We start from the raw sequence: 44,250 nt of genomic DNA on the forward strand, positions 1-44,250 counted from the left end.
TAAAGAAGAAATGGCTCCTATCTTAAAAGATATTAGACATGCTCAATGGAGATGGGATTATGCTGTAGCTTCTCATCCAGCATTCTTCCACGCACCAGAAGAGACTTTAAGAGTTCTTGGTACTGCATTAGGAAAAGCTGGTGATGCAAGAATCAAATTAGCAAAAGTGTTAGCTAAATATGGTGCAGCTGATTATAAAGCTCCTGAGATTAAAGATAAAAAACAAGCTCAAGAGATTATTGGATTACCTTTTGAAAAATTAATTGATGAAAAAATGAAATTTAGAAATGGGTTAATGCAAGAATGGAAAAAAGAAGCAGAGAAAAAAGGTATTTATAATCCTGAATCAACTAAAGGTATAGAAGATAAAACTTCTTATAACTAAAATATAAAATAAAGAGAACTTCTGTTCTCTTTATTTCTATTGGTACTTGTAAGTAACATCAATGACTTTCATTGCAAAATCTCCTTTCATAAATAAATCTTGATGTTACTTACATGTGCTAATACAAAAAAACAAGGCAGTTTATTATGTTAAAAAAACTTAAATCTATATTTTCAATGCCAATTGTTGTTGTACTTTTACTATTTTTTGGACTTTCTTGTGCACTTGCCACATTTATTGAAAATGATTTTGGACCAATGGGAGCAAGATCTTTTATTTATGGTCAAACATGGTTTGAACTTTTAATGCTTTTATTAACAATTGCAGTAATAGTAAATATTTTTGTTTTTAAAATGTATAAAAAAGATAAATTCTTTTTATTTATGATTCATATTTCATTAGTATTTATTTTTGTTGGTTCTGCAATGACAAGATATATGGGCTATGAAGCAAATATTACTATATACGAAGGACGAATGGAAAACAAAATGTACTCTAGTGATGAGTATATAAAAGTCTATAAAAATGATAAATTAGTGTATGATAAAAAAGTTTTAATGACAAAACTAGCTCAAGATAACTTTTCATATAGTACAAATATAAAAGATAAAGATATAGAAATAAAACTAAATAGTTTTATTGATAATGCCGTTGAAAGAATTGTTCCAAGCGAAAATGGAAAACCTATGATTAATATTATTGTAAAAGGTTTTAAAGAAGCTAAAAGCATTGATTTAAGTGATAAGCAGACAAAAAAAACTACAAAGTTTTTAGACTTCTCTTTAAATAGTGATAAAAAGAGCAATAAAGCCTATGTTAATTTTGAAACAAATGGAAATAAGATTTTATATAATTCAAATCTTGAAACAACTCTTTTTACAAAAGATTACTCTTCAACTAAAACAATAAAAGCAAATCAAAAAGAGCAGTTACTAACTGATGTTATTTATAAAGTAGGGCAAACCCAATTTATAATAAATGAAGCTTCATTAAAAGGCGAAGTAAAAACTGTACATGGAAGTGAAGAAATTCCTGAAAACAAAAGATTATCTGCGGTTATTTTAGACTTGTTTATTGATGGTAAAAAACAAGAAATTTCACTATTTGGGAAAAATGGATTTACTGGCTTTAAAAGAAATATTGATATTGAAGGAGAAAACTTAACTTTACAATGGGGTACAAAGCAGATGAAACTTCCTTTTTCTATTTTATTAAATGACTTTAGACTTCATAGATATCCAGGTTCTAATGCTCCTTCTGCTTATGAGAGTGATATTAAAATTTATGACACAGAAAATAAAAATACATTAGAGTACACAATTTATATGAATAATACTTTAGATTACAATGGATATAGACTATTTCAGTCATCTTACACAGAAAATGAAGATGGAACAATACTTTTAGTAAATAAAGACCCAGGTAAAGTTCCTACTTATATAGGGTATTTTTTACTGTTTACAGGACTTATATTAAGTCTTTTTGTAAAAAAAGGAAGACTAAAAAAACTTAGTTCAAAAAAATATGATGTAGAGAGTATAAAGAAAATATATTATGCGAAAAAAGCAGTTATTAGTTTTATTCTTGTTGCTTTTAGTATGTTCTTTATTCAAACAAATAGTTTTGCAAATACTGTTTTAGAGAATAATCCTAAAGTTTTAAATATAGATAAAGCTCATGCAACAAAGTTTGGTTCTCTTTTAGTTCAAGATTATCAAGGAAGAATCAAACCTGTAAACTCTTTAGCAATAGAAATAATAAATAAAATCACAAGAAAAAGTAGTGTTTATGGTTTAGATGCAAATCAATTTTTCTTAAGTATGATGTTATATCCAAAAGTATGGCAAGAAGTAGATTTTATAAAAGTAAAAAGTGAGAGATTAAAATCAATAGTTGATGTAGAAAAAAGTGCAAAGACTATCTCTTTTAATGATATTTATACAAAAGAGGGCTTTTATAAACTAGAAGGTCATTTAGAAATAGCTAATAAAAAGAAAAGCTCTTTAAGAGATGAGTTTGATAAAGATTTAATAAAAGTAGATGAGAGATTAAATATTGCATACACTCTTTTTACAGGTGATTTTTTAAGAGTATTTCCTAAAAAAGGTGATGCAAATAATAAGTGGCTAAATACAAATGAAGCAGTAAACTTACTTATTTCAAAAGATTCAGAAGCTATAAAGAATTTAATGCAAGACTATTATTTAAAACTTGATTTGGCAACTAAAAATAAAACTTCTTGGGCTGAGGTTGATGCTTCTTTAGAAAATATTATAAACTACCAAAAACAAAATGCAAATACAAATGTTATTCCAAGTGATTTAAAAATCAAAGCAGAACTAATTTTTAATAAATACAATATTTTTGAAAACCTAACTCCTATTTATTTAATTCTTGGATTCTTTTTATTAGTTTTAATTTTTGTGAATATATTTAAAAGTGAAGTAAAACTAGAAAAGATTTCTAAAGTAGTTTTATCTTTACTTGTGATAGCTTTTATTTTTCATACTCTTGCCCTTGCTTTAAGATGGTATGTTGCAGGACATGCCCCTTGGTCAAATGGTTATGAATCAATGATTTATATATCATGGGCGATAGTTTTAGCAGGAATTTTTTTCTCAAAGCAATCAGTTCTTGCTTTATCAACAACTACAATCTTAAGTGGAATAACTCTTTTTGTAGCTCACCTTTCATGGATGGAGCCACAAATTACAACTTTAGTTCCAGTATTAAAATCATATTGGTTAACTATTCATGTAAGTGTTATTACAGCTAGCTATGGCTTTCTAGGTCTTTCATGTTTACTTGGATTTTTATGTTTAATTATTTTTGCTTTAGCAAATCCTAAAAAAGAGGATGATAAGTTTTTTAATATCTTAGTTAGTATAAAAGAGTCAAATAGAATAAATGAAATGTCTATTTTAATAGGACTTGTTTTACTTGTTATTGGAAATTTCCTTGGTGGTATTTGGGCAAATGAGTCATGGGGAAGATATTGGGGCTGGGATCCAAAAGAGACTTGGACTTTAGTATCTATTATTATTTATGCAATCATAATTCACTTAAAATATATAAAAGATATTTTATCTGATTTTGTATTTGCAGTATTAACTACAATCTCTTATGCTTCAATTATTATGACATATTTTGGAGTGAACTATTATCTTGCAGGAAAACACTCTTATGCAGCAGGTGATCCTGTGCCTATTCCTACTTTTGTACCAGTTACAGTACTTGTAATTTTAGTACTTGTAGTTCTTGCATATAGAAATAGAAAAGTTATCTAGTTTCTATATGTCTTGAAGGTATTTTATCTCTTTGAAATACTCTTTATAAAATGGTAGTGATACTTCTTCAAAGCTATCTTTATCTAAAAATAGATTTATATACCATTCAAACTCTATCTCTTTTGATTTTAAAGCATTTATAGAAAGTAAAGTATCATTTATACACCCAAGTTTTGATGGTGTTATTAGTTTTGCTTCTGCATTAAAGAATTTTATTAAATCAATAATAAAAAAATCTTTTTCAATAGGAACCATAAGTCCACCAGCACCTTCAATAATCAAAATGTCACACTTTGCTTCAAGTTCTTTCTTTTTTGCCAATAAAAAATCTAAATCTATTTTTGTATCATTTTTAGCTACAAATGGAGCAGCAGGAAGTTTAAATTGATAAGGAACTACATCTTTCATCTCAAAATTAAAAGATGGATTTAATTCTTTTACTAAGTTTAGCATTTTAGAACCATCTAAAGGAGAGCTGATTACTCCCGTTTCAATAGGTTTAAAGTATCCTACTTTTAAACCTTTTTTTGAGTAATACCTAATAAATTTTTCGCAAGCAAAAGTTTTACCAACATCGGTATTTGTAGCTGTAATAAAAATTGTTTTTTTCATAATCTTACTTTATTGTTTGTTTGGAATTCTACCTAAGTAAAATTAAAAACTATATATTGTATATTTTTTGTCACGTTATATATTTATTTGCAAATTATTTTTATAGGAATTTTATGTCAAAGCTCAAAGAAGTTAACTTTTGGCTTGTTTATATTGTTGTTAGTGTATTAATTTTAACAGCTGCAATTTTTATTTTTTATTATGAATGGATTATAAATAAAAACAAATATGCCCAAAACCTAACAAATTTTAATAAAATTAGTGTTCAAAGTACAATTTCATCTTTTAGAAATAAAGAGTCTACTTTAAAAATATTAGGAGAGAACCTTTTAGAATTAGATACTTTAAATAATCCAGAAAATGGAAGAAAAATAATAAATGATATGAAAAGAGTAAATAAAGGAGTAGTCGCTTTTGGTTTAGCAAGGTACGATGGACAACTACTTCTTATTTCTACAATTAAAAGTTTAGAAAATCTACCTAATTTAATGGACAATAAACTAACAGGTAAAAGTTTTGCAAAAGCAAGAGATAGTCAAAAGATGCATTTAGGCAGAACTTATTATATGGAAGAACTAGGTAAATGGGTTATTCCAATTAGAATGGGAATTCAGGATAAAACAGGGAAAACTCCTTTAGTTATGACTGCTGGTATTGATGTTGATTCTGATAATAGTATTTTAAGTATAAAAGAGTTACCTAATAATTTGAAAGTACAACTTTTAAGAGATGATGGTTTTCTTCAATTTCAAATGCCAATAGATAGCTCTTTGGAAGATGTCTATTCAAAAGAGTATGATTTCACTAAGTTTAAGCAAGTTAATAAAGTAAAAGAGTTTTCTTCTGAAGTTATTACTGTTAAAGCAAATGGTAAAAAATGTATGATGTCTGTTATTTACCTAGATGAATATAATTTATATTCCTTAGTTTCTATTCCCTATGATGTGGTTACAAAAGATTTCAATAAAAAACTTATCATTGCAATGACACTATTATTTATTCTTCTTGGAATTTTATATTTTCTATTTAGCTATAGTATTAAAATTCAAACTCGTACTAGAAATGAACTAAAATATATAGCAAACCACGATACCTTAACAGGAGTTTATAATAGATACTCATTAAATCAAGAGATTACAAAAAGAATGCAAGAGGGTAAAAACTTTTATGTATTTTTCTTAGACCTTGATAACTTTAAATATATAAATGATACTTATGGACATCAAGTTGGTGATAAACTGTTAAAAAATGTTGCTAGGCGTTTAAAAGCAAGATTATTTAAAAGAGATTTTATATCTAGAAATTCAGCTGATGAGTTTATTGTTTTAATTGATGAAAGAAGTGAAGAGACAGTAAGAACAATTGCAAAAAAAATCTTAGATATTTTTACAGATAATTTTAAGATTGGAGATATTGAATTATTTACGGGAGTTAGCATTGGTATCTCAAGATATAATAAAAGTAAAACAACAACTTCTGAACTTTTAAATCAAGCGGACATGGCATTATATAAAGCAAAAGAAAATAAAAATTCATATGTAATATTTTCAAAATCAATTTATGGAAATACAAAAGAGATTGTTCAAATAGAGACACAACTTAGAAAAGCAATAAATGATAATGAATTCTCTTTAGTTTATCAACCTAAAATCAATTCAAAAAATCACGAAATAATGGGAGTAGAAGCACTTATAAGATGGAATAATAAAAAGCTTGGTTTTGTATCTCCAGAGAAATTTATAAAAGTAGCTGAAAAAAGTGGAATCATAAATGAAATAGGTGAATTTGTAATAAGAAAAGCCCAAGAAGATATATTTGATGTATGGGAAAAAACTTCAAAAGAGTTTACTCTTTCTGTAAATGTTTCTCCTAGACAATTAGCCTCAATAAAAGAGATGAATAGATTTAAAAAGATTATTTTAAACAGTAGTTTTCCAAATGATAAATTTATGATTGAAATAACTGAGAATATTTTTGTGGGAGACGTTAAAAGAATCATTCTATTTTTAAATACAATAAAATCATATAATGTAAGTATCTCTTTGGATGATTTTGGTACAGGATATTCATCTTTAAGTATTTTAAGTAAACTTCCTATTTCAGAACTAAAAATTGACAAATCTTTTATTCATAATATGTTTTTAAATGATGAAAATATGAAACTTGTAAAATCAATTGTAAATATTGGAAAAGATATAAATTTAAAAGTTGTAGCAGAAGGTGTTGAAGAACAAAAAGAGTTAGAACTTTTAGAAAGTTTTGGATGTGACATTTATCAAGGATATTATTTCAGTAAACCTCTTTCAAAAGAAGAACTTATAAACTTTATAAAGTCTAAAATATAAATATAGCTTAAAATATTTATTTGACTATTTCTTTTACTAAGCTAATTGGTTTTTTAGTTATAATATTACAGATTAATAAAAAAGGTGACTTAGGTGGCAAATGAATTAGAAATAGAATTGGATAGTAATTTAGAGGTTTCAGAACCTAAAAAGTACAAAGTAATTTTATTAAATGATGATTATTCAACTATGGATTTTGTTATTGATGTATTAACAAATATATTTAGAAAAAGTGTTGATGAAGCAACTCAAATTATGTTAAATATTCATAATAAAGGTAGGGAAGTTTGTGGAATTTATAGCCATGAAATAGCTGCTACAAAGGTTGCACAAGTTAAAACACAAGCAAGAGAGAAAGGTTTCCCTCTAAAAGCTATAATGGAAGAAGAATAGAAAATGATAAGTAAAGAATTAAGAAACATATTTGGACAAGCTGTAAGTTATGCTAAAAAAAGTAGGCATGAGTATTTAACAGTAGAACATATCTTTCTTATGCTTCTACATGATGAGGTAATTGAAAATCTTTTTGTAGATTTAGGACTTGATCAAGAAAAAATATTCAATGAAATAAAAAAGTATATTGAAGAAAATACTCCTATTTTCCCTGAAAATGTTCAAGATGAGCCAATTGAAACTCTAACTTTAACTTCTACAATTGAGAATATGGTAGCCCATACACAAACAAGTGGAAGAGGAAATGCCAGCGTAGAAGATATGTTTGTTGCAATTTTAAAAAATGATAAATCTTACGCAACATATATTCTAAAATCTGCTGGTGTTGAAAGAATTGATATTTTAGAAGAGATTTCACATAGAGAAAATGAACCAGAGAACTTAGATCAAAAAGAAGAAAAAGAAGATAATAAAGTTTTAGATAAAAACTCAACTGAACTTGTAAGCTTAGCAAAAAATGGTGAGATTGACCCAGTTATTGGAAGAAGTTTAGAAATAAATAGAGTTATTCAAATATTAGGTAGAAGAAAGAAAAATAATCCTATTTTAGTAGGTGAACCTGGAGTTGGTAAAACAGCAATTGCAGAAGGTTTAGCCTTAGAAATTGCAAATAAAAGAGTTCCTGAGTTTTTAGAAGATGCAAAAGTATACTCTTTGGATATGGGTTCAATGGTAGCAGGAACTAAATATAGAGGTGATTTTGAGAAAAAACTAAAATCACTTCTAAAAGAGATTTCAAAAATTCCTAATGCCATACTATTTATTGATGAAATTCATACAATAGTCGGAGCAGGAAGTGTTGGTGGAAGTGCAATGGATGCTTCAAATATCTTAAAACCAATGCTTGCAAATGGAAAGTTAAAATGTATAGGGGCAACTACTTTTTCTGAATTTAGAAATGATTTCTCAAAAGATAAAGCTTTAAGTAGAAGATTTGCAAAAGTTGATATTGAAGAGCCTAGTATTGAAGATGCAATAACTATTCTACAAGGTTTAAAACCTAAATATGAAGAGTTTCATAGTGTTAGTTATAATGCTTCTGCAATTGAATCAGCAGTTGAATTAAGTAAGAAATATATTTCAGATAGATTTTTACCTGATAGTGCAATTGATGTTATTGATGAAGCAGGTGCAAGTAAAAAAATCGAGTATGCAAAAGTAAATAAAAAAAGTATAAAAATTTTACAAAAAGATATTGAGGATACAGTTGCAAGAATGGCACATGTTCCTTCAAAATCAACTACTAAATCTGATGTTTCTTTACTTAAAAATCTTGAATCTAGAATGCAAAAAAGAGTATTTGGTCAAGATATTGCTATTTCAACAATTGTTCAATCAATTAAAAGAAATAAAGCAGGACTTGGATTAGATAAGAAACCAATTGGAAGTTTTCTTTTCACAGGACCTACAGGAGTTGGTAAAACTGAAGTGGCACGTGAGTTATCAAATCAATTAGGTATTCATTTTGAAAGATTTGATATGAGTGAATATATGGAAGCACATACTGTTTCAAGGCTTATTGGAGCACCTGCTGGATATGTTGGTTTTGAAAATGGTGGATTATTAACTGAAGCTATTAGAAAGCATCCTCACTGTGTTTTATTACTTGATGAAATTGAAAAAGCACATCCTGATTTGATGTCTATTTTACTTCAAGTTATGGATAATGCAGAACTAACAGATAATAGTGGAAATAAAGCAGATTTCCAAAATGTTGTTTTAATTATGACTTCAAATCTTGGTGCTAGTGAAGCAAATGTTATGGGATTTGCTAAAAATGATTCGTTGAATGAGGATAAAGCAGTAAATAAATTTTTTGCACCAGAGTTTAGAAATAGACTTGATGCCACAGTACCTTTTGCACCATTAGAGCAAAATATTGTTGCAAAAGTAGCTGGTAAATTTGTTGAAGATTTAGAAAAACAATTAGAGAATAAAAAGATTAAAATCTCAATTACTGTAAAAGCTAAAAATGAGTTAGCAAGACTTGGTTATGACAAAGCAATGGGTGCTAGACCTCTTAATAGAGTTATTTCAGATAAAATTAAAAATGTACTTACGGATGAGATTTTATTTGGAAAACTTAAAAAAGGTGGTCAAGTTAAGATTGATTTTGTAAAAGATGAGTTTAAATTTACTTATAAAGCTTTAGAGTCAAAAAACACAAAAAGTACACAATAGATAATTAAAATAATAAAAACACAAGGATTGATAATGAGGAAAATTTTAGTAAGTTCTTTTGTAGCAATAGCTATTTTAACAGGATGTTCTGAGTCTAGTGAAAAAACTGAAAAAGAAGTAGCACAAGCAGAAGTAAAAGTTGAAAAAGAGGCAAGTGCTGAATCAAAACTTGTAGATCAAGTTAAAGAATCAACTTCAAAAATTACAGAAGTAGTTAAAAGTGCAAGCTCTGAAGTAGCTTCAAAGGTAGTTGAAGAGTCTAAACAAATTGCCCAAAAGGGAACTGATGCTGCTAAGAGTATTAGCTCAAAAGCTGAAGTTGTAGCAAAAGAGTTAACAGATGAAATTGTTAATAAAACAAAAGAAGCAAAAACAAGTATTGAATCAAGTATTGATAATATTGTTGAAACAAAAAAAGATACAAATGTTGCTTCAAAAGGTAAATCTTTATATCTAAAATGTGCAGGTTGCCATGGACAAAATGGAGAAATGAAAGCTTTAGGAAAATCTCAAGTAATTAAAGGTTGGGATAAAGATAAAGTTTTAAATGCTTTAGTTGGATATAAAGAAGGTACATATGGTGCAGCTATGAAAGGTGTTATGATTGCTCAAGTAAGCTCTTTATCGAAAGAAGATTTAGAAGTATTATCAGAATATATAGCCTCTTTTTAATAATTGATAAACAATCACTTTTGTGATTGTTTATACATATTTAGAAATATCTACTTCGTCAATTTGTTCTTCTTTTAAATACTTCTTTGCATAAGTCATATAAACACCACTTGTTAAAAATAGTTTAAATATATCTTCATCAATATGTTCATCTTTTACCATAAAACTAAGTATTTTTAGTGACTCAGAAAGTTTTTTTGCTTCTTTATATGGTCTATCAGCAGCTGTTAAAGCTTCAAAAATATCAGCAATTGCCATGATTCTTGCAGGAATTGACATATCTTCTTTTTTTAGTTTTCTAGGATATCCAGTTCCTATAAGTGTTTCATGGTGAGCAGCTGCATATTCTGGAACTCTTTTTAAATTTTTAGGGAAAGGTAGTTGTTCTAACATTTTTATTGTCATAATCATATGTTCATTAATTTTAAATCTTTCTTCCTCCGAAAGAGTTCCTTTTTTTATAGTTAAATTGTAAACTTCCCCTAGATTATAAAGATATTTTGGTATTTCCATTTTAAAATTATATTTATCAAACTCTTCTTTCAAAAAATGTTTTCTTTCTATTAGATGTTCATTTTTATCACATAATAACTTTTCTTCTTTTGGGAAGAACCTATTAATATCTTTTATTCTATTTCTTTCATCATAGGATAAACCTATAGTGTCATCAAAGTATTTTGTCCATTTTCTTTGTGCAATTTCATTTATTTTTTCAATATCTTCATCGTGCATAAACTCTCCACCGATATTTGCATTAGCAATTATCTCAAACTCTTTAAATAGTTTTGCATGCTCTTCGTGAAGTTTTTGTTCTTCTTTTTCTTTATTTGCTCCTGCTAAGATATTTTCATACATTTTAATTGTTAAGTCTCTATGAATAACTTCAAATCTAGTTCTTATTTCATGAATTCTATTATAAATAGTTTCAAGTTTTGTTGCTTTATCAACTACATATTCAGGTGTAGTAACTTTACCACAATCATGAAGCCAAGCTGCAATGCTAAGTTCTCTTTTTTGATCTTTAGTAGAGAGATTAAACTCTTTAAATATTCCTTCATCACAAGCTGCTGCAGCATTTGCTAAAGCAATAGTTAAAATTGGAACTCTTTCACAATGACCACCTGTATATTTAGATTTTGCATCAATGGCACTTGCAATAAGTTGAATGAAAGAGTCCATTAGCTCCTCTTGTTTTTCTTCAAACTCTCTTATAGAAATAGACATCTTATATAAAGATTGAGATAGTTCATGGTACTCTTTTATTCTTGTTTTTATTAAGTTAACATTGTCATAATCTCTATTCATGATTTTAATATTCTCTTTTTCAAGTTTTTGTATTGGATCAACTAAAACTTTAGTTGCGTACCAAATAAGAGGAACACTTAGTGTTAAAATCATTATTGTAATCATAAAAGAGTTATAAATCTTGCTGATGTAGGGTCTCATTATAGTATCAATAGGAATTGCTATAGCTAGATGATCTTTTATTTCAAATTCTGAATGGATAAGAGAGTAATATACAAAATACTCTTTTTCTTTTTCAATATTAAAATGTATCTTATCTATTTTTTTATTCTTTGCAAAAGAGATAAGTTTTTTATATGGAACAACCTTTATATTTTTTTCTATATTTGCAGAAGCAATTATTTCTTCATCTTCATGAAATAAAAATATCTCATTTTTTTTAATAATAGCTTGTTCATTTAAAAAGCTAGAAATACTTTCTAATGAAACATCAAGACCTAAAACAATATCTTTGTTATGAATTTTCTTTGCATAAGTAATACCTAATTGATCAATATTTGTATATTGATAGGGTTTTGTTTTAATTACTTTTTCATATGAAGTAAAAGCTTCTTTAAACCATGGCCTATTACTTGGGTCATATAAAGATAGTTTTCTTTTAGTATCTAAAACTTTTAAATTTTTACTTAAAAGTTGTTCATATTGGTATCTTTTGTTATCTTCTTCATAAATTTTTATTATTAACCATCTTGCTTCATTTGTTGCATTATATTTTTTTCTTAAATCTTTAGAGATATTTAGATTTATCACTTCATAAAAATTGCCATTTTTATTTCCTGCATAGATTGCATAGATATGTTTATTATTATTCAAGATTACTGTTAGTTGTCTAAGTAAACTATGTTTTTTATTAGCTAGAGGAAACTCCTGCATTTCATTAGAAGGTGAGATTGTCTTTAAAATATTGCTATTTGCTTTATCAAAAGAGCTTATTTTTTGTTCTATTTTTTCAGATAGCAGTTTAAAGTTATTTTTTGTTGCATCAAAAGCTAAGTCTTTAAAGAAATAGTATTGTAATGAAAGGGTAGTAACTATAACAGAAGAGATTAAAAAAACAAGTATTACTGAGATGGTAGGTTTAATTTTTAGAAATAGTTTCTTATGTTTCATTGGAAACTTCTTGTGTTAAATTTTGTTATTTATTATAGTAAAAACTTTTTTAATTCTTTTAATATTCTTGTTTAATTTTTATATAGAGTTCTTTATGTTATTTTTCATTTTTAAAGTAGGAAGTGTAATGATTAAAAAAATTGATATTCAAAGTGATGAGTTTCAAACAGAATTGGAACTTACAAAACAGTTTACTAATAAAGTATGTGAAGAACATGGTTTTTTTTATAATCCAGAAGATGATGTAAATGAGTCAATACAACTTGGATTAACAAGAAATAAAATGATTTATGGGCAAAGGTATTGTCCCTGTTTTATGGTAGTAGGAGAAACTGCATCTCAAAGAGAAAAAGAAGAAAATAGATTATGTCCCTGTACCCCAGCTCTTACAAAAGAAATTCCCCAAAAAGGGCACTGCCACTGTGGAATCTTTTGTACAAAAGAACATATAGATTCTTTAATTCAAAAAGATGAAGTAAAACAAGAAGTTGAACACTCACAAGGTCTTTCAAAAGAAGATTGTGAAAATCTTTTAAAGAAAGAACAACTTACAGCAAGTGAAGTTGAAATTTTATTAGAAGCAAGACAGTTAAATCTTGTAAACTTTTTATTAGTTGACACAAGAGAGTGGATGGAATGGGTTGGCGCAAGAATAAAAGGAACAGATTTTTTAGTTCCAACAACTTCATTTTATCAAGCTTTAGAGCAGATTGATGATAAAAAAGATATTCCAATGATAGTTTATTGTCATAGTGGAAGTAGAAGTGCTTATTGCCAAAAGATTATGCTTGACATGGGCTTTAAATCAGTTGCAAACTTAGATTATGGAATAGTAACTTTTAGAGGTGAACTTTTATCTGGAGAGTAAATATATAAAGAACAATTATTCATTGTTCTTTATACTCTTTTTAATACTATAATAATCATCACTAAATTTATTTAACAATTGAACTAATGAGATAAAGAATGTAACCATAGCTGGTCCTATAATCATACCCCAAAAACCAAAAGTAGAAAGTCCAGCAACAATTGCAAAGAAAATGAGTAGTTCATTTACTTCACTTGGAGTTTTTACTACTTTTTGATTTATATATTTAATTATAACTGGCTTTATAAAAGTATCTGCAATTATTGAAATAACAATGATAGAATAACCTGCAATTATTAGGGCATTTGTTGTGCTTCCTGCAAATACTTCATAAATCACAACCGGAAGCCACATAATAAGGCCTCCTACAACAGGAACTAAAGAAGCAAAACCATAAAGAACTCCTAGTAAGATTCCATCATATCCAAAGAAAGAAACAAAAATACCAAATAAGAATCCTTCAAATACAGCAGTTGCTAAAATAGAGTATAAAACTACACTCATAACATTTGATGATTCATAAAATAGGGCATTTGAATCCTCTTTTTTAAGAGGAAGGGCTTCTTTAAAATAGTGAGAAAGATTTGTACTGTAAAAGTTAAAGAAAAAGTAAAATATTAATATCATTATCATATCAATAATAAACTTTGCAGAGTTTTTACCTAAAAAAGCTCCAAGGGAAATAAGTCTTTGAATAAATTGTGGAATATCTATTTTGTCAAGAATTTTATTTAGTTGTTCTTTTATAAATAGTAAGTCATTAGGCATGTTTTTAACCCAATGTTCCATGGCATTATACATTTCAATTAAGGCTTTTTGATCTATTTTATTTATCATTGTTGCAAATGAAAAAATACAGTATAAAACTGGAATAAAAAATATCATTGTAAGAAATATTGTCATTAACATTGAAGATATAAATTGATTTGGAATATATCTTTTAAAATATATATTTAATGAGTTTGTTGCAACAGCCAAAAGAAGTGCAACAATCATAGGTTTTAAAAAAGGAGAAAATAGCTCAAACATGAAAAATAGAGTTACTATTGTAAGAGCAATTAAGAAATACTGTGGTTTCAAAAAAGTGTTCCTTCGTCATTTAGTTTTTGTGCATCGGGATGAGTTAATCTAAATAGCTCATAAGTTTTTACACTTGCTACTCTTCCCCTTGCAGTTCTTTCAATATATCCATTTGCTAATAAATAAGGTTCAATAGCATCTTCTATTGTTCCTTCATCTTCACTAAGAGCTGCTGCCATAGTAGAAAGTCCCATAGGTTTACCTTTATTTGAAACTAGAAGTTCAAGTAAGTTTATATCCATCTCATCAAAACCAGAATCATTTACACCTAATTCATCTAAGGCATATTTACATCTTTCTATTTTAATCGTATTTTCATTTTCTACTTCAGCAAAGTCTCTAACTCTTCTTAAAAGTCTTAGTGCAACCCTAGGAGTTCCTCTACTTCTTTTAGAAACTTCTAATGCGGCATCATCATCACATAATTTATCAAGTTTAAATGCAGCTTTTTGAATAATTTTTGCTAGCTCTTCAAAAGTATAGAACTGCATTCTAAAGTGCATTCCAAATCTTTCTCTTAAAGGATTTGAAAGCATACCTGCCCTTGTTGTTGCTCCAATTAAAGTAAACCTTGGAAGATCAATTTTTACAGTTTGCGCAGCAGGTCCAGAACCTATAATAATATCAAGTCTATAATCTTCCATTGCAGGATATAAAATCTCTTCAACAGCTGGACTTAACCTATGGATTTCATCAATAAATAAAATATCTCCTTCTTCAAGGTTTGTTAAAATTGCTGCTAAGTCTCCACTTTTTTCAATCATTGGTCCAGCAGTTACTTTGATATTTGTATTCATCTCATTTGAGATAAGATATGAAATAGTAGTTTTACCAAGCCCTGGAGGTCCATAAAAAAGAATATGGTCTAAGGCTTCATTTCTTTTTTTACTAGCTTCTATAAAAACCTTTAAATTCTTTTTTATCTTTTCTTGACCTATATAATCATCCCAAGACGAAGGTCTAAGATTAACTTCTGTACTTTCATCTTCAAAAGATACTTGTTCTACTTCTACAACTCTTTCCATTCTTAGTATTCTTCCTCTTTTGATGGAAATGCTCTTGATTGAACATCTTCTCTATAATTATTAACCGCTTCTTTTACTAAAGTAGCTCCATTTAAATAGTGTCTTACAAATTTAGGTTTAAACTCTTCAAAAAAACCTAACATATCTGACCATACAAGAACTTGTCCATCTGTTACATTTCCTGCTCCAATACCTATGATTGGAATCTTAACAGCTTCAGTTATTTTTTTTGCAGCACTTGATAATACACCTTCAAGTACAATACAAAATGCACCTGCTTCTTCAATAGCTTTTGCATCACGAATAAGTTGTTGTGTATCTTCTTCTGTTTTACCTCTTACTTTATAGCCACCTTCACTTCTTACATATTGAGGCATAAGTCCAATATGACCCATAACAGCAATAGAGTTTGTTGTAAGATGTTTTATAATGTGGGCTTTATCTTCTCCACCTTCAATCTTTATAGCAGCTGCGTTAGTTTGTTGATATACTTTTACAGCATTTGTTAAGGCTTCATCTTTATTTATATAAGTTCCAAAAGGCATATCTAAAACTACAAAAGTATTAGGTGCGCCAGTACAAACAGCAGTAGTATGATATATCATTTGATCAAGTGTTGCTGAAAGAGTATCAGGTTTCCCTGCAAAACTCATGTTAAGACTATCTCCAACTAATATAATATCAGCAATTTCTTCAAAAAGCTTGGCAAAAAGTGCATCATATGCAGTAATCATTGTTAAGTTTTTATTGTTTTTAGCTTTTTTTATTTTTGTTATATTCATTTTTTCAAAATCGTTTTTAATTATACTCATAACATTCCCTAATAATATATAATAATTAAAGAATATTGTATCAAAAATATCCTTTTTATTTTTGTTTCTTATCCACTCATACCCTTGCAAGATAAATTTTGATAAAATAAAATTTAATGAATTAATATTTTAGGATTTTATTTTGAAAAAATTAGTAGGTTATATTACATCTTCAGTTCCTGATAATAATTTTTCTGTTGACTTGGCTTTAAGTATGAAAGAAGCTGGTGTTGATACATTAGAATTAGGTGTTCCTTTTTCAGACCCTGTTGCAGATGGTCCAGTTATTGAAAAAGCCAATCAAATTGCATTAGCAAATAATTTTAGTTTAAATGATTTATTTGAAGTTTCTTCAAAAATAGCACCAAATATGGATATGTTATGGATGGGATATATGAATCCTTTTTATAATTATGGATTAGAAAACTTCTTAAAAAAAGCAGATGAGTTTGGTGTAAATGGAATGATTGTTCCAGATTTACCATTTGAAGAGTCACAATTAGTTAAACCTTTATTTGATAAATATAATAAAGCAAATATAGCATTTGTAGCTCCTACTCACCATGAAAATAGAATTAAGCAAGTGGTACAAAATGCGCAAAAATTTATTTATATGGTTGCATATGCAGGAATAACAGGAAGTGGTCAAAGTGAAGATTTGACTTATATTATTGAAACTGTTAAAAAGTATTCTAACACACCTTTATATATAGGTTTTGGAGTTGATGAAAAAACTTGTAAAGAAAAATCAAAGGGTGTAGATGGAGTTATTGTTGGAAGTGCATTTGTAAAACATTTAATTGATACTTCATTGTCAAATAGCGAAAAAATTGATAGAATAACAAAAATCGCAAAAGAAATAAAAGAGAAGATAAACGAATAGATAGATTATGCATATTTTAGAACGGGACGTAGAGTTTGTAGAAGAGCAAAGAGAATGCTCATATTTTGATAATGAAATATCTGATATAAGATACAGATATATAAGTAGCTGTAAAAAAGAAGATTATCAAAATATGTTAGAACATGGATGGCGTAGATTTGGCAAGATGCATTTTGTACCAGAATGTAGAGCTTGTACAAAATGTATTTCTATGCGTATTGATGTAAAAAACTATAAATTCTCTCGTTCAGAAAAAAGAGTATTTAAAAAGAATCTTGATACAAAAGTTTATATTCAACCCCCATCGCTTACTTTAGATCATTTAAAACTTTATGATAAATATCATTATCATATGAATAAAAAGAAAAACTGGAATTATTCTCCTATAGAACCAGCAGAATATGATAGATCTTATGTGCAAGGGAAAGATGATTTTACAAAAGAGTTTTTATACGTAAGAGATGATAAATTAATTGGAGTTGCTTTAGTTGATATTTTACCAAAGGCTATCTCTTCTATTTATTGTTTTTATGACCATGATTACCAAGACTTATCTATAGGAAAATTTTCCATTTTAGCTCAAATTAAAATAGCAAAAGAGTTAAATATTCCATATATTTATTTAGGATATTGGATAAAAGATCATTTTTCAATGGGCTACAAAGATGCATATAAGCCTTTTGAAATTTTAACTAATAGAGCAAGCCTTGAAGAAGAGGCTATTTGGGAAGAGTACAAATCGTAACCAAAATATGATATAATTTCCTCAACATAAATAAAGTGAGAAAATATGAAAAAAATTATATTAATATCTCTTTTTTTACTTTCAACAATTTTTGCAGAAACAATTGATGAAGATACAAAATATAGTGCAGATTGTTTGATTTTAGAAGATGAAAACTCTATAGTTTGTAAATATATTCATGAACGTTCAGAGGAAGACAAAGAGATTCAAGTTCAATGGATTGACCCTGATGGTGAAATTTCAAGGGATAGAGTTTTACTTATTCCTGCAGGACATGGATCAATTTATGATTTTAGATATATTGCAGGAAGACTTCCTGGAATATGGCAGTTTAAAGTTATAGATAATAAAAGAGAGACAATAACTACTTTCGAAATTAAGTAATAGTTAGATTAACTAACTATTACTTTTGCTACATTATACGCTATAAATGACAGTACCCAAGCTGTTAAGGTTGTGAAAATAAACAGATAAACAAGATACTTCCATCCTCCTGCTTCTTTTGCAAATACCATTGAGGCTGCTAAACAAGGCAAATAAATCATTACAAATACGATAAATGAAACTGCTGAAACAAAAGGAATATTTGTTTTAACTTTATTAATAAGGGTATCGCTTTCTTCTGTATTTTCTTCCCCTAATCCATATAAAATACCTAAAGTTGATACAACAATCTCTTTTGCTGCAAGTCCTGTTTCAAGTGCAACAGTCATTCTCCAATCAAAACCAAGTGGTTCAAATAAAGGTTGAGAAAATTTACCCACTTTTCCAAGGAAAGAGTTTTCAAGATTATATAAAGCTAATTCATTTTCAAGTGCTTCAACTTCTTTTATATTAGAAGCTTGTTCTATTTTTGTAGTAATTACCTTTTCATATTCTATTTGTTTTGGATAGTTAGAGGCAAACCAAATTAAAATAGATGCAGCAAGAATAAATGTACCTGCTTTTTTTAAGTACATTAAAGCTTGATTTGAAACTGTATGCCAGATAAGTTTAAATGAGGGCATTCTATATTTAGGCATTTCCATAACAAAAGGTTCATCTTCATTTTTAAAAGCAGTTATTGTTAAAACTTTTGCCGCAAGTAAACCTAAAATTGCTCCAGAAATGTAGATTAAAAATAGAATATTTCCAGCATTTTCTTTAGAAAAGAAAGCTCCTGTAAATAGTACATAAATAGGAAGTCTAGCACCACAAGACATAAAACCAATGATAAACAAGGTTAATAATCTATCTTTTTCATTTTTTAAAGTTCTAGCTGCCATATAAGCTGGAACTGAACATCCAAAGCCTGTAACAAGAGGAATGAATGATTTTCCATGTAAACCAAACTTATGAAAAAAACCATCAAGTAAAAATGCAACTCTACTCATATATCCTGTTGTTTCTAAAAGTGCAATTCCAAAAAATAAAATTACAATATTTGGTAAGAATAAAATTACAGAACCAACTCCTGCAATTGCACCATCTGCTATTACTGAAGAAATTTGATTATCCCCTAAAGCATTTTTTGTGCTATCTATTAAACTTGCAAAAAATGAATCAATTATGTCCATAGGAATATTTCCCACTTCAAAAGTTAATTGAAATAACATCCACATTAAAGTAAGGAAAATAGGAAGTCCTACAAACTTGTTGATTAGGATATTATCAATTTTATCACTTAATGATTTATCTTCAATTTTTTCATTTAATTCTACAGTCTCTTTTATTGCACCTTTTGCGAATGCAAATTTTTCATCATCAAAGATATCTTTAACATTTTTAGTACGAAAATGAATATATAGATGTTCAAAAGAGCTATTAACTAAAGGTTGTAGTTCTATCCAGATAGGATCATTGTGAAATTTTATAAATGTCTTTTTATCTTCTTTTAAAAGCTTTATTGCAAGTTCCCTATAGGGAATTTTTGATGTGTATTTTTTCTCTTTTAATAAAGTACATATATTAGATATTTCTTCTTCTATAACATCTGAAAAAATAAGCTTTGAGTCAAACTTTTTTGTTTCATACTTTTTTATCAAAGTTTTTATAAGCTCATCTACTCCTTGTTTATTTTTTGCAGAAGTTTTGATACATGGTTTTCCAAGTATTTTACTTAGCTGTTCTTCATTAATTGAGATATTCTCTTTTTTTGCTTCATCACTCATATTTAAAGCAATTACCATTTTTTTATCAAGTTCTAATAATTCGGTTGTTAAATATAGATTTCTTTCAAGATTTGTTGAGTCTATAACATTTAAAATAATGTCATAGTCACTATCTTGTAAATAGTTTTTAGTTACTTTCTCTTCTAAAGTATAATCACTTAAAGAGTAAGAACCTGGTAAATCAGTAATTTGCAATAAGTAGTTTTCATATTCAAATTCTACAACTGTTTTTTCAACTGTTACACCTGAAAAGTTTCCTACTTTTAATCTTGAGTTTGAAATTGAATTGATAAGCATAGACTTACCAACATTTGGTTGTCCTACAAGGGCAATTTTTATTAGTTTTTGCATGTTTTCTTCTCTACTTCTATATATTTTGCTTCAGAGTTTCTTAGTGCAATTTTTGTATTATTTACTTTTATTTCTATAGTATTTTTTGATAGTGTTTGTTCTATAACTAATACTTCTGAGTTCCTTGTTATTCCAAAAGAGTTAAGTCTTGCTTTTAATTTATCTGTGCAGGAAATAGAAATAATTTTGCCACATTCATTTTTAGCTAGTTCATTTAAATACATTAAAATCCTTCATTAATAATGATTATCATTAGTCAATAGTACTGAAAATATACTTAAAATATTTTATTAATTTGAAAGATATAAATAAAAATTTGGGTAATATAACTAAAATTAATGCTATTTGCAAAAAAATTTAAGTAAAATTGAACTGTTTTTTGCAATAATATATAATAAAATATTTAAGGGTAGATTGATGGCAGATAGCAATGAAGTAATTGATGAACTAAAAAAGATTGTTAAACAAAAAGGTTTAAAATATACGGAACAAAGAGAAATTGTTTTAAATGTTTTACTTCACGCTGAAGAACACTTAACTGCAGAAGAAATTTATAATCTAATTAAAACAACTAATCCTGACTCTAATATAGGTATTGCTACTGTATATAGAGCATTGAGTTTCTTAGAAGAAGTTAATTTAATTGCATCAATTAACTTTGGAGTAGATGGTAAAAAGTATGAAAGTAATAAAAAAGAACACCATGATCATCTAATTTGTACATCTTGTGGAAAGATTATTGAATTTTTAGATGATGAAATTGAAAAAAGACAAGATAGAATTGCAAAAAAGAATAAATTTAAAATTACTAGCCATTCTATGCAACTTTATGGTACTTGTCCTCAGTGTCAAGAGTCAAAATAGGAAGATTTTCCTATTTAAACTCATTTTTTAAAACTTTAGCCCAGTCTTCTATTTTTTCTAAATAGTTATCATCATTTTCTATATCAACAGCTAATCCAACAAAGCAATTTTCAATAACTGCTTCAGATTTTTCAAATTCATATCCTCTAGTAGGTGTAAAACCTATAACTTGAGCATTTGCTTTTACAAGTTGAAAATAAATTTTACCCATGGCATCAAGGAAATTATTTTTGTATTTTTTTTGATTTCCAAGTCCAAATATAGCAACTTTTTTATTTTTGAAATCAATATGTGAAAACTCTTCCCATACTTTTTCCCAATCTTCTTGCATTTTGCCTGCTTCCCAAGTAGATATACCAAGGATTATGTTTTCATAATCTTGCATATATTCACAACCTGTGACTTTTAAATCATACTCTTTTATACCATCTAAACTTTTTGAGATTTGCTTTGCAACCTCTTTCGTATTACCTGTGCTACTAGCATAAAAAATTGCAATATTTCTCATGAATAATCCTTGGTAGTTTTTTATTAGTATATCAAAATTTTGTTTTTTTTGTTATAATTCGCCAATTGATATATAAGTTAAGGTTTTAATTGTTTTGAAAAAAATTCTTCTTTTTAATCTCTTCACATTATTACTTCTTGCATCAAGCATTGAACCTATTCCTACTAATATAGAATTTGATTACAATAAAGCTATTTTAGGGAAAAAACTATTTTTTGATACAAAACTTTCAAAAAACAATAGTATCTCTTGTGCAACATGTCATGACTTGAACAATGGTGGAGATGATGGATTAAAATTTTCAGTTGGAATAAATGGGCAAGTAGGGAATATTAATGCACCTACAGTTTTAAATTCTGTTTTTAACTTTAGGCAGTTTTGGGATGGAAGAGCAAAAGATTTAGCAGAACAAGCAAAAGGACCTATTGAAAACCCAATAGAGATGGGACATGAATTTAGTGAACTAATAAAAGTATTAAAAGAGAATAGTTTTTATAAAAAAAGTTTTAAATCTATATATAAAGAGGGAATTACAAAAGATAATATTGCAAATGCAATTGCAGAGTTTGAAAAAACTTTGATAACTCCTAACGCTTCTTTTGATAAATACTTAAAAGGTGATGAAAATGCAATTACGTCTTTTGAAAAAGAAGGTTTCGACTTATTCAAAGATAAGGGTTGTATTTCTTGTCATAATGGTATAAATATTGGTGGAAATTTATATAGCAAATTTGGAATGATTATAGATATTGATAGTAAAAATTTAGGTAAATATAATGTTACAAAAAATGAACTGGATAAATACTATTTTAAAGTGCCTAGTTTACGAAATATAAGTTCAACTGCTCCATATTTTCATGATGGAAGATTCAGCGATTTAAAGGAAGTGGTTAAAACTATGGCATTAGTTCAATTAGGTAGGCCAGTAACTGATTTAGAAATAGAAAAGATTGTAGCATTTCTAAAAACATTAAATGGGGAATTAAAGATAATAGAATAGATGAAAAAACTTTTTAAAACTTTTGAAATGAAGTTAGTATTTTTTACTTTCTTTATTCTTTGTCTTTTTGTATATTTATACCATATTGAAAATAGTATAAAAAATTATAGAATCTATAAAAAAGGAATGAATGATTTAAAGTTCATTAATCTTTATTTAGATAATTTTTTAGAAAAACAAGACAAATTTGTTAACTTTGATAAAATTGTAAAAAATACAAAAGAGTTTAATCAAATAATTGATGATATATTATCTAGTGAAATTAAAACAGAATTCTCTTCTATTGTTTATTTTGAATTAGCAGAAGCTCAAACTATATTTGCTGAGAAATTGGAGTATATAGAAAGATATAAGTCCTTACAAGCATCTAATTTAAACTCAATTTATTTTATCTATGATTTAAACCAACATTTTAATAAAAGTAAAATCTCAAATGAAAATAAAGTTTTAATCAATCAAACTCTATTTATTTTAATGCAAAGTTTTATTAATTTAAATGATAATAAAGAGTTATTATCTAAAAATTTGAAATTTATTAATAAATTAGCAGAAAAAGAAAAAGATAAAAGACTTGAACTTTTATATATACATACAAAAAAAACTATAGAAAAAATAGAAAAAATAAATATTATTAAGAAAAGGGTAAATGAGTTAAATTTATCTAAAAAGCTTGAGAAAGTAGATGCTTTTTTAGTAGATAGTTATAATAAAAAAATAAAGATTCAATTATTCATTGCATCTTTATTTTTTCTATTTTTGATATTTATGATTATAGTTATCTATTTTGAACATAAAATAACTAGAAAAATTAAAAATGAATTATTGGCTTTTAAGTATGCAGTTGAAAACTCTGATAACTCAATAATTCTTACAGACCCTAATCAAAATATTATATATGTAAATGAAAATTTTGAGCTTAATAGTGGATATACTAAAGAAGAAGTATTGGGTCTAAATCCAAGGTTTTTAAGTTCTGGCTCTAAGAGTGGAACATATAAACAGTTAAAAGAAAAACTTCAAAAAGGTGAAAAGTGGGAAGGTGAATTTATTAATAAAAGAAAAAATGGCTCAATTTTCTATGAAAAAGCATCTATTGTTCCTATTTTCCTTAATAATAAACTAGTTAACTACTTAGCAATAAAACTTGATATTACTAAATATGTAAAACAAAAAGAGAAGTTAGAACTATCTTCTATTGCCTTTGATAACGTTCAAGAAGGTATCCTTATTTGTGATGGTGACAAAAAAATTATCACTGTAAATAGTGCTTTTGAGAATATTTCAGGGTATGATAAATCTGAGTTAATAGGCATGACACCAACCATTTTACAATCTGGTAGGCATGACAAAGTTTTCTACAGCAGAATGTGGGGTTCTATTATTAACAATGGTTATTGGAGAGGAAAAATCTATGATAGAAGAAGAGATGGAGAGATTATTCCTATTTGGTTAAATATCACTGCAATAAAAGATAAAAATGGCAAGTTTAATAGATTTATTGCAGTTCATACAAATCTTAAAGAGATAATTGAAACTCAAGAAAAAGCAGACTTCCTAGCATATCATGATCCTTTAACAAACTTACCAAATAGAGCAAAACTAGAAGAAGACTTAGGATATTCTATTTCCCTTGCAAAGAGGAATAAATCAAATCTATTTGTTTTATTTATAGATTTAGATAGATTTAAAATCATTAATGACACTTTAGGACATCAAATTGGAGATGAATTATTAAAAGTATTGGCTAAAAGATTAAAAATGATTTTAAGAGGAACTGATTCAGTATTTAGAATGGGTGGAGATGAATTTATTGTAACTTTAGATTCAAGTCCTACTAAAAAAGCTGCTGGCTATGTTTGTGGAAGAATTTTAGAACTTATAACAGAACCTATTAAAGTAAAAGGACATATTTTAAATACAAGTGCAAGTATTGGTGTTTCAATGTTTCCTGATGATGGAGTTGATATCTCAACTTTAATTAAAAATGCTGATACTGCTATGTATCATGCAAAAGAAAAAGGGAAAAATAATTTCCAATACTATGATAAACAGTTATCTGTTGATGTTCATGAACAGTTAAAAATAGAACAAGCATTAAAAGGTGTTCTTCAACGAGAAGAACTTTATTTATGTTATCAGCCACAGTATTTATTAAATACAAAAGAGATTATCTCTTTTGAAGCCTTAGTTAGATGGGAACATCCAGAGTTAGGATGTATTCCTCCTGACAAGTTTATAACTATTGCAGAAGACACAGGTATGATTGTAGATATTGGTAAATATATCTTTAAAACGGCATGTAAAGATTTTGTATCATTTAAAAAAATTAACCCTAAACTTAAATATATGGCTATCAATATTTCAAGCGTTCAGTTCAAAGATAAAAACTTTGTTGATGATGTTTTAAAAATTGTTAAAATGTATAATTTAAAACCAAGTGAAGTTGAGCTAGAAGTTACTGAACGATATATGATGGAATTTACTAAAAATAATATGGATACTATGAATAACTTAAGAGACTTAGGCTTTAGATTTTCAATTGATGATTTTGGTACAGGCTATTCTTCTATGAGCTATCTTACGAAACTTCCTATTGATGTAATAAAAGTAGATAAAGCATTTATTGACGATACTCCAGAAGATAATGGGAATGTTCAAATTTCATCTGCAATTGTAGCTTTATCTAAAAGTTTAGGATATAGTGTTATTGCTGAAGGAATTGAGTATGAAAATCAAGAAAACTATTTAAAACAAATTGATTGTAATATGGGACAAGGATTCTTGTTTTCTAAGCCTTTAACTTTTAATAAAACAAAAGAACTTTTAGAAAAAAGTAATAATTAAGAAAAAATACAAACCTTATCTCTTCCTGTTTCTTTTGCTTTATATAAAGCCTTATCTGCATTTATATATAACTCTTTACTTTTCATATCTTCTTCTAAGAATGCAATTCCACATGAAATAGTTACAACAGATGCCGATTTACTTGTATTATGTTTTATATTTAGTTTTTTAATATTTTCTTTAAATTCATTAGCATAATTTAAAGCTTCATCCTTATTTTTAGGGAAAAGTAATACCGCAAACTCTTCTCCTCCTAGTCTAAAGGTATGAGAATCTAACTTATTAAAGTACTCTCTTAAACTATTTGATATCTTAAATAAAGTTTCATCTCCTTGTTGATGTCCATAAGTATCATTATAGTCTTTGAAATAGTCGATATCTAACATAAATAAAGAAAATAGTTTATTCTTTTGTTTTGCTATTTTTATACCATCTTCTATTTTTTTATTAAAATATCGTCTATTAAATAGTTTAGTTAATTCATCAGTTATTGAGATTTCTTCAATTCTTTTTTTATCTGTTATGTCATGCTTAATAGCTGTATATCCAATTTTCTTATTATTTTCATATATTGGTTGAATAATGATATCTACCCAATAGCTTTGACCATCCTTTTTTCTATTTTTTATTTCACCTTTATAAATATTATTCTTTTTAAGTTGTTGCCATATATTCTTATAAAAAGAGTCTTCAATCTCAGGGTCTCTAATAATACTATGGGTTTTTCCAATTAATTCTTCTTTTTTATACCCTGAAATATTACAAAAAGCTTGAGAGACTTCAATAATATTTCCTTCAATATCTGTAGTAGAACTGATTACATGTTCATTTATAATCTTATTATATCTTTCAATTTTTTCATAGTCATTATTTCTTTGTTCCAAAATCTTATTTAGATTACTTGCTAATGTTTTAAACTCTTTATATGCTAAATTATGTACATTTATCTTTTTTAATTCTTTTGTTGCAATACTAAATTCATTGATAAAATTCTTAATATGATTATTTATTAAAGATGAGGTCTTCTTTGTAATAAGATAAATAATTAAAATAATAAATATAATAAATAAAAATCCTACTTCTAATTGAAAAAATACACTATTTTTTAAAAATAGTTTTTTTTGTTCTATGATTTCATCTATCTCATCAATATAAGCGCCCGTTCCTATAATCCAACCCCATTTTTCAAATCTTTTTACAAAGGCAATTTTTTTATATTTTTCTTCTGAATCAAGCTTTCTAAATTTATAAGTAACAAAACCACCTTCTTTTTTAGAAGAGATATCAAGTTGTTCTTTTAATAATTCATAGTTTGGATGGTCAATTGCAGGAGATTGCTTTTCTCCATTAAAAATTAATGCTTTTTTATTAATTGTGTTAAGAAAAATGTAGCCATTTTCTTCATACCTGATTGAAGCAATATAATTTAATATTTCATCTTTTACAGTTTGTTCTATGTCATCTAAATATTCACCTATTCCAATATGCCAATTAAAAGGTTCAAAATTTCTAATATAAGATAGTTTTGGAAACTGCTTTGCATTTTTAATATCAGGCTTTATAAAATAGTTCTTAACAAAACCAGAACCATGTTTTAGTGCAATTATACTTTGTTTTCTAATTATATATTCACCAGTAGAATCATGCATATTCCAAACATTTTTGAAAGTATCTAAATAGGATTTTTTATTAAATAAAATAGCTCTTCCTGTATTGCTATTTATATAGTAGTAGCTTCTTTTATTTGAAAAACTATAGTTTTTCAAAATATTTACAATAAGTTTTTTTATTTCATCATCACTTTTTTTATCTTTATATTCTCTATAAATAAGCATTGCCGTGTTGTAAGCATTATCAACTTTTTGTTTTAGTTCAATTCTTAATTTTTCATTTGCTTCTTTTTCTTTAAACTCTATATAGTTGTAAACTTTTTCAACTTCTTTTTCTAAATGATTTTTCTTTTGCTTTAAATAAGTTTTTTTTATTTCATTACTCTCTTGTAGAAAGTTATTATATTGAAAAAGAATAGTTACAAGAAGAACAAAGATAACAGAAATAACAGATACAAAAAATATGGACTTTGAAATAAAATTAGAAATTTTCATAAGAAATTATATCTTACTTAAATAATAAATGCAATTTTGTTAATACTAGGTTAATAATAAATTTAAAAGTGGTTAAAAAGGCAATGTCATAATTTTATAAATAAAAAGGAGTTATTATGAAAAAAAGTCTACTTATATCAATGGCATTGGCTACAGTTTTAGCAACAGGAGTTTATGCAAAAGGCAATATGAATAGCAGTGGTTGTGATTATCAAAAATCACAAAAAATGATGAAGAAATCTCATCATAGAGGATTTATGTCTTTTGTTTATAACTTAGATTTAGATGATAAACAAAAACAGGAAATTCAAACTATTAGAAAACAGATGATGGAAAAAAGATTTTCTAAAAATGAGAGTGCATTTACATCAACAGATTTTGATAAAGAAAAATATATTCAGATAATGAAACAAAAAAGACAGAATATGATAGAATCAAAAGCTGAAATGATTGATAAGGTTTATAAGGTTTTAAATAAAGACCAAAAACAACAATTAAAACAGATGATGGATAAACGAAAAGAAAGATTCTCTTCTATGATGAAAAAAAGGATGAACTTTGATAAAAATTGCAATGGTAGAGGATGATTTAGAATTAGCTGATGTTCTAACTCAATATTTAAAGCAATATAACATTGAAGTTACAAACTACGAGGAGCCTTTTTTGGCTCTAAGTAGTTTAAAAATGCAAAAGTATGATTTACTAATTTTAGATTTAACCCTTCCAGGAATGGATGGACTAGATGTGTGCAAAGAAGTTGTAAAAAACTTTGATATTCCAATTATTATTTCAAGTGCAAGAAGTGATATTACAGATAAAGTTACAGCTTTGCAACTTGGAGCTGATGACTACCTTCCAAAGCCTTATGATCCAAGAGAATTAGAAGTTCGAATAAAAACTATCCTAAGAAGATTTAATCATAAAATAATAGAAGAAAAAAATGATATTAAAAGAGTTTTTGAGTTAAATTGTGATAAAAAAGAGATTACAAAAAATGGTAAGTTTGTTAAGCTAACAGCCGCTGAATATGAAGTTTTATCTCTTATGTTAAAAAGAGAAGGTTTTATAATAAGTAGAGAAGATATTTTTGATAACTCAAATCTACTTAATTCAGATTATGAAAATTCTGGCTCTTTAGCTGTTATAATAAATAGGATAAGACAAAAAATTGAAGATAATCCAAAAGAACCAAAATATCTTCACACAATAAGAGGAATGGGGTATAAATTTACAAATGAATAGACAATCTTTATTTTTTACAATTACTGTTACGTTTATTATTTCACTTGTTTTAGTTGTAGTTAGTTTTATAATTATAATGATAGGAAATCAAAAGAGGTTAGAGCATCATCTTTTTGAAAGGTATCAGCCTTTAACAAAAATGATTTATAAACAACATTATAAGTTTGGAAAATTAAATGAGGAGTTTAAAAAGAGTTTAGAACCTTTTAATTATGACTTGTTTTTAAAGAAAAACAGAATTGATTCTATAACTTATAATCCAAATACAAAAGTACTTGCTGAAAGAAGATTTAGAGGTATTATTATGAGAGTACTTCAATTAAAAGATAGACAATTTTTATATTTAAATAGAAAAGGAAAAACCTTTTTAGTAGAAGATAAAAATGAATTTACTCAAAATAGTTCTATTTATATAATTTCAGTATTTGCAATTATTTTAATTACTCTGATTCTTTCATTTTTAGTGACACTAAGAAAGTTAATGCCATTAAAAATACTAAAAGATAAAGTTGGCACTTTAGGTGATGAAAATTTTGATTTTGAGTGTTGCGATACTGATAAAAAAGATGAAGTTTCATTACTTGCTTTAGAGTTTAAAAGAAGTGCCAAAAAACTAAAAGAGTTAAAAGAAGCTAGAAATATATTTATTAGAAATATGATGCACGAACTAAAAACTCCTATTACAAAAGGGAAGTTTTTAGCAGAGATTGAAAGAAATAAAGAAAATGATGAAAAATTAAAAGAAGTATTTAATAGACTTGAGCTTTTAATTAATGAATTTGCTTCTATAGAAGAGTTAATATCTTCTAAAAATGTAGATAAAAAAATATATTTCTTAAATGATGTTTTAGATAATGCAAAAGATATTTTAATGTTAGAAGATAAAGATATTGAAGAAAAACACGATAACTTAAAGCTTGAAGTAAACTTTAAACTATTTTCAATCGCATTAAAAAATCTAATTGACAATGCAATAAAATACTCAAATGATAAAAAAGTATTAGTAAAAACTGAAGGTGAAAATATTATCTTTGAAAATGGTGGCAAGCCTTTAGAATTTGATTTAGAAAACTATTATGAACCTTTCTTTGCAAATGAAAAAAGTGCTAATAATTCATTTGGTTTAGGACTTTATATTGTTCACAATATTTTGAAAGCAAATAATTATAGTTTAGAGTATAAATATGAAGATGAGAAAAATATTTTTATTTGTAAAAAGGAAAAGAAATAGAATACGATATTGTAGTAATTGGAGCAGGTGCAAGTGGTTTGATGTTTGCATCACAAGTTAAAAATAAAAAGATTGCAATAATAGAATCAAACCCTAAAATTGGACAAAAAATAAAAATAAGTGGTGGAGCAAAGTGCAATATCACAAATGAAAATGTAAGTTTTAAAAACTATTTAGGAGATAAAGAGTTTGTAAAAAATAGTTTAGACTTTTTCTCAAATAAAGATTTATTAAACTTTTTAAATAAAAATGGTGTTTACCCTAAAGTAAATCCTAAAATAGTAAAAGGAACTTATTTTTGTAACTCTTCTTCTGATGTTATAGACATGTTTACAAAACTAACTTCTCATACAAAAAAGTTTTTAAATACAAAAGTTTTAGATGTAAGGTATGATAAAGAGTTTTTAATAAATACTTCTAAGGGGGTATTCAAAGCAAAAAATTTAGTAGTTGCTAGTGGAGGTTTATCTTATGCAAGTGTTGGAGCTTCTCCAATTGCTTATGACATAGCAAAAGAGTTTGGACATGAAATAATACCTACAAAACCAGCATTGGTTGGTTTTACAGTTCAAAAAGAGCAGTTTTGGTTTAAAAAACTTAGTGGTATTTCTTGTGAAGTAGATATAAAAGTAGATGAAAAAAAGTTTAATGGAAAACTTCTTTTTGCTCACAAAGGCTGTTCTGGACCTGCTGTGTTAAATGCTTCTTTATATTGGCAAAAAGGAAAGATAACTATTGATTTTATGCCTAAAAAGAAATTAGAACCTTTACTTAAAGGAAATAAAAATATCTCTACGGCTTTACCTTTACCAAAAAGATTTATGCAAGAATTTTTAGACTCAATTGAATTAGAAGATAAACCAGTTAGTAAACTCTCAAATGAAGAGAAAGATAAATTAAAAACCATAAAAAATTATGAATTTTCACCTGCTGGAACTTTTGGATATACAAAAGCAGAAGTTACAAGTGGTGGAATAGATACAGAGTTTATAGATAAAGATAGTTTTGAAAGTAAACATCAAAAAAATTTATATTTCTTAGGTGAATGTTTAGAGCCAACTGGAGAATTAGGTGGATACAATTTTCAACTATATTTTTCTCAAGCTTACCTTTGTGCAAGTAGTTTCAATTAAAAAGAAACAATTTCTTTGATTATAAAGTGACAATGAGATATAATCTTAACTTAATTTTAAAAAAATATTAAGGCATGAAAATGTTTTTTTCTAAATCAAAGAAAAACAATGAAGAAGTAGAAAACTTAAAAAATGAGCTTGCATTATTAAAAGAAGAGATATCTTTAAAAGATAAGAAAATTAATAATTTAGAGAATAGACTCCAATTAATCTCAAGTGATGAAGAAAAAGTTGAAAAACTAGAAAAAGAGAATGTGTTTTTTAAAAGACTTGCCCAAATCTCACAAGAAGAAGGCTTAGTTGCATTTAATACAAATGATGAAGTTTTATTTATAAACAAAAGAGCAAAATCTCATAAACTTGACACTCAAGCTTTATTAAAAGCAATCAAAAGTGGAAGTGACACTGTTGTTTTAAACGATTGTGAAGCTTCAATTTTATTAGAAAAATATGATGATAAGATAATTGCTTCATTAAAACAAACATCTATTCATGATAATAAAGAAGGTGGTTTATTACAAAGACATAATATAAATATGACCAATTCTTTAACTTCAACGCAAAATGCATATTTAGACCTGTTAGAGGAACTTCAAAGTATGATGAAAGAGTCTAAAGAAACAGCAGAAGGTTCAACAAAAGGTTTAAACCTAACAAATGATATTGTAAGTGATACTGAAAATTTACATAATGAAATAGAGATAGAACATGAAGTTGTAAACTCATTGGTTTCAAAAAGTAAAGATATTTCAAATGTTATTACAATAATTCAAGAAATTGCTTTTCAAACAAATATTTTATCATTAAATGCAGCAGTAGAAGCAGCAACAGCTGGGGAAGCAGGAAAAGGCTTTGCAGTTGTAGCACAAGAAGTGAGAAACTTAGCAAATAGATCTGCCCAAGCAGCTTCTAAAATCAAAGATGTAGTAGATTCTATTCAAGAAGAAACACACAAAATAAAAAATAGTTCTGATGTTGTTTCTAAAGTAGTTGGGGAAACTAAAAGTAGAATAGAGGTTTTAAGTGAGCTAATGAATGGCTTCCAAAGAAACTCAAGTAGGTCTGTTTATGAAGTAGAAAGTGTTTCTAATAAAATCTTTATTAACTTAGCAAAACTAGATCATGTAATTTATAAAAACAATTTATATCAATTAATTTTTGGTGCAGAACATAACTTTAAAGCAGTTGATCATCATAATTGTAGATTAGGTAAATGGTATGATTCAGGACTAGGAAAAGAAGAGTTTAGTTTTGTTCCTTCGTATAGACATCTAGAGCATTGCCATTCAATTGTACATAAAGAAGCAAATGAATTAGCAAAAGAGTGTTCAGGACATGAAATTTCTTGTTCTAAAGAATTAATTGAACAAAAAATTTCATTAGTTGAAGATGCTAGTGAAGATGTATTTATTTACTTAGATAGAATTTTAGAAGAGAAAAATACAGCTGTTATGAAAGAAGCAGCAAATAAACTATTTAATTAATAGGAAAATAAAATGGAAGAAAAAATTTATGATATTGCAGTAGTTGATGATGAAATAGAGATTTTACAAATAATTGAAAAATTTCTAAAAAGAAAAAATAAGTATAGAGTAACAACTTTTACAAACCCTAAAATTGCCCTTGACTCTTGTATTAAAACTAAGTATGATTTAATATTATTAGATATTATGATGCCAGAAATGGATGGTATAGAATTTTTAGAAAAAATCAAAAAAGAAATACCAAAACAAAAAGTTTGTATGATGACAGCATATTCAACTTTAGATAAAGTTTTAAAGTCCCATAAACAAGGTGCTGAGAACTATATAATGAAACCGTTTCCATCATTAGAAACATTAAATGAAAAAATAAATACACTTTTAAAGAATTAATTTAAATGAAGAGCAATAATTTATTACTTAGGTATAGTTTTCTTTTTATTTTATTAGCAGTGACAATAAATTTTGTACTTTTGTATAATAAAAATGAAGAAATAGAAGTTAAAAAAGAAGAAGTAAAATTAAAAAATAGTAAAGTTTTTTCTTTATATAAAAAAGAGACTTTAGAGATATCAGAACTTTTCTTTTTCAATTATGTTCAAAACAACAAAAAGCTATTAACACTTCTAAATAAAGAAGATAAAGAAGAAGTAGTTTTTAATAAAATAGAAAAGCTTTATAATGAAAAGTTGAGTTTTTTTAAAAAACATAATATAAAAGAGATAAATTTTTACACAACAAGTGGTACTCCTATTTATAAAAGTGCTTTTAGCAAATATGATGATAATATAAATAAAGAACACCAAAAACTTATTACTAACATAGCAAAAAAGTATAACCCTCAAATAGTTTTTTCAATAAATGATACAACTGCATCATTAAACTATTTAAAACCAATTTTTGATAAAAATCTAAAACCAATTGCAATTTTTGAAATAACAATGGATTTACCAAGATTATCTCACAATACTTTTATTGAAAAAGGTTTAAATATTGAGTTTGTAGTTGATTCTTCCATTTTAAAAGAAAATGTAAATTCTAAATATTTCAATAACTATCTACCTCATAATGTAAATCCAAACTATATGTATATAAGCTCTTTTTATAAAAATAGATTTTTAGTGAATAATCTTCCTCTAGAACTTTTAGATGAAATTAAAACTAAAATGAAAAATAAGCAAAATTTTGTGGTTGATTATATAGTAAAAGATAAATGTTTTATAACAAGTTTTTATACAATAAATGATTTTTCATATATGATGTTAACTGTTGAGTGTGAAGATTACCTTCAAATAATCAATAGATACAATAACTATATCTATGCTAGTGTTTTTATTAGTTTTATTGTAGTACTTTTACTATTTTTAATAAATTTATACTTTTATAAATATAAGATAAAAAAGTCTAAACTTAATAGTGTAAGTAAAAGTATTGATAAATATGTAATTGTCGCAGAAACAAATTTAAAAGGAAAAATAACATATGTTTCACAAGCTTTTTGTGATGTAAGTGGGTATAAAAAAGAAGAATTAATTGGTAAACCTATGAATGTGATTAGACATCCAGATATTTCAAATAGATTTTATGAAAATATGTGGCAAAAACTCTTATCTAATCAAATTTGGGAAGGCGAAATAAAAAATATTGATAAAAATGGAAACTCTTATTGGGTAAGGGGAAATATTTCACCTATTTTTGATATTAATAATAAAAAAGTAGGATATAGGTCTATTAGAATTAATGTAAGCGACGAAAAACAACTTTTAAAAGTTAATTCATTATTAAAAAGAGATTTATTTTTAAAGCTAAATGAGATAAAAACTAGAGATAAAATGAAAATAGACCAATCTAAAATAATCTTAATGGGACAAATTTTAGATGCCTTTTCAAATGAGTGGAAAAAACCAATTTCAAATCTATCTTCTAAAATACTTGCTTTTGAAAATAGTGTAAGTAAAAACTCATATGATAAAAAATATTTAACAAATTTATCAAAAGATTTAAGTGCTGAATTAAAGATTTTATCTATGCATTTAAATGAGTTTAAAACACTATTTTCTCATAATACAAGTGAAGATAAATATAATGTTTTTAATGCAATAAAAACAGCAATTGCTTCAGTACCTCAAAATGATATAAAAATAGAATTATCAGGAGATGAGAACTTAGAGACTTTTGGTGTCTCTTATGATTTAAGAAAAATTATTTTAGGAATTGTTTATAACTCCTTTGAAGAGTTTAAAAAGAAAAAGATAGATTCTGGGAAAATTGATATTACAGTAAATAAAACAAATGAAAATATTCTTATAAAATGTAAAGATAATGCAGGTGGAATACCTCAAGAGTTTATAAGTAAAATATTTGAAACAGGATTTAGTACAAAAGATAATTTATCTTCAATGGGATTACCTTTACATATTGCAAAACTTATTGTAAAAAAACTAAATGGTGATATTTGGGTTAAAAACGAAGAAAATGGTTGTTGTTTTTATATTAAACTTATAACAAGAGATAGAAGAGAAAATAGGAGAAAATAATAGTTTGAAAGTTCAATTTTCATTAAAGCTTTTTTTAGCATTTCTAGTCTTTTCATTAATATTTTTTGTATTAACTTCTTTTCTTACTTATAAAACTTTTGAAACAAAAGTTGAACATAAAAATATTGAAAATTTTTTAACAAAAGCAGAACTTTTTCAAGAGAGATTTGATGATATAATATCTAAAAACAGAACTTTAATTAAAACTGTTATTTTTGATAACTCTTTAGAACAAAATGATTTATCAACATTAGAATCAAAATTAAAAATACTATTAAAAAGTAATGAAGATATTAGTTCTTTAAAAGTGATTAAAAATAGTGGAGAAAATATAATTTCACTATATAAAAAAGAAGGAAATATAGAAAAAAAAGATTTAGAGCTAAGTTCTATAATTCATTATTATCTAAGTAGTGAAGAAATAGTAGAAAATAAACTTTTTATTACTGAACCATATCTTTTAGAAAAAAAAGGTGAAATTAGCATACCTTTAAAACCTTTAATTGAATTAGTATATAAAACAAATAATAGAACAGTTTTTATCTCTTATGATATAAGTAGATTAATAAAATCACTCAAAGTTAAAAGTATAAAATATTTAGTAGATAAAGATTTAAATATAATTTATGATAATACAGAATTAAACTCTTGGTCTAAGTATTATAATCCTTCCTTAGATATAAAAGATATTATAAAAGGATTTAGTAATAGAGTCTTTAATGAAAGCTTTATTGTTACAAATACAAACTATCTAAAGCAAATATTTTTTAATAATAAACACTACTTTACTTTAGTAGATAATAATAAGAAAATCACATATAATGAGTTCTTTAATAGATATGAAAGCTCTTTTTACAATATTGCTTTTTTAATGTTTGTAATCTCTTTTATAATCTCTATGATTTTTACTACTCCCTTGTCAAATATAAATAAAAGATTAGAGAGTGAGAAAAACGATTTAAGTGATTCTATTAAAAAAAATAGCTTGATATTAAATGATAGTTTAGAACTATTAGATAAACATGTAATGTATGTAAAACTTGATACAGAGTTTAAAATATTAGACACAAGTTCTTATTTGTCAAGACTAACTGGTTTTGAAAAAGAGGAGCTAATTGGGCAAAACTATACTTTTTTATTAAATAATAGTAGTTTAAAAAAGTTTGAAGAAAATATAGTAAATGTTTTAAAAGATGCAATCCCTTGGAATGGAGAACTTCAATGTATTAAAAAAATTAGTGGTGATTATTGGGTTAAATCTAATATCGAGCCAGATTATAATGATTATGGCAAGTTAATCGGATATACAGATATTAGAACTGATATTAGCGATAATAAAAGAATTGAAAAACTATACAATGAATTAAATTATCAAATAGAACAGTTAAATACAATCTTTCAAAATGCAAATAGTGGAATAGCCTTAGTTGATTTCGAAGGTCACTTTAGAAAGTTTAATGAAAAATTCTTTAATCTATTTAAATATACAGAAAATGAAATAATGGAGAAAGAATTATTTGATTTAGTAGATGAAGGAAGTGTTGATTTATTAAAAAAAGTTGTGGATGAAGTAAAAGAATATGGTTCTATTTTAAATATAGAGTTAGTTTTTATATCAAAAAACCAAGAAGAGATATATTTAGATGTATCTTTAAACCTTCTTCCTGATAGAAAAAATATGGTTATGGTTGCAAACTCTTTAGAGGATAAACGAAAACTTCAAGAATTAAACCATAATTTAGAGTCAAGAGTTGCACAAGAAGTTAAAAAAAATATTGAAAAAGACAAAATTCATCAAGAAGAACAAATAAAAAATGCTAAGCTTACTTCTATTGGTACACTAGCCGCGGGAATTACCCATGAAATAAATACTCCATTAACATATTTAAAAGGTAACTTTGAGATGTTAACTATGGATATTGAAGATTTAGAAGATGAAGATATTAAAAATAACATGTTATTCTCTTGTGAAAAGATGGAAGATGCAATAAATCGTATTGCAGTTATTGTTGAATCAATGAGAGAAATGTCTCAAACATCTATTGAGGCTAAAGAGAAAACAAATATTTATGCTACTTTATTTACTTCTTTAACTATGGCATATAATGTTTCTAAACAAATAAGTAAGATATATCTAAATAATAAAGAGTTTACTCCTACAAATATTGATAAAAATGATTTTGAAGCTTTTGCTAAGGTACAAAAACAAAGAATAGAACAAGTTTGGATTATAATCATTAATAATGCCTTAGATGCTTTAAAATCAATCAAAGATTATGAACAAAGAGAATTAAGAATTGATGTATTCGTTGAGTCTGATGAGGTCGTTATAAGATTTAGCGATAATGCAGGCGGAGTAGATGAAAAGATTATTGATAAAATCTTTGACCCATTCGTTAGTTCAAAAACTCATAGTGGTATGGGAGTTGGACTAAATATTGCTAAAAAAATTATAGATGATCATAAGGGTGAGATTCTAGTATATAATAATGACAAAGGTGCAGTATTTGATGTAAAGTTGAAATTACAAGAATAAGTAGCTACAATTTCAACTATTTAAATTAAAGGACTATTTTGAGAATAGCATTTATAGGCGATATTGTAGGACGACCTGGTCGAAAAATTATTAAACAACATTTACAAAATATAAGAGAAAAATATAAATTTGATTTTGTAATTGCAAATGCAGAAAATGCTAGTCATGGTTTTGGATTAACTGTAAAAAATTGTCAAGAACTTTTAAACTCTGGAATTAATGTTATAACAGGGGGCAATCACTCTTTTGATAAAAAAAGTGAGATGTTTACTCTTCTTGAAACAAAACCTGTTTTAAGACCCGATAATTATCCTAAAGGTGTACCTGGAACTGGTATAAAAATTTTTGATGTAGCTAATGAAAAATTAGCAGTAATTAATTTAATGGGACAATTTTCAATGCCAACGGTTGAAAATCCATTTAATTGGGCAGTTAAACTTGTTGAAGAATTACATGAAAAAAATGTAAGAAATATTTTTATTGATTTTCATGGGGAAGCTACAAGTGAAAAAAGAATTATTTTTATGATGTTAAAAGGTTTAATAAGTGGGGTTTGTGGAACTCATACTCATATAGGAACAGATGATTTACAAGTTATCAATGGAACAGCATATCTAACAGATATTGGACTTACAGGTTGCAGAGACAATGTTATTGGAATGGATAGCAAAATACCAATTGAAAAAGCTACTACAGGATTAGGTGGACATTTTACTATTCCTAATGCTTGTAAGTCTGTACTTCAAATGATGGTTATAGATATTGAAAATGGAAAAGCAGTTAATTGTTTTAAATTAAAAAAATATTGTGATAAACCAGAGATTATAAAAACTGAGGCTATCTTTGATTAAAGAAAAAATAGATATAAGTAATAGTTTTGATTTATTAAAATATCTAAAAGAACAAAATCTACTAGAATCTCACCCTGAGTTTTGGTGGCCAAATACAAACTCTTTTGAAATATTTTTAGGTGCAATTCTAACACAAAATACTAAATGGGAAAATGTAGAAAAATCTTTATCAAATTTAAGGGAAAAAAATCTTTTATCTTTAGAAGCTATAAATGAAGTAGACTTAGATAGTTTTATTTTAGCAATCACTCCAAGTGGTTTTAAAAATCAAAAATCAATAAGAATTAAAAAAATAGTTTTTAATATTCTAGAAGAGTTTGGCTCTTTTGAATCTTTTTGCAAAAATGTTAACAAACAGTGGCTTTTGGAACAAAAAGGTATAGGATTAGAAACTGCAGATGCAATACTTTGTTATGCTTGTAACCAAGAGTACATGGTAGTAGATAAATATACACAAAAATTAGTTGCTTCTTTTGGCTATGAGTTTGAAAGCTATGAGGATTTACAAGCTTGGTGTGAATATGGAATTAATGATAATTTAGATAAAATATTTCAACTTTACGGATATGAAATATCACTTAATAAATTGTACTGTCGATTTCACGGTAAGATTATTGAGTATATGAAAATAAGAAATAAACAGTCTAATAAGGGAAAAAAATGATAATAATTCCACAAACTAAAGGTGGTGTTGGTAAATCTACTGTTGCAATGCAAGTTATTGCTCCTTATTTATTTAAAAAGCATGGTAAAAAAATCACTTACATTGAAATAGATGATGAAAATAATGATAGTAAATCTTTTACTAGAACTGAAATTGTTGAAAAAAGAATGCTTGGAACAAATAAGCTAACTGAACTAGATGAACTTATTTTAATGGATGATAAACATGAAATTATTGTTGATGTTGGTGGAAATAAAACTTCTTCATTAGTTTTAGAAGAGATTAAAAAAGTAGGTTCTTTTGGAAATATCAAATGGATTATTCCTTTAGGTGATGGTGAACTTGATGGTAAAAATGCCATTGCTACTATGAAAAAAATCAAAAAAATTGAGAATAATCTTGAAGAAAATGTTTTATTTGCTTTAAATAGAGCAATTTCTATGGATCAAGAGTATATTGAAGAACAATTTATTAACTTCTTTGGCCACAAATATTTAGATAGTAATTCAGTACTTTGTGATTTTGTAAAAGACCCAAAATATTTTGCAGTTAAAAATGACAAAGTTATCACTATGAGTAGATATTTAGGAAGTACTGTTTGGGAAATGGCTTATAATAATACTGACTTTGCTAAAAAAGCTATGCAAGCTAAAGAGTTAGGTGATATAGAGAGTGCTAGAAAGTTTTTATTCTTTAGAAGAATTCAAACTGAAGCAAAAGATTATGTTTTAGGAACTTTAAATAAAATCTTTTTTGATTTAGATAAGTGGCTTGAGATAAAGAAATAAAGTGTTGAATTATGAGTGATATGACATTTAAACAAGCTAAAGAGATAGTTGAAAGACTTGAACTATCAGAACTAAGTCTTAGAAACTCATTTGATAGTATGGATCATGCTAGAAGATCACTAGATGATTCTGTAATGGAACAAAAAAAAGTTTTAAAACAGCTACCACAAAAAGATAAAAAAATATCAATTTTATATTTAATTATTATGCTTAATATTGGTTTTATTGGTGGCTTATTTGTTGGAAAATATTTATTATAATTTAGGATAGTTGATGGATAAACAAGAAAAAATTGTATCAATGTTTAATGATATTGCTGGAAGATATGATATAGCAAATAGAATTTTAAGTATGGGAATTGATAAGTCTTGGAGAAACAAAGCTTGTAATAAAGCTTTAAGTTTATATAACAAAGATAAAATAGAAAAAATTGTTGATGTTGCTTGCGGTACAGGTGATATGATTGATTTTTGGAAAACAATTGCAAATAAAAATGGTATTGAATTAAAAAATATTGTTGGTGTAGACCCAAGTGTTGGAATGATGGATGTTGCACGTCAAAAATTTCCAGAAGTTGAATTTATTGAAGCTGGTGCTGCTCAAATGCCATTAGATAGCAGTAGTGCTGATATTATCTCTATTTCTTATGGAATAAGAAATGTAGTTCAAAGACAAGAAGCCTTTGATGAGTTTGCAAGGGTACTTAAAAAAGATGGTTTAGTAGTTATTTCAGAGTTTACAAAACAAGAAAAAACTAATGTTTTAGACCATTTAACAGACTTTTATATGAATAAAGTTTTACCAACAATTGGTGGAATTATTTCAAAAAACAAAGAAGCATATAGATATTTACCTGACTCAATTGATGAGTTTTTAACAACTGATAATCTATGCAAAGAGTTAAGACAAGCTGGACTTGAACCAATTCATGTAAAATCTTTCTCTATGAAAATTTCAACTTTAATAATAGCTAGAAAACTGTAGTTTTCTAGTATTAAGGCAAATATGAATTCTGTTATTTCTGTATCTACTTTAAATACTCAAATAAAATCTTTACTTGAAACTACTTTTATAAATGTTAGTGTTGAAGGTGAAATTTCAAACCTAACGTACCATAACTCAGGACATATCTACTTTTCAATTAAAGATGAAAAATCAACTATTTCATGTGTGATGTTTAAAGGAAATGCAAAATATCTAAAGTTTAGACTTGAAGTAGGGCAAATGATAGTTATTTCTGGAACAATAACTGTATATACTCCAAGGGGAAGTTATCAACTTATGTGTTCTAAAATTGAACCTTCTGGACAAGGAGCATTAGCCCTTGCATATGAGCAGTTAAAAGCAAAACTTCAAGCAAAGGGATATTTTGATCAAGAAAGAAAAAAAAGACTTCCTCTTTTTCCAAAAAAAATTGCCCTTGTAACTTCTCCTACGGGAGCAGCTATTGAAGATATGAAAAAAGTAGCTACAAATAGATGGCCTTTAATTGAATTGGTGCTTGTTCCTACATTAGTTCAAGGTGAAAGTTCAAAGTTTGATATAGTTGATTCAATAAAATATGCACAAACTTTAGATGTAGATATTATTGTTGTAGGAAGAGGTGGAGGAAGTATTGAAGACCTTTGGGCTTTTAATGAGGAAATAGTTGCAGATGCAATTTTTTCTTGTTCTAAACCTATTATTTCAGCAGTTGGGCATGAAACTGACTTTTTAATTTCAGATTTTGTTGCAGATATAAGAGCTGCAACACCTTCAAATGCTATGGAAATTTCACTTCCAGATATAAATGAAAATAGAATTTATCTAGATAATATTACAATGGATTTTGATAATAGATTAAAAAATATAATTGCAAGAAAAGAAGTTGAATTAAAAAATATGTTTAGCCACTTTGAGCAGAACTCTTTAAATGCAAAATTTAACTTTATTAACGAGCAAATCAAGCTTCTAAAAGAGAGATTTACTACTTTATTAAAACAAAATATACAAAATAAACAAAGTAGAATTGATTTATTAAAAGAGCAGTTGTTTCTTAGTAACCCTGACAAAAAATATAAAACAGGATATGCTCAATTATCCATAAATAACAAAATAGTTAATCTTGAAGAACTTGACTTAAATGATAAAGTTACTCTACAAACACCGAAAACAATTGCTTTATGTACTATTGAAGATATAAAAAAACAATAATAAATTAAGTTTACAGTAGATAAAATATATCTACATTCTTAAGGAGTTTGCATGAAGGAAAGTTCCATTGCAAATAAAATCTTAACTAGGATTTTATTTGTTGCTGCAATTGTTATTGTTATTGCTGCTGGTGTTTCATATTATTTAGTAATGGGAATGAAAAAAGACATCGAGCTTCAAACACAAGAACACTTTCATATTCTAATACAAGAAAGAATCAAAGCTAAACTTGATATTGGTATTACAAATGCTGTTACAATTTCAAAAAATGCAGACGTTATCGAAGCTTTAGAAACTAATAATAGAGAACTAGCAATAACTGCTCTTTCTGGCATTTCTAAGGCAATGAAAAATGGAACATCATTTAAAAATGTAAAAATACATATTCATGATAAAAACGTAAACTCTTTTTTAAGAAACTGGAAACCAGAAAAATTTGGTGATAACTTAAGTTCTTTTAGAAAAACTATTTTAGAAGTTAAAAAAACACAAAAACCTCTTTCTGCAATTGAAGTTGGAAGAGCTGGATTAGTTTTAAGAGGTTTAGCTCCTATTTTTAATAGCAATAATGAGTATATAGGTTCTTTAGAGTTTATTCAAGGCTTTAATTCAGTTGCTAGGAATTTTAAAGCTGATGATGAATTTCTTTTAGTATTAATGGATGAAAAATTAAAAAGAGGAAATGCTTTAACATCTCAAGATAAAGTTGGAAACTACTTTATATCTCAAAAAGTTATTGATAAAGATTTCAAAAATAGTGTAAATACTTTAGATTTTTCAAGTTTAGTAAATAAGGGATACTTATCTGATAATTCTTATTTTTATACACAATTTCCTATAAAAGACTTTGAAGGAAACACAATAGGGTTATATCTACTAGGAGATCATATAAAGCATGTAGATACAAGCTTCCAAGAGTCTGCAAATTTAGTTTATTTTATGCTTATAATGATGGTTGTATTAACTTTAGTACTTGTCTTTGTAATTTATTTCTTATTTAAAAAGATAGTTACAGGTGGATTAAATAAATTTAAAAAATCATTTGCAGAGTTCTTAGATTTTATTTCCTTTAAAACAAATACTTTTGTAAAACCTGCTGTATATACTAATGATGAAGTTGGGCAAATGCTTGTAATGCTAAATGAAACAGCTGATATTTTTGATAAGAAATTAAAAGATGATATGAGAGTTATTGGTGAAATTGTTCTTACAACGGATAAAGTAGAGCAAGGGATATATAAATGTAGAATTCATGCAAGTTCTGATAATCCAATGATTGTTACTTTAAAAAATACAATTAATAAAATGCTTGATGAAAATGAAAGAAATATGAGTGAAATGGTAAGAACTGTATCTCATTTTGCAAATGACGATTATACAGATACTGTAACTATTAGTCCTAAATTAAAAGATAAAATGCTTGAAGTAATGCAAAGTATAAATAAGTTAGGAGAAGCCTTAGGAAGTAACGCAAAAGCGAACCTAAATAATGGACAAACATTGCAAAATAACTCAGCAACAATGACAGCATCAATGAATAACTTAGCAGCAAAAGCAAATGAACAAGCAGCAAGCTTAGAACAAACAGCAGCAGCATTAGAAGAGATTACTTCAATAACAAGAAATAATGCAGAAAATGCAACAAAAATGGCAGAATTAGGAAAAACAGTAAGAAGCTCAGTATCAACAGGTGAAGACCTTGCAAGTAAAACAGCAAGCTCAATGGATGAAATAAATGATAAAGTAAGCTCAATAAATGAAGCAATTACAGTAATAGACCAAATAGCCTTCCAAACAAATATATTATCTTTAAATGCAGCAGTAGAAGCAGCAACAGCAGGTGAAGCAGGAAAAGGATTTGCTGTAGTAGCAGGGGAAGTAAGAAACCTAGCAAATAGATCTGCCCAAGCAGCAAGAGAAATAAAAGATTTAGTAGAAGATGCAAACCTAAAAGCAAATGATGGTAAAAAGATATCAGATGAAATGATAAATGGATATAAAGAATTAAA

Annotated in this window: 37 protein-coding genes and 1 pseudogene (1 of these 38 cut by a window edge); 29 read left to right on the top strand and 9 right to left on the bottom strand. The window is 26.7% G+C overall.

The features are described 5' to 3' along the window. Positions 1–385, top strand: partial view of an ammonia-forming cytochrome c nitrite reductase gene (nrfA, locus tag CRV01_RS03455; RefSeq protein ID WP_129006855.1) — the 3' end only. 1,106 nt of this gene lie to the left of the window's left edge; 385 of the gene's 1,491 nt are visible here — the last part of the coding sequence; its start codon lies off the left edge, out of view; the stop codon is at positions 383–385. Between the two features lie 146 nt (positions 386–531). After that, on the top strand, positions 532–3,672 hold the full coding sequence (gene ccsA, locus CRV01_RS03460; protein ID WP_129006856.1) for a cytochrome c biogenesis protein CcsA: 3,141 nt from the start codon (positions 532–534) through the stop codon (positions 3,670–3,672). Positions 3,673–3,675: 3 nt separating this feature from the next. Here the strand turns inward: ccsA and bioD are convergent, their stop codons facing one another. Further along, a complete protein-coding gene (bioD, locus tag CRV01_RS03465) occupies positions 3,676–4,284 on the bottom strand; it encodes a dethiobiotin synthase (protein ID WP_129006857.1) in 609 nt (202 codons plus the stop codon). 113 nt (positions 4,285–4,397) lie between these two features. On the opposite strand from bioD, the gene CRV01_RS03470 reads away from it, so the two are divergent. The 4 genes from CRV01_RS03470 to CRV01_RS13890 all read left to right on the top strand — a co-directional run bounded on the left by CRV01_RS03470 (position 4,398) and on the right by CRV01_RS13890 (position 9,935). Beyond that, entirely contained in the window at positions 4,398–6,629 is a 2,232-nt protein-coding gene (locus tag CRV01_RS03470) for an EAL domain-containing protein (RefSeq protein ID WP_129006858.1), read from the top strand. Positions 6,630–6,722: 93 nt separating this feature from the next. Continuing rightward, positions 6,723–7,022, top strand: a complete 300-nt coding sequence (gene clpS, locus CRV01_RS03475) for an ATP-dependent Clp protease adapter ClpS (protein ID WP_129006859.1) — start codon at positions 6,723–6,725, stop codon at positions 7,020–7,022. A 3-nt stretch (positions 7,023–7,025) separates the two neighbouring features. Beyond that, on the top strand, positions 7,026–9,263 hold the full coding sequence (gene clpA / locus CRV01_RS03480) for an ATP-dependent Clp protease ATP-binding subunit ClpA (protein WP_129006860.1): 2,238 nt from the start codon (positions 7,026–7,028) through the stop codon (positions 9,261–9,263). Between the two features lie 33 nt (positions 9,264–9,296). Further along, complete coding sequence (locus CRV01_RS13890; RefSeq protein WP_309109204.1) at positions 9,297–9,935, top strand: c-type cytochrome; 639 nt, start codon at positions 9,297–9,299, stop codon at positions 9,933–9,935. A gap of 30 nt (positions 9,936–9,965) precedes the next feature. Here CRV01_RS13890 and CRV01_RS03490 read toward each other — a convergent pair whose 3' ends face one another. Next, a complete protein-coding gene (locus CRV01_RS03490) occupies positions 9,966–12,350 on the bottom strand; it encodes an HD domain-containing phosphohydrolase (RefSeq protein WP_164970009.1) in 2,385 nt (794 codons plus the stop codon). A 127-nt stretch (positions 12,351–12,477) separates the two neighbouring features. On the opposite strand from CRV01_RS03490, the gene CRV01_RS03495 reads away from it, so the two are divergent. Then, positions 12,478–13,218: a ferredoxin-thioredoxin reductase catalytic domain-containing protein gene (locus CRV01_RS03495; RefSeq protein ID WP_129006861.1), complete on the top strand. Its 741-nt coding sequence runs from the start codon at positions 12,478–12,480 to the stop codon at positions 13,216–13,218. Positions 13,219–13,233: 15 nt separating this feature from the next. Here the strand turns inward: CRV01_RS03495 and CRV01_RS03500 are convergent, their stop codons facing one another. Genes CRV01_RS03500 through panB form a run of 3 tightly spaced genes read right to left on the bottom strand, consistent with a single transcriptional unit; the run spans position 13,234 to position 16,135 of the window. Further along, positions 13,234–14,298, bottom strand: a complete 1,065-nt coding sequence (locus CRV01_RS03500; RefSeq protein ID WP_129006862.1) for an AI-2E family transporter — start codon at positions 14,296–14,298, stop codon at positions 13,234–13,236. Continuing rightward, positions 14,295–15,323 carry a Holliday junction branch migration DNA helicase RuvB gene (ruvB, locus tag CRV01_RS03505; protein WP_129006863.1) on the bottom strand — a complete coding sequence of 343 codons (1,029 nt, stop codon included), beginning with the start codon at positions 15,321–15,323 and terminating at the stop codon, positions 14,295–14,297. Before ruvB ends, CRV01_RS03500 begins: the two co-directional genes overlap by 4 nt. Positions 15,324–15,325: 2 nt before the next feature. Further along, positions 15,326–16,135 carry a 3-methyl-2-oxobutanoate hydroxymethyltransferase gene (gene panB / locus CRV01_RS03510; protein WP_129006864.1) on the bottom strand — a complete coding sequence of 270 codons (810 nt, stop codon included), beginning with the start codon at positions 16,133–16,135 and terminating at the stop codon, positions 15,326–15,328. 142 nt (positions 16,136–16,277) lie between these two features. Between panB and trpA the strand changes: the two genes are divergently transcribed. From trpA to CRV01_RS03525, 3 genes are read left to right on the top strand one after another with little or no spacing between them, the layout of a single operon-like run. Beyond that, on the top strand, positions 16,278–17,018 hold the full coding sequence (gene trpA / locus CRV01_RS03515) for a tryptophan synthase subunit alpha (protein ID WP_129006865.1): 741 nt from the start codon (positions 16,278–16,280) through the stop codon (positions 17,016–17,018). A 7-nt stretch (positions 17,019–17,025) separates the two neighbouring features. Further along, positions 17,026–17,763: an arginyltransferase gene (locus CRV01_RS03520; RefSeq protein ID WP_129006866.1), complete on the top strand. Its 738-nt coding sequence runs from the start codon at positions 17,026–17,028 to the stop codon at positions 17,761–17,763. Positions 17,764–17,808: 45 nt separating this feature from the next. Then, entirely contained in the window at positions 17,809–18,147 is a 339-nt protein-coding gene (locus CRV01_RS03525) for a hypothetical protein (protein ID WP_129006867.1), read from the top strand. 8 nt (positions 18,148–18,155) lie between these two features. Here CRV01_RS03525 and feoB read toward each other — a convergent pair whose 3' ends face one another. Together feoB and CRV01_RS03535 are read right to left on the bottom strand one after the other, a co-directional pair. Then, on the bottom strand, positions 18,156–20,264 hold the full coding sequence (gene feoB / locus CRV01_RS03530; RefSeq protein WP_129006868.1) for a ferrous iron transport protein B: 2,109 nt from the start codon (positions 20,262–20,264) through the stop codon (positions 18,156–18,158). Then, positions 20,252–20,488: a FeoA family protein gene (locus CRV01_RS03535; RefSeq protein ID WP_129006869.1), complete on the bottom strand. Its 237-nt coding sequence runs from the start codon at positions 20,486–20,488 to the stop codon at positions 20,252–20,254. Before CRV01_RS03535 ends, feoB begins: the two co-directional genes overlap by 13 nt. 193 nt (positions 20,489–20,681) lie before the next feature. Here CRV01_RS03535 and CRV01_RS03540 point away from each other — a divergent pair, with 193 nt between their 5' ends. Beyond that, the gene (locus tag CRV01_RS03540) at positions 20,682–21,128 is read left to right on the top strand and encodes a Fur family transcriptional regulator (RefSeq protein WP_129006870.1); all 447 of its coding nucleotides are present in this window, start codon (positions 20,682–20,684) and stop codon (positions 21,126–21,128) included. A gap of 10 nt (positions 21,129–21,138) precedes the next feature. Here the strand turns inward: CRV01_RS03540 and CRV01_RS03545 are convergent, their stop codons facing one another. Continuing rightward, positions 21,139–21,636 carry a flavodoxin gene (locus CRV01_RS03545; RefSeq protein ID WP_129006871.1) on the bottom strand — a complete coding sequence of 166 codons (498 nt, stop codon included), beginning with the start codon at positions 21,634–21,636 and terminating at the stop codon, positions 21,139–21,141. Positions 21,637–21,730: 94 nt separating this feature from the next. Here CRV01_RS03545 and CRV01_RS03550 point away from each other — a divergent pair, with 94 nt between their 5' ends. Both CRV01_RS03550 and CRV01_RS03555 read left to right on the top strand, forming a co-directional pair. Next, positions 21,731–22,636 (top strand): cytochrome-c peroxidase, encoded by a 906-nt coding sequence (locus CRV01_RS03550; protein WP_258238303.1) that lies wholly within the window; start codon positions 21,731–21,733, stop codon positions 22,634–22,636. Beyond that, positions 22,637–25,480 (top strand): bifunctional diguanylate cyclase/phosphodiesterase, encoded by a 2,844-nt coding sequence (locus CRV01_RS03555; protein WP_129006873.1) that lies wholly within the window; start codon positions 22,637–22,639, stop codon positions 25,478–25,480. Here the strand turns inward: CRV01_RS03555 and CRV01_RS03560 are convergent. Continuing rightward, complete coding sequence (locus tag CRV01_RS03560; protein ID WP_129006874.1) at positions 25,477–27,585, bottom strand: cache domain-containing protein; 2,109 nt, start codon at positions 27,583–27,585, stop codon at positions 25,477–25,479. The two genes, CRV01_RS03555 and CRV01_RS03560, sit on opposite strands and share 4 nt — an antisense overlap. A gap of 116 nt (positions 27,586–27,701) precedes the next feature. Between CRV01_RS03560 and CRV01_RS03565 the strand changes: the two genes are divergently transcribed. The 16 genes and pseudogenes from CRV01_RS03565 to CRV01_RS03635 all read left to right on the top strand — a co-directional run. Beyond that, positions 27,702–28,172 carry a Spy/CpxP family protein refolding chaperone gene (locus CRV01_RS03565; protein ID WP_129006875.1) on the top strand — a complete coding sequence of 157 codons (471 nt, stop codon included), beginning with the start codon at positions 27,702–27,704 and terminating at the stop codon, positions 28,170–28,172. Further along, positions 28,144–28,827: a response regulator transcription factor gene (locus CRV01_RS03570; protein ID WP_129006876.1), complete on the top strand. Its 684-nt coding sequence runs from the start codon at positions 28,144–28,146 to the stop codon at positions 28,825–28,827. Before CRV01_RS03565 ends, CRV01_RS03570 begins: the two co-directional genes overlap by 29 nt. Continuing rightward, complete coding sequence (locus tag CRV01_RS03575; RefSeq protein WP_129006877.1) at positions 28,820–30,058, top strand: ArsS family sensor histidine kinase; 1,239 nt, start codon at positions 28,820–28,822, stop codon at positions 30,056–30,058. The genes CRV01_RS03570 and CRV01_RS03575 overlap by 8 nt, the downstream gene beginning before the upstream one ends. Positions 30,059–30,075: 17 nt before the next feature. Further along, entirely contained in the window at positions 30,076–31,191 is a 1,116-nt protein-coding gene (locus CRV01_RS03580) for an aminoacetone oxidase family FAD-binding enzyme (RefSeq protein WP_309109208.1), read from the top strand. A 602-nt stretch (positions 31,192–31,793) separates the two neighbouring features. Then, positions 31,794–32,222: pseudogene (locus CRV01_RS13915) on the top strand (methyl-accepting chemotaxis protein); the annotation flags it as partial. After that, the gene (locus CRV01_RS13920; RefSeq protein WP_375234257.1) at positions 32,223–32,675 is read left to right on the top strand and encodes a CZB domain-containing protein; all 453 of its coding nucleotides are present in this window, start codon (positions 32,223–32,225) and stop codon (positions 32,673–32,675) included. Positions 32,676–32,687: 12 nt separating this feature from the next. After that, positions 32,688–33,065, top strand: coding sequence for a response regulator (locus CRV01_RS03590; protein ID WP_129006880.1), 378 nt, complete (start codon positions 32,688–32,690; stop codon positions 33,063–33,065). 5 nt (positions 33,066–33,070) lie between these two features. Continuing rightward, positions 33,071–35,209 carry a PAS domain S-box protein gene (locus tag CRV01_RS03595; protein ID WP_129006881.1) on the top strand — a complete coding sequence of 713 codons (2,139 nt, stop codon included), beginning with the start codon at positions 33,071–33,073 and terminating at the stop codon, positions 35,207–35,209. 4 nt (positions 35,210–35,213) lie between these two features. Further along, on the top strand, positions 35,214–37,745 hold the full coding sequence (locus CRV01_RS03600) for a PAS domain S-box protein (protein ID WP_129006882.1): 2,532 nt from the start codon (positions 35,214–35,216) through the stop codon (positions 37,743–37,745). 38 nt (positions 37,746–37,783) lie between these two features. Then, positions 37,784–38,596: a TIGR00282 family metallophosphoesterase gene (locus tag CRV01_RS03605; protein ID WP_129006883.1), complete on the top strand. Its 813-nt coding sequence runs from the start codon at positions 37,784–37,786 to the stop codon at positions 38,594–38,596. Next, a complete protein-coding gene (locus CRV01_RS03610) occupies positions 38,589–39,260 on the top strand; it encodes a 3-methyladenine DNA glycosylase (RefSeq protein ID WP_258238304.1) in 672 nt (223 codons plus the stop codon). Before CRV01_RS03605 ends, CRV01_RS03610 begins: the two co-directional genes overlap by 8 nt. After that, on the top strand, positions 39,257–40,048 hold the full coding sequence (locus tag CRV01_RS03615; protein WP_129006884.1) for a hypothetical protein: 792 nt from the start codon (positions 39,257–39,259) through the stop codon (positions 40,046–40,048). The genes CRV01_RS03610 and CRV01_RS03615 overlap by 4 nt, the downstream gene beginning before the upstream one ends. A gap of 11 nt (positions 40,049–40,059) precedes the next feature. After that, a complete protein-coding gene (locus CRV01_RS03620) occupies positions 40,060–40,308 on the top strand; it encodes a hypothetical protein (RefSeq protein ID WP_129006885.1) in 249 nt (82 codons plus the stop codon). 13 nt (positions 40,309–40,321) lie between these two features. Beyond that, positions 40,322–41,032 (top strand): bifunctional demethylmenaquinone methyltransferase/2-methoxy-6-polyprenyl-1,4-benzoquinol methylase UbiE, encoded by a 711-nt coding sequence (gene ubiE, locus CRV01_RS03625; RefSeq protein WP_129006886.1) that lies wholly within the window; start codon positions 40,322–40,324, stop codon positions 41,030–41,032. A 21-nt stretch (positions 41,033–41,053) separates the two neighbouring features. Then, the gene (gene xseA / locus CRV01_RS03630) at positions 41,054–42,241 is read left to right on the top strand and encodes an exodeoxyribonuclease VII large subunit (RefSeq protein WP_129006887.1); all 1,188 of its coding nucleotides are present in this window, start codon (positions 41,054–41,056) and stop codon (positions 42,239–42,241) included. 51 nt (positions 42,242–42,292) lie between these two features. Beyond that, a partial coding sequence (locus CRV01_RS03635; RefSeq protein WP_129006888.1) for a methyl-accepting chemotaxis protein occupies positions 42,293–44,250 on the top strand: 1,958 nt, incomplete at its 3' end.

Source organism: Arcobacter sp. CECT 8983, assembly GCF_004118855.1.
Classification (GTDB): domain Bacteria; phylum Campylobacterota; class Campylobacteria; order Campylobacterales; family Arcobacteraceae; genus Halarcobacter.

Coding starts and splice junctions, on each gene's coding strand:
- ccsA (WP_129006856.1), top strand. CDS start 532: ATGTTAAAAAAACTTAAATCTATATTTTCAATGCCAATTGTTGTTGTA.
- bioD (WP_129006857.1), bottom strand. CDS start 4,284: ATGAAAAAAACAATTTTTATTACAGCTACAAATACCGATGTTGGTAAA.
- CRV01_RS03470 (WP_129006858.1), top strand. CDS start 4,398: ATGTCAAAGCTCAAAGAAGTTAACTTTTGGCTTGTTTATATTGTTGTT.
- clpA (WP_129006860.1), top strand. CDS start 7,026: ATGATAAGTAAAGAATTAAGAAACATATTTGGACAAGCTGTAAGTTAT.
- CRV01_RS13890 (WP_309109204.1), top strand. CDS start 9,297: ATGAGGAAAATTTTAGTAAGTTCTTTTGTAGCAATAGCTATTTTAACA.
- CRV01_RS03490 (WP_164970009.1), bottom strand. CDS start 12,350: ATGAAACATAAGAAACTATTTCTAAAAATTAAACCTACCATCTCAGTA.
- CRV01_RS03495 (WP_129006861.1), top strand. CDS start 12,478: ATGATTAAAAAAATTGATATTCAAAGTGATGAGTTTCAAACAGAATTG.
- ruvB (WP_129006863.1), bottom strand. CDS start 15,323: ATGGAAAGAGTTGTAGAAGTAGAACAAGTATCTTTTGAAGATGAAAGT.
- panB (WP_129006864.1), bottom strand. CDS start 16,135: ATGAGTATAATTAAAAACGATTTTGAAAAAATGAATATAACAAAAATA.
- CRV01_RS03520 (WP_129006866.1), top strand. CDS start 17,026: ATGCATATTTTAGAACGGGACGTAGAGTTTGTAGAAGAGCAAAGAGAA.
- CRV01_RS03525 (WP_129006867.1), top strand. CDS start 17,809: ATGAAAAAAATTATATTAATATCTCTTTTTTTACTTTCAACAATTTTT.
- feoB (WP_129006868.1), bottom strand. CDS start 20,264: ATGCAAAAACTAATAAAAATTGCCCTTGTAGGACAACCAAATGTTGGT.
- CRV01_RS03535 (WP_129006869.1), bottom strand. CDS start 20,488: ATGTATTTAAATGAACTAGCTAAAAATGAATGTGGCAAAATTATTTCT.
- CRV01_RS03540 (WP_129006870.1), top strand. CDS start 20,682: ATGGCAGATAGCAATGAAGTAATTGATGAACTAAAAAAGATTGTTAAA.
- CRV01_RS03545 (WP_129006871.1), bottom strand. CDS start 21,636: ATGAGAAATATTGCAATTTTTTATGCTAGTAGCACAGGTAATACGAAA.
- CRV01_RS03555 (WP_129006873.1), top strand. CDS start 22,637: ATGAAAAAACTTTTTAAAACTTTTGAAATGAAGTTAGTATTTTTTACT.
- CRV01_RS03560 (WP_129006874.1), bottom strand. CDS start 27,585: ATGAAAATTTCTAATTTTATTTCAAAGTCCATATTTTTTGTATCTGTT.
- CRV01_RS03565 (WP_129006875.1), top strand. CDS start 27,702: ATGAAAAAAAGTCTACTTATATCAATGGCATTGGCTACAGTTTTAGCA.
- CRV01_RS03575 (WP_129006877.1), top strand. CDS start 28,820: ATGAATAGACAATCTTTATTTTTTACAATTACTGTTACGTTTATTATT.
- CRV01_RS13920 (WP_375234257.1), top strand. CDS start 32,223: ATGAATGGCTTCCAAAGAAACTCAAGTAGGTCTGTTTATGAAGTAGAA.
- CRV01_RS03590 (WP_129006880.1), top strand. CDS start 32,688: ATGGAAGAAAAAATTTATGATATTGCAGTAGTTGATGATGAAATAGAG.
- CRV01_RS03595 (WP_129006881.1), top strand. CDS start 33,071: ATGAAGAGCAATAATTTATTACTTAGGTATAGTTTTCTTTTTATTTTA.
- CRV01_RS03615 (WP_129006884.1), top strand. CDS start 39,257: ATGATAATAATTCCACAAACTAAAGGTGGTGTTGGTAAATCTACTGTT.
- CRV01_RS03620 (WP_129006885.1), top strand. CDS start 40,060: ATGAGTGATATGACATTTAAACAAGCTAAAGAGATAGTTGAAAGACTT.
- ubiE (WP_129006886.1), top strand. CDS start 40,322: ATGGATAAACAAGAAAAAATTGTATCAATGTTTAATGATATTGCTGGA.
- xseA (WP_129006887.1), top strand. CDS start 41,054: ATGAATTCTGTTATTTCTGTATCTACTTTAAATACTCAAATAAAATCT.